The organism is Mesorhizobium sp. B2-1-3A (assembly GCF_006442655.1).
Lineage (GTDB): Bacteria > Pseudomonadota > Alphaproteobacteria > Rhizobiales > Rhizobiaceae > Mesorhizobium.
In genome coordinates, this window is sequence record NZ_VFWK01000005.1 from 276,281 (window position 1) to 333,951 (window position 57,671).

Annotated in this window: 52 protein-coding genes (2 of these 52 running past the window's edge); 29 read left to right on the top strand and 23 right to left on the bottom strand. The window is 64.7% G+C overall.

The window, feature by feature from the left end; genetic code table 11:
- The 3 genes in view from FJ977_RS21615 to FJ977_RS21625 are tightly spaced (at most 2 nt apart) and all read right to left on the bottom strand, a layout consistent with a single transcriptional unit that may run on beyond the window.
- On the bottom strand, positions 1-2,188 hold the 5' portion of the coding sequence (locus FJ977_RS21615; RefSeq protein WP_140774224.1) for a xanthine dehydrogenase family protein molybdopterin-binding subunit. It extends 74 nt beyond the left edge of the window; only the first 2,188 of its 2,262 coding nucleotides appear in the window; its start codon is at positions 2,186-2,188; the stop codon falls past the left edge of the window.
- A 2-nt stretch (positions 2,189-2,190) separates the two neighbouring features.
- On the bottom strand, positions 2,191-2,667 hold the full coding sequence (locus FJ977_RS21620) for a (2Fe-2S)-binding protein (protein WP_140774225.1): 477 nt from the start codon (positions 2,665-2,667) through the stop codon (positions 2,191-2,193).
- Complete coding sequence (locus tag FJ977_RS21625; RefSeq protein ID WP_140774226.1) at positions 2,667-3,527, bottom strand: xanthine dehydrogenase family protein subunit M; 861 nt, start codon at positions 3,525-3,527, stop codon at positions 2,667-2,669. The genes FJ977_RS21620 and FJ977_RS21625 overlap by 1 nt, the downstream gene beginning before the upstream one ends.
- Positions 3,528-3,778: 251 nt before the next feature.
- Between FJ977_RS21625 and FJ977_RS21630 the strand changes: the two genes are divergently transcribed.
- From FJ977_RS21630 to FJ977_RS21640, 3 genes are all read left to right on the top strand, one after another.
- Positions 3,779-4,222, top strand: coding sequence for an SRPBCC family protein (locus tag FJ977_RS21630; RefSeq protein WP_140774227.1), 444 nt, complete (start codon positions 3,779-3,781; stop codon positions 4,220-4,222).
- 120 nt (positions 4,223-4,342) lie between these two features.
- Entirely contained in the window at positions 4,343-4,798 is a 456-nt protein-coding gene (locus FJ977_RS21635; RefSeq protein ID WP_140774228.1) for a hypothetical protein, read from the top strand.
- 48 nt (positions 4,799-4,846) lie between these two features.
- Entirely contained in the window at positions 4,847-5,995 is a 1,149-nt protein-coding gene (locus tag FJ977_RS21640) for an amidohydrolase (RefSeq protein ID WP_140774229.1), read from the top strand.
- Positions 5,996-6,052: 57 nt separating this feature from the next.
- Here FJ977_RS21640 and FJ977_RS21645 read toward each other — a convergent pair whose 3' ends face one another.
- Positions 6,053-8,029 carry an EAL domain-containing protein gene (locus tag FJ977_RS21645; protein WP_181180049.1) on the bottom strand — a complete coding sequence of 659 codons (1,977 nt, stop codon included), beginning with the start codon at positions 8,027-8,029 and terminating at the stop codon, positions 6,053-6,055.
- A gap of 306 nt (positions 8,030-8,335) precedes the next feature.
- Between FJ977_RS21645 and FJ977_RS21650 the strand changes: the two genes are divergently transcribed.
- Positions 8,336-9,370 (top strand): class I SAM-dependent methyltransferase, encoded by a 1,035-nt coding sequence (locus tag FJ977_RS21650; protein ID WP_140774231.1) that lies wholly within the window; start codon positions 8,336-8,338, stop codon positions 9,368-9,370.
- Positions 9,371-9,471: 101 nt separating this feature from the next.
- On the opposite strand, the gene FJ977_RS21655 is transcribed toward FJ977_RS21650, so the two are convergent.
- A complete protein-coding gene (locus FJ977_RS21655) occupies positions 9,472-10,407 on the bottom strand; it encodes a sigma-70 family RNA polymerase sigma factor (RefSeq protein WP_140774232.1) in 936 nt (311 codons plus the stop codon).
- Positions 10,404-11,162 (bottom strand): SDR family oxidoreductase, encoded by a 759-nt coding sequence (locus tag FJ977_RS21660; RefSeq protein ID WP_140774233.1) that lies wholly within the window; start codon positions 11,160-11,162, stop codon positions 10,404-10,406. Before FJ977_RS21660 ends, FJ977_RS21655 begins: the two co-directional genes overlap by 4 nt.
- Positions 11,163-11,598: 436 nt before the next feature.
- Here FJ977_RS21660 and FJ977_RS21665 point away from each other — a divergent pair, with 436 nt between their 5' ends.
- On the top strand, positions 11,599-12,819 hold the full coding sequence (locus FJ977_RS21665) for an alpha-D-ribose 1-methylphosphonate 5-triphosphate diphosphatase (protein WP_140774234.1): 1,221 nt from the start codon (positions 11,599-11,601) through the stop codon (positions 12,817-12,819).
- A gap of 36 nt (positions 12,820-12,855) precedes the next feature.
- On the opposite strand, the gene FJ977_RS21670 is transcribed toward FJ977_RS21665, so the two are convergent.
- Positions 12,856-13,056, bottom strand: a complete 201-nt coding sequence (locus tag FJ977_RS21670; protein ID WP_140774235.1) for a hypothetical protein — start codon at positions 13,054-13,056, stop codon at positions 12,856-12,858.
- Positions 13,057-13,134: 78 nt separating this feature from the next.
- Entirely contained in the window at positions 13,135-13,389 is a 255-nt protein-coding gene (locus FJ977_RS21675; protein ID WP_140774236.1) for a hypothetical protein, read from the bottom strand.
- 258 nt (positions 13,390-13,647) lie between these two features.
- On the opposite strand from FJ977_RS21675, the gene FJ977_RS21680 reads away from it, so the two are divergent.
- Positions 13,648-15,666, top strand: a complete 2,019-nt coding sequence (locus FJ977_RS21680) for an amidase (protein ID WP_140774237.1) — start codon at positions 13,648-13,650, stop codon at positions 15,664-15,666.
- Between the two features lie 218 nt (positions 15,667-15,884).
- Here the strand turns inward: FJ977_RS21680 and FJ977_RS21690 are convergent, their stop codons facing one another.
- The gene (locus FJ977_RS21690; RefSeq protein ID WP_140774239.1) at positions 15,885-16,532 is read right to left on the bottom strand and encodes a ThuA domain-containing protein; all 648 of its coding nucleotides are present in this window, start codon (positions 16,530-16,532) and stop codon (positions 15,885-15,887) included.
- A gap of 58 nt (positions 16,533-16,590) precedes the next feature.
- A complete protein-coding gene (locus FJ977_RS21695) occupies positions 16,591-17,613 on the bottom strand; it encodes an LLM class flavin-dependent oxidoreductase (protein ID WP_140774240.1) in 1,023 nt (340 codons plus the stop codon).
- Positions 17,614-17,819: 206 nt separating this feature from the next.
- Between FJ977_RS21695 and FJ977_RS21700 the strand changes: the two genes are divergently transcribed.
- Positions 17,820-18,320 carry a peptide deformylase gene (locus FJ977_RS21700; protein WP_140774241.1) on the top strand — a complete coding sequence of 167 codons (501 nt, stop codon included), beginning with the start codon at positions 17,820-17,822 and terminating at the stop codon, positions 18,318-18,320.
- 130 nt (positions 18,321-18,450) lie between these two features.
- Here the strand turns inward: FJ977_RS21700 and FJ977_RS21705 are convergent, their stop codons facing one another.
- On the bottom strand, positions 18,451-18,759 hold the full coding sequence (locus FJ977_RS21705; protein WP_140774242.1) for a hypothetical protein: 309 nt from the start codon (positions 18,757-18,759) through the stop codon (positions 18,451-18,453).
- A gap of 263 nt (positions 18,760-19,022) precedes the next feature.
- Here FJ977_RS21705 and FJ977_RS21710 point away from each other — a divergent pair, with 263 nt between their 5' ends.
- From FJ977_RS21710 to FJ977_RS21740, 7 genes are all read left to right on the top strand, one after another.
- Positions 19,023-20,027 carry an ABC transporter permease gene (locus FJ977_RS21710; protein ID WP_181180002.1) on the top strand — a complete coding sequence of 335 codons (1,005 nt, stop codon included), beginning with the start codon at positions 19,023-19,025 and terminating at the stop codon, positions 20,025-20,027.
- 37 nt (positions 20,028-20,064) lie between these two features.
- On the top strand, positions 20,065-21,081 hold the full coding sequence (locus tag FJ977_RS21715) for a sugar ABC transporter substrate-binding protein (RefSeq protein WP_056570822.1): 1,017 nt from the start codon (positions 20,065-20,067) through the stop codon (positions 21,079-21,081).
- Positions 21,082-21,093: 12 nt separating this feature from the next.
- The gene (locus FJ977_RS21720; RefSeq protein ID WP_140774243.1) at positions 21,094-23,211 is read left to right on the top strand and encodes an SMP-30/gluconolactonase/LRE family protein; all 2,118 of its coding nucleotides are present in this window, start codon (positions 21,094-21,096) and stop codon (positions 23,209-23,211) included.
- Positions 23,208-24,302, top strand: coding sequence for a strictosidine synthase (locus FJ977_RS21725; protein ID WP_140774244.1), 1,095 nt, complete (start codon positions 23,208-23,210; stop codon positions 24,300-24,302). The genes FJ977_RS21720 and FJ977_RS21725 overlap by 4 nt, the downstream gene beginning before the upstream one ends.
- A gap of 3 nt (positions 24,303-24,305) precedes the next feature.
- The gene (locus FJ977_RS21730; protein WP_140774245.1) at positions 24,306-25,802 is read left to right on the top strand and encodes a sugar ABC transporter ATP-binding protein; all 1,497 of its coding nucleotides are present in this window, start codon (positions 24,306-24,308) and stop codon (positions 25,800-25,802) included.
- Positions 25,803-25,926: 124 nt separating this feature from the next.
- A complete protein-coding gene (locus tag FJ977_RS21735) occupies positions 25,927-26,823 on the top strand; it encodes a LysR family transcriptional regulator (protein WP_140774246.1) in 897 nt (298 codons plus the stop codon).
- A gap of 172 nt (positions 26,824-26,995) precedes the next feature.
- Complete coding sequence (locus FJ977_RS21740; protein ID WP_140774247.1) at positions 26,996-27,283, top strand: GIY-YIG nuclease family protein; 288 nt, start codon at positions 26,996-26,998, stop codon at positions 27,281-27,283.
- A 152-nt stretch (positions 27,284-27,435) separates the two neighbouring features.
- On the opposite strand, the gene FJ977_RS21745 is transcribed toward FJ977_RS21740, so the two are convergent.
- Complete coding sequence (locus FJ977_RS21745; protein ID WP_140774248.1) at positions 27,436-28,932, bottom strand: aldehyde dehydrogenase family protein; 1,497 nt, start codon at positions 28,930-28,932, stop codon at positions 27,436-27,438.
- Between the two features lie 142 nt (positions 28,933-29,074).
- Here FJ977_RS21745 and FJ977_RS21750 point away from each other — a divergent pair, with 142 nt between their 5' ends.
- From FJ977_RS21750 to FJ977_RS21800, 11 genes are all read left to right on the top strand, one after another.
- Complete coding sequence (locus FJ977_RS21750; RefSeq protein ID WP_140774249.1) at positions 29,075-29,818, top strand: glucose 1-dehydrogenase; 744 nt, start codon at positions 29,075-29,077, stop codon at positions 29,816-29,818.
- 27 nt (positions 29,819-29,845) lie between these two features.
- Positions 29,846-30,943, top strand: coding sequence for an isocitrate/isopropylmalate dehydrogenase family protein (locus FJ977_RS21755; protein ID WP_140774250.1), 1,098 nt, complete (start codon positions 29,846-29,848; stop codon positions 30,941-30,943).
- 93 nt (positions 30,944-31,036) lie between these two features.
- Complete coding sequence (locus FJ977_RS21760; RefSeq protein ID WP_181180003.1) at positions 31,037-31,882, top strand: Rossmann-like and DUF2520 domain-containing protein; 846 nt, start codon at positions 31,037-31,039, stop codon at positions 31,880-31,882.
- Between the two features lies 1 nt (position 31,883).
- Positions 31,884-33,023, top strand: coding sequence for an alpha-hydroxy acid oxidase (locus tag FJ977_RS21765; RefSeq protein WP_140774252.1), 1,140 nt, complete (start codon positions 31,884-31,886; stop codon positions 33,021-33,023).
- Between the two features lie 180 nt (positions 33,024-33,203).
- Positions 33,204-34,715: a sugar ABC transporter ATP-binding protein gene (locus FJ977_RS21770; RefSeq protein ID WP_210243847.1), complete on the top strand. Its 1,512-nt coding sequence runs from the start codon at positions 33,204-33,206 to the stop codon at positions 34,713-34,715.
- A 35-nt stretch (positions 34,716-34,750) separates the two neighbouring features.
- Positions 34,751-35,716 carry an ABC transporter permease gene (locus FJ977_RS21775; protein WP_244735432.1) on the top strand — a complete coding sequence of 322 codons (966 nt, stop codon included), beginning with the start codon at positions 34,751-34,753 and terminating at the stop codon, positions 35,714-35,716.
- Between the two features lie 29 nt (positions 35,717-35,745).
- The gene (locus tag FJ977_RS21780) at positions 35,746-36,702 is read left to right on the top strand and encodes an ABC transporter permease (protein ID WP_140774254.1); all 957 of its coding nucleotides are present in this window, start codon (positions 35,746-35,748) and stop codon (positions 36,700-36,702) included.
- A 203-nt stretch (positions 36,703-36,905) separates the two neighbouring features.
- Positions 36,906-37,883, top strand: a complete 978-nt coding sequence (locus tag FJ977_RS21785; protein ID WP_246683245.1) for a sugar ABC transporter substrate-binding protein — start codon at positions 36,906-36,908, stop codon at positions 37,881-37,883.
- A 67-nt stretch (positions 37,884-37,950) separates the two neighbouring features.
- Positions 37,951-38,748 carry an SDR family oxidoreductase gene (locus FJ977_RS21790; RefSeq protein WP_056570808.1) on the top strand — a complete coding sequence of 266 codons (798 nt, stop codon included), beginning with the start codon at positions 37,951-37,953 and terminating at the stop codon, positions 38,746-38,748.
- An 11-nt stretch (positions 38,749-38,759) separates the two neighbouring features.
- The gene (locus tag FJ977_RS21795) at positions 38,760-39,617 is read left to right on the top strand and encodes a sugar phosphate isomerase/epimerase family protein (protein WP_140774255.1); all 858 of its coding nucleotides are present in this window, start codon (positions 38,760-38,762) and stop codon (positions 39,615-39,617) included.
- Positions 39,618-39,628: 11 nt separating this feature from the next.
- Positions 39,629-40,435 carry an SDR family oxidoreductase gene (locus FJ977_RS21800; protein ID WP_140774256.1) on the top strand — a complete coding sequence of 269 codons (807 nt, stop codon included), beginning with the start codon at positions 39,629-39,631 and terminating at the stop codon, positions 40,433-40,435.
- A gap of 4 nt (positions 40,436-40,439) precedes the next feature.
- On the opposite strand, the gene FJ977_RS21805 is transcribed toward FJ977_RS21800, so the two are convergent.
- From FJ977_RS21805 to FJ977_RS21820, 4 genes are all read right to left on the bottom strand, one after another.
- Positions 40,440-42,137, bottom strand: a complete 1,698-nt coding sequence (locus tag FJ977_RS21805) for an extracellular solute-binding protein (RefSeq protein ID WP_181180004.1) — start codon at positions 42,135-42,137, stop codon at positions 40,440-40,442.
- 91 nt (positions 42,138-42,228) lie between these two features.
- A complete protein-coding gene (locus FJ977_RS21810) occupies positions 42,229-43,146 on the bottom strand; it encodes an intradiol ring-cleavage dioxygenase (RefSeq protein WP_246683247.1) in 918 nt (305 codons plus the stop codon).
- 30 nt (positions 43,147-43,176) lie between these two features.
- Complete coding sequence (locus FJ977_RS21815; RefSeq protein WP_140774258.1) at positions 43,177-44,238, bottom strand: maleylacetate reductase; 1,062 nt, start codon at positions 44,236-44,238, stop codon at positions 43,177-43,179.
- Positions 44,239-44,253: 15 nt separating this feature from the next.
- A complete protein-coding gene (locus tag FJ977_RS21820) occupies positions 44,254-44,544 on the bottom strand; it encodes a YciI family protein (RefSeq protein WP_210243849.1) in 291 nt (96 codons plus the stop codon).
- A gap of 329 nt (positions 44,545-44,873) precedes the next feature.
- Here FJ977_RS21820 and FJ977_RS21825 point away from each other — a divergent pair, with 329 nt between their 5' ends.
- On the top strand, positions 44,874-46,976 hold the full coding sequence (locus FJ977_RS21825; RefSeq protein ID WP_140774259.1) for an FAD-dependent oxidoreductase: 2,103 nt from the start codon (positions 44,874-44,876) through the stop codon (positions 46,974-46,976).
- A gap of 72 nt (positions 46,977-47,048) precedes the next feature.
- Complete coding sequence (locus FJ977_RS21830; protein ID WP_140774260.1) at positions 47,049-48,587, top strand: trimethylamine methyltransferase family protein; 1,539 nt, start codon at positions 47,049-47,051, stop codon at positions 48,585-48,587.
- On the opposite strand, the gene FJ977_RS21835 is transcribed toward FJ977_RS21830, so the two are convergent.
- From FJ977_RS21835 to FJ977_RS21865, 7 genes are read right to left on the bottom strand one after another with little or no spacing between them, the layout of a single operon-like run.
- Positions 48,584-49,264, bottom strand: a complete 681-nt coding sequence (locus FJ977_RS21835; RefSeq protein ID WP_140774261.1) for a TetR family transcriptional regulator C-terminal domain-containing protein — start codon at positions 49,262-49,264, stop codon at positions 48,584-48,586. The genes FJ977_RS21830 and FJ977_RS21835 overlap by 4 nt on opposite strands.
- Before the next feature lie 46 nt (positions 49,265-49,310).
- Complete coding sequence (locus FJ977_RS21840; RefSeq protein WP_246683249.1) at positions 49,311-50,858, bottom strand: ABC transporter substrate-binding protein; 1,548 nt, start codon at positions 50,856-50,858, stop codon at positions 49,311-49,313.
- Positions 50,859-50,874: 16 nt separating this feature from the next.
- Positions 50,875-51,903, bottom strand: a complete 1,029-nt coding sequence (locus FJ977_RS21845) for an ABC transporter ATP-binding protein (protein ID WP_140774263.1) — start codon at positions 51,901-51,903, stop codon at positions 50,875-50,877.
- On the bottom strand, positions 51,900-52,865 hold the full coding sequence (locus tag FJ977_RS21850; protein ID WP_140774264.1) for an ABC transporter ATP-binding protein: 966 nt from the start codon (positions 52,863-52,865) through the stop codon (positions 51,900-51,902). Before FJ977_RS21850 ends, FJ977_RS21845 begins: the two co-directional genes overlap by 4 nt.
- Complete coding sequence (locus tag FJ977_RS21855; RefSeq protein WP_140774265.1) at positions 52,862-53,749, bottom strand: ABC transporter permease; 888 nt, start codon at positions 53,747-53,749, stop codon at positions 52,862-52,864. The genes FJ977_RS21850 and FJ977_RS21855 overlap by 4 nt, the downstream gene beginning before the upstream one ends.
- Positions 53,733-54,683, bottom strand: coding sequence for an ABC transporter permease (locus tag FJ977_RS21860; protein ID WP_140774266.1), 951 nt, complete (start codon positions 54,681-54,683; stop codon positions 53,733-53,735). Before FJ977_RS21860 ends, FJ977_RS21855 begins: the two co-directional genes overlap by 17 nt.
- Positions 54,684-54,701: 18 nt before the next feature.
- Positions 54,702-56,711: a CocE/NonD family hydrolase gene (locus FJ977_RS21865; RefSeq protein ID WP_140774267.1), complete on the bottom strand. Its 2,010-nt coding sequence runs from the start codon at positions 56,709-56,711 to the stop codon at positions 54,702-54,704.
- 15 nt (positions 56,712-56,726) lie between these two features.
- On the opposite strand from FJ977_RS21865, the gene FJ977_RS21870 reads away from it, so the two are divergent.
- Both FJ977_RS21870 and FJ977_RS21875 read left to right on the top strand, forming a co-directional pair.
- Positions 56,727-56,978 (top strand): hypothetical protein, encoded by a 252-nt coding sequence (locus tag FJ977_RS21870; RefSeq protein WP_140774268.1) that lies wholly within the window; start codon positions 56,727-56,729, stop codon positions 56,976-56,978.
- Positions 56,979-57,031: 53 nt separating this feature from the next.
- Positions 57,032-57,671, top strand: partial view of a pyridoxal phosphate-dependent aminotransferase gene (locus FJ977_RS21875; RefSeq protein ID WP_140774269.1) — the 5' portion only. 575 nt of this gene lie beyond the right edge of the window; only the first 640 of its 1,215 coding nucleotides appear in the window; the start codon lies at positions 57,032-57,034; its stop codon lies beyond the right edge, outside the window.

The following is a 57,671-nucleotide window of genomic DNA, read 5'->3' on the forward strand; positions in this document are numbered from 1 at the left end:
CCGCGTTCGACACCGCGTTGGCGATCGCCGCCAGCGGCGGCACGATCGAGGTTTCGCCGACGCCGCGCACGCCATAGGGGTGGTTGGGGTTGGGAATTTCCAGGATCTGCGTGTCGATCATCGGCAGGTCGGAGCAGACCGGGATGCGGTAGTCGAGGAAGCCGGCGTTCTGCAGCCTTCCGTCCTTGCCGTAAATATACTCCTCGTTGAGCGCCCAGCCGATGCCTTGCGCCGCACCGCCCTGGTACTGGCCCTCGACATAGGTCGGGTGCACCGCCTTGCCGGCATCCTGCACCACCGTGTAGCGGATCACCCTGGTCGAGCCCGTCTCCGGGTCGACCTCGATGTCGCATATATGGGTGGCGAAGGAGACGCCGGCGCCGTCGGCGACGAGCTCGCTGTGGCCGGCGATCGGCCCGCCGGTCTTGCCGGATTGCGCCGCGATCTCCTTCAGCGAGAGCGCCGCGAGGTTGCCGTACTTCTCGCCCTTGGCGATGGCATGGCCCTTTTCCCAGATCACGTCGTCGACCGGGATGTCCCACATCTGTGCCGCGCGCTCGCGCAGGATCAGAATAGCGTTGCGGGCGGCCGAGATCGTCGCCATCGAGGACGAGAACGTGCCGCGGCTGCCGTCGGTCATGTCGTTGTAGCCGAGGCTCGACGTGTCGGCGACGATCGCCTTGAGCTGGGTGTAGTCGATGCCGAGCTCTTCCGCCGCCACCAGCGACAGCGAGGCGCGGGAGCCGCCCACGTCCACCGTGCCGACGGCCAGCGACACCGAGCCGTCCATGCCGATGTTGAGGTCCACGCAGGTCTGTCCGCCGAAATTGAACCAGAAGCCGCAGGCCATGCCCCTGCCCTGGTTTTTCTTCAGCGGCGCCTTCATGTGCGGATGGTTCTTCACCGCTTCCAGCGTCGGGCCGATGCCGATCGGTCCGTAGATCGGGCCGTAGGACGAGCGCGTGCCTTCCTGCGCGGCGTTCTTGATGCGGAAGTCGACCGGGTCCATGCCGAGCTCCTTGGCGAGCTCGTCGACCGCGCTTTCCACGGCGAAGGCCGCCATCGGCGCCGACGGCGCGCGATAGGCCGCGGTCTTCGGCCGGTTGACCAGCACTTCGTAGCCGACGGTCTTGACGTTATCGAGCTTGTAGCAGGCAAACGCCGTCATGGCGCCGATCTCGGCCCAGGCGCCGGCATAGGGGCCGCAGGAATAGCGCAGCGTCGCTTCCGCCGCGGTGATGGTGCCGTCCTTGCGGGCGCCGATCTTGACGTCGATCGAGGTGGCGCTGGTCGGGCCCGAAGCGCGGAACACCTCGTCGCGGGTCATCACCAGCTTCACCGGCCGTCCGGCTTTGCGTGACAAGGCAAGCGCCACCGGCTCGGCCCAGACATGGGTCTTGCCGCCGAAGCCGCCGCCGATCTCGGAGGAGGTGACGCGCAGCTTCGAGGCTTCCATGCCGAGTAGCTGGGCGCAATGCTGGCGATAGACGAAATGGCCCTGCGTGCAGACCCAGAGGTCGGCGGTGCCGTCGGACGAGACGCTCGCCACGCAGGCATGCGGCTCGATATAGCCCTGGTGCGTCTGCTCGGTCTTGAAGGAACGCTCGACGATGAAGTCGGCGTGGCCAAAGCCCTGGTGGACGTCGCCATGGCCGAACTGGCTGCGCTTGGTGACGTTGGAGGGCTTTACCGGCTTTTCCTCCAGCCCCTCGGTGAAGATCGTGTCGTTGATCAGCGGGGCGTGATGCTGCATCGCCTCGTCGACATCGGTGACATGCGGCAGGATCTCGTAGTCGACCTCGATCAGCTTCAGCGCCTGCCGCGCCGTGCGGGCGTCGACAGCGGCGACCGCGGCCACCGCATGGCCGTCATAGAGCGCCTTGGTGCGCGCCATGCAATTGTCGAGGATGTCGTACATGGCGGCATCGCCATCGGTCAGGTCCGGCAGGTCTTTCGCCGTGATCACCGCCTTCACGCCGTTCAGCTTTTCCGCCTTCGACGTGTCGATCTTCCTGATGACCGCATGCGCGTGCGGGCTGCGCAGCACGCGGCCGACCAGCTGGCCGGCCATGTTGAAGTCGGCGCCGTAGCGGGCGCGGCCCGTCACCTTGTCGACGCCGTCGGGACGGATGGGGCGTGTGCCGACGGATGTGAATTTACGCCCGGAAAAACGCGGATCGAAATTCATCTTCAGGCTCCCTTCATCACATGTGCCGCGTCCTGGACGGCGCGCACGATCTTGTCATAGCCGGTGCAGCGGCAGAGGTTGCCGGCGAGACCGAAGCGGATCTCCTCCTCGCTCGGGTCGGGGTTTTTCGCCAAAAGGTCCTTGGCCGCGATCAGGAAACCCGGCGTGCAGATGCCGCATTGCAGCGCGGCATGCTCGAGGAATTTCTGCTGCAGCGTGTGCAGCTGGTCGCCATGCGCCATGCCTTCGACGGTCTCGATGCGCCGCCCTTCCGCCTCGGCGCCCAGCACCAAGCAGGAGCAGACCAGCCGGTCGTCGAGGATGATCGAGCAGGCGCCGCAGTCGCCGGTGCCGCAGCCTTCCTTGGCGCCGGTCAGGCCGAGCCTGTCGCGCAGCACGTCGAGCAACGGCTCGTCAGGCTGGCAGAGATATTCGATATTGTCGCCGTTGATTGTCGTCGAGACTGCTATGCCAGCCATCATTTGCCTCCTGCACGTGCGTAGGCTGATGTGGCGGCACGTCTGGCCAGCACACCCGCAACCTTCCGTCTGAATTCGATGGTACCGCGCTTGTCGTCGATGGGGCGGCAGGCGCCGGCGCAGACTTTTGCCAGCCGCTCAAGCGCCGCCTCGTCCAGCTTCCTGCCGATAAGCGCCTCGGCGGCCTCCTCGACCAGCAGCACGGTCGGCGCCGCGGCGCCCAGCGCCACGCGGGCGGCTGTGATGACGCCGTGTTCGTCGATCGTCAGGTTCACCCCGGCGCTGACCACGGCGATGTCCATCTCGGTGCGCGGAATGAAGCGCAGATAGGCATCGCCCGAACGCGGCGCTTGGCTGTCGAGCAGGATCGCCTCGATGATCTCGCCCTTGGCGAGCGAGGTCTTGCCCGGCCCGGTCGGCACGGCCTCAACGGGGATGGTGCGCTTGCCCGAAGGCCCGGCAACCACGGCCCTTGCACCCGCCGCCACCAGCGCCGGCACGCTGTCCGCCGCCGGCGAGGCGTTGCAGAGATTGCCCGTGATTGTGCAGCGTCCCTGCACCTGCTTCGAGCCGATCAGCTTGGCCGCCTCGACCACGCCTGGCCATGCCTTCTTCAGGGCGGCGTTCTCGCCCAGCACGGCGCAGGGAACGGCCGCCCCGATGCTGAAGCCGTCGGCCGTTTCGCGGATTTCGCTCAAGGACGCGATCGACTTGATGTCGACGATCAGGTCGGGCTCGACAAAGCCCCCCTTCATCCTCACCAGAAGGTCGCTGCCTCCGGCCAGGATGGCGGCCGTGCCAGCCGCTCCGGCCAGTTGGCCGACGGCATCTTCGATTGAAAGCGGACGTATGTAGCGCATCGTCTCCCCTTGGATATCGCGATTTCAGCGACCGTTATAAACACTCTCCTCATAATGGCTATCCGGTTCGTCATTTGCGACGATTGGTCCAGCCGCCGCAAAATCGAGTCCCAAATCAACCGGAATTGCCGTACGCCAACCCTGCACGGCCGCATTGACGCCGGTTCTCAAAAAATCTGAGAGCCTGTGTCGGATCGGTCAAGCCCCGTTCGTCCTTGGGACATCGAACACGCATCATGAAAGGACACGATATGCCCGGAACCGTACGTCTGCACCGCGTTCTCACCACCAGCCCGGAGAAGGTCTATCGCGCCTTCGTCGAAGCCGACGCGCTGGCCAAGTGGCTGCCGCCGAACGGCTTCACCTGCACGGTCGATCATCTCGAGGCAAAGGTCGGCGGCACGTTCAAGATGTCCTTCCGCAACTTCACGACAGGCGGCAGCCATGCCTTCGGCGGCGAGTATCTCGAACTCGTTCCCGGCGAGCGCCTGCGCTACACCGACCAGTTCGACGACCCCAATTTGCCCGGCGAGATCCAGGTGACCATCACCTTGAAAAAAGTGTCGGTCGGCACCGAAATCGACATCATCCAGGCCGGCATTCCCGACGTCATCCCGGTCGAGGCCTGCTATCTCGGCTGGCAGGAATCGCTGCGAAACCTGGCCAAGCTCGTCGAGCCCGAGATCAATCAATAAGGCCATTCCGTAAAGTGCCCGCCGCCGCCGATGACATGCCCGTCGGCGGCGGTTGTGCATTGGGCCTTGACCGCGCGATCGCGGGCGTGAATCCTTTCCCGGTCAAAGGGAGGAGTTTCCATGCGACATCTGTTGGTTGTGTTGCCCGCCTTGATCCTGGCGAATGCGGCGCAAGCGAGCACGATCTACTACGGCAACAAGGTGGGAATGGAACTGACCATCGTCAAAAAGTCAGGCATCGGCTCCACGCATGCCAGCATCCTGGCCAAGCACGACAGGCGCAAAGCGGGCGTCTACTGCCGCGAATACGGCCACGATTTCTCCAAGGAGTGCATTGACGCGGAAATGAAGTCGCCCCTGCACTTCGAGATCACCGCCAACTGCAGGACCGGCAAATTCACCACCTTCTACGGCGCCAACATGCTGTTCCAGGGCCGCAACAAGGGCACGGACGTGGCCACCGACTACCTGATCACATCGATCGATGACAATGTGGTGCTCGATGGCTCCGGCGCCTCGTCATACGATGTCACGCTGGACCAGTTCAAAGCGCTCTGCCCCAATCGCGTACGCTAGCGGCGTTTGCGACACTGCGCCGATCGCAACAAGCGGCGGAGGAAACGCGTGACCCTCACCAACCGGGATATCGTCGAGATCACCGAGTGGCGGCGCAAGCTGCACCGGCAGCCGGAAATCTCCAATGAAGAGGAGAAGACGGCGCAAGAGGTCGTCTCCTTCCTCGCCGATACCGGCCCGGACAAGGTGCTGACCGGATTGGGCGGACACGGCGTGGCGGCGGTCTATGACAGCGGCAAGGCCGGTCCCACCGTGCTGTTCCGCTCCGAACTCGACGCGCTGCCGATCGAGGAGCTGTCGGGCGTGCCGCATGCCTCGCAAGTGCCGGGCAAGTCGCATATGTGCGGCCATGACGGGCACACCGCGATCCTGGCCGCCCTTGGCCGTCAGTTCGGCCGCGAACGCCCGGCCAGCGGCCGCGTCGTGCTGATGTTCCAGCCGGCGGAGGAGACCGGCAATGGCGCGGCCGGCGTCGTCGCCGACCCCCGCTACGGCGAGATCGCGCCGGATTTCGCCTTCTCGCTGCACAATCTGCCCGGCGTGCCGTTCGGCGAGGTGCGGCTGAAGCCCGGCGTGGTCAATTGCGCCTCGCGCGGCATGCGCATCGTGCTGGAAGGCAAGACCGCGCATTCCTCCATGCCGGAGACCGGTATTTCGCCCATGCCGGCGATCTCGGAGTTGATGCCGGCACTGCCCGCGCTCGGCCGCGCCACCTTCGCCGACGACGATTTCTCCATGGTCACCGTCACCCATGCCGAAATGGGCGAAGCCGTGTTCGGCATCGCGCCCGCGCATGCGCAGGTCTGGGCAACGCTGCGCACCCGCCGCGACGAACGCATGGCGGACCTCTGCGCCGCCGCCGAGGCGCTGGTCAGGGAGATCGCGGGCAGGCACCGTCTTTCCGCGCGCTGGGATTACCACGAGATCTTCGTCGCCAGCGTCAACGCGCCGGATGCGGTGGAACACCTGCAACGCGCGCTTCAGGAAGAAGGCGTCGTGCATGGTGAAGAAGCCCTGCCGATGCGCGCCTCGGAGGATTTCGGTCTGTTCGGCCACAGCGCCAAATCGGCGATGTTCTTCCTGGGCGCCGGCGAGCGCCACCCGGCGCTCCACAATCCGGACTACGACTTCCCCGACGACCTGATCCCGATCGGCTCGAGGATCTTCATGCGCACGGCGCGCAATCTGCTGGGGTGAGTTGGCGCGCCGCCGCAAGCCGGTCGCGGCCTCGCAAACCGCGTTCGCCCGCGCCTGTCAGGCGGACCTGAGGAACGGGCGTTTGTGGATGGCCCTCTTGGCCTGGAAATTCGCGGCGGGGACGGGTCGGCCGACGCGAAAGCCCTGGATCTTGTCGATGCCGAACTCGCGCATGAGGGCGATCTGCTCGTCGGTTTCCACCCCTTCGACCAGGATCTGGTGGCCGCGATTGCGGACCAGGGCAATGATGTCCTGGAGCATGGCCATGCCCTTCGGGGTGCCGCAATCGTGAAGAAACGAGCGGTCGATCTTCACCGTATCGAAATCGATCAGACGCAGCCATGAAAGGCCGGCGAATCCGGTCCCGAAATCATCGAGCCAGATCTTGATGCCCAGCAGCTTCAGGTCGCTGATGCAGCGCAGGATGTCCGAGTGCATCTCCATCTCGAGCCCTTCGGTGATTTCGAAGGCCAGCCTGTTGCCGGTCACGCCGGTCTCGCCCAGAATGGTCGCGACGGACGCCGCGAAGCCGGGCGTCTTGAGCTGGATCGGAGAGACGTTGACGCTGACGAGACGGATGTGATCGTCCGCCAGGAGTTCGGAGCAGACCGTCCTTATCGCCCAGCGCCCCAGTTCCAGGATCGCGCCGGTTCGCTCCGCCACCGGAATGAACAGGCTCGGCGGAACCAGTGTGCCGTCGAGCATCTTGAGACGCATCAGCGCCTCCACGGCTTCGACCCGGCCCGACACGACATCCTGGATAGGTTGATAGACGAGCGAAACGAGGCTCTGGCCGATCGCGATCTTCAGCAAGGCCGCGAGGTTTTCGCTCTCGTCGCTGCTTTGCGGATCGGTCGGGTCGAACAGCCGGGCACAATTGCGGCCGCTGGCCTTTGCCAGATAGAGCGCGCGATCGGCCTCGTGGATGATCTTCTCCAGCTTGGCGCCGGCCTGCGTCCTGGTGAAGGCGGCACCCACGCTCGCCGTGACGATCGAGATCCCGTCCCGCCTGAGCTCGTGGGTAAGCGCCAGGTTCTCCACTGTGCGGCAGATGGCTTCCGCCAGCTCCGCGACCTGGCTCTTCTTGTCCATGCGGGCGAGCACAATGAATTCCTCGCCGCCGTAGCGCCCGATCGAGCCATTGTAGTTCTTGATCAGATCGCTCAGCGCATTGGCGACATGGATCAGGCAGCGGTCGCCTTCCTGGTGGCCGTAGCAGTCGTTGAATTTCTTGAAGAAGTCGACGTCGATGAGGATGGCCGCGAACTTGCTGCCGAGCTTTTGCCAGTCGCTCCAGTAGTCGCGCAGCTTCTCGTCGATGGCGCGCCGGTTCTCCAGGCCTGTCAGCGGATCCGTCCGCGACAGCCTCAGCAGGGCCTTGCCGCGTTCGGTGGCCTCCTTGTGCTGGATCTTGGCCTCGAGAGCGTTCAGGAAGACGTTGTAGCGCTCCTCGTTCAGCTTCCAGTTCACATAGGAGGTGAACGTGAAGCACGAAACGTAAAAAGTACCGAATACCATCTTGTACGTCAGCGACGCCGGAACAAAGTAATTTACCACATACAAGATGCACAATATGATTGTCGACGTTATGATCGACACCTTGAACCTGAATGTAAAAAATAGATTGGCACTCATCATGAAAATGGTGCCGAATACCATGTAATAGGCGACACTTTCCTTGTTTGCGCCCATGGATGCCGGTAACAGCCACCCGATATAGCCAAAGATGATGGCCGCGGCGCAAGTCACGTCAAGCCATTCCGTCGCGGCGCCCCGGCGAAGCTGTGCTTCCAGGACCAGCAGTGCGGTCAGGCCAACCGCGAAGCGCGCGGTGATCGTGTAGGCCGCCACGTCAGGTATCAGCAGCAGATCCGATACCGAAAACAACACATAGATGACGACGGCGATCCACAGGCCCGGCCTGGCCTCTGCCCTTCGCTTCGCCTGGGCTTCCCTGCGGTAAAGGATGCGGAGTTCGTCGGCCCCCAGTTCGTGGCGCGGATCATACGGCTCCACATCCACCGTATCGGCCAATCTGGATGACGCGCGCTCGTTCACAAACCCCTCTCGAAGGGGGCTTTGCGATCCGAACTCTTTTCCAGCTTCTGCCCCCACGCAGGACGACTCCTTGGGACGCGACACGATTGCCACGCGGTAAAATGCAGTGGCGCCAGACAAGTTTGCGTTAACTCGAACCCGGATTCTTATCTGCAAGATCGCTAATAAATTGAGATGGTTAGCGGGAAATTAATCATAACAATAAAATGCTCCGAACCCTCCGTTGGCAAATGGAGCATTCTAAGTAATAAGTTAACTGACTGTTAACCAAGGAGTCCTGGTGTGCAAACCGTGTTCGATGGGCAAAGCCTGATTACCGCAGAGATCATCGCCGGCAGTCTGCGTAAAGGCACGCTTGAACATCATGGCGAAGCGTTCGAAACCGCCCGCGCCGAACTGGCGCTCATCCTCCACGCGACACAGCAACAGGTCGAGCAGCAGAAATTTCCGGCCGAGATCGTGCGCCGCCTGCTGTCGCTGCTCAATGCGCTGCGTGCCAAGGTTCATCCCGACGTCTGGCAAGCCCTGATACCGGTGGCGCAGAACCACCCGATCCTGAACTACTTCCTCCAGGATCCGCTGACGCACTGGTCCTTCACCAAGCCCAGGGGGTATTCCGGCGACGCGGAACTGCTCGACTACATCTATTGCGACCCGCACGTGGCCGAGAGCGTGGCCAACGCCTCGGAGGTCGGCAAGGCGCTTTACAGCCATACCCAGAACGTTCCGTCATGCGTCGCGGCGCGGGAACGGCGCGATCTCCTGACCCGCTATGTCGACGAGGCCGCGGCCAGGAACGGACCCGAAACCGAGGTGCTGGCGATCGCCGCCGGCCATTTGCGCGAAGCCAATCGTTCCGTCGCGCTCGCCGAGGGCCGGCTCAAGCGTTGGGTCGCGCTCGACCAGGATCCGCAGAGCGTCGGGCTGATAGCGCGCGACTTCCATGGCACCGCGGTCGAGGCCATCGACGGCTCGGTGCGGACGGTGCTGACCAGGGGCCACAAGCTCGGCAAGTTCGATCTCATCTACGCCTCCGGCCTCTACGACTACCTCCAGCACAACGTCGCCGTGAAGCTGACCAAGACCTGCCTGCAGATGCTGAAGCCGAACGGCAAGTTCCTGTTCGCCAACTACGCCGAGGGCACCCCCGACGCCGGCTACCGGGAAACGTTCATGGATTGGGTGCTGCTGCTGCGCTCGGAAGTCGACATGTGGAACATCGTCAATGCCAGCGTCGACCGCAACACCGTCGAGGCGCAGGTATACTTCGGCGAGAACCGCAACGTGCTGTACGCCGTGATTGAAAAGCGCGGGTAACAACCTCCGCTGAACCTCGCCATCAGCCCGGCGGTGATGCTCGCGCATCGCTGCCGGTAGCCAAACGTCGCCAAGCGAGATCGGCGCCAGGTCGCCGCTCATCAGTATCCGGTGCCGCGGCCGAAGGATCCGGCGTCGCCTGGCAGCACCAGTTCGGCATCGTCGGTGACATAGCCGACATAGCGATAGTCGCGGATGAAGCTGATCCGCCCTTCCCGCCATTCCAGCCACATGAAGTGGATTGGCTTCGGGGCGGTCCGGTGCTCGAACACGGCGATCACCTCACGGCCCTCGACCCATGCCGGCTTGAGCCACAGGCCATCGCTCTTCGCATAGATGGTGAAGAACATCCCGACATCGGCGGCACCCGAGCGTGGCGGGTGCATGGACTGCTGAAGCCTCACATCGTCGGCAAGCAGCGCGCGCAAGCCATCCCAGTCGCGCTGGTTGAACAGCGTCACATAGCGCACCACGGCGGCCGACGCGATGCGCGCGTCGGGAAGCGGCTCGGCCTGGGCATTGATCTGCCGAAGCCGGGCGCGGCCGCGCGCCAGATGCGCCTTTACCGCATCGACCGAAATGCCGAGCAAGGCGGCAATTTCGGCCAGCGGCTCGTCGAGCACATCCTTGAGGATAACGACGCTGCGCTGAAGCAGCGGAAGCTCCGCGAAGCGCGACACGGCGGTCTCTATCGCCTCCCTGCGCATCAGCATCTCCACCGGATCGACCTTGCTGTCATCGGCAATTTCAAGCGCTGCCTCGATGGGCTCCGAGGCGCGGATCGCGCGACTGCGCAGCAGGTCCAACGCGCGGTTGTGGGCGATCCGGAACAGCCAGGGCCTGAGCTGCGGCACGTCGCACAGTTCGTCCAGGGCGACGAAGGCTCGCGCGAACGTGTCCTGCACCACGTCCTCGCCGTCGATGACCGACCCCATCAGGCGCGCGCAATAGCGGTGCAGTTCCGGCCGCAGAACGGTCGCAAGGGCAAGCAGCCCTTCCTGTCGGTCGCGATCCACGGCAGGCTCCCGCTCGCTCAAGCCGCTGTGCCCTCCATGACCATTACGCCCGCGTCGCCGTTGAGGCCGAAGACGACGCCCTCGGCATATTGCGGGTCTTCCAGCACGGAAACCACCCTGTCGCCGAACGCGCGGGGCGGCATCGGCGCGCCGAAACGGGTGACGAATTGTTCTGGCGTGATGCCCATGGAGCCGGCATAGGCGCCGGCTGCCGCATCCCCGATTCCCGTGCCGAGGATCATCTGCCGCGGCACGATCGCCTGGAAGCGGATGCCGAGCTTCTTCTCCTGCGCCACGCCATTGGCATATTTGGCCATGAACCACAGCATGCGCTTGGAGCCGCCATAGCCGCCCGACATCTGCGATCCGGTAACGGCGGCACCACTCGATCCCACCAGCACCCGGCTGCCCGGCTTGAGCGGCAGGTTCAGCGCCGCCTGCAGCCAGTAGAGGCCGGCCCTGACGTCGGTTTCCCAGGCGACGGAGAAATCCTCCCACTTCAGCTGATCCAGCCGGCCCATCCGGGGGGCGGCACCAGCGTTCAGCACCACTATGTCGGGGCGAACCTCGCCGAGGATGCGATAGGCGGCGTCCTCGTCCGTAACGTCGGCGCGGATCGTTGCAACGCCAAGCCGCGCACCGACCGCCTCCAGCGCCTCGGCGCCGCGCGCGACGACGGTCACCTCTGCGCCCCGCTCGACCAGCGCTTCGACCAGCCCGAGGCCAAGTCCCCGGCTACCACCGGTGACCACGATTTTCTTGTCCTTGAGGCTCATTTGACCCTGCTCCATTGCTTCACTGTAGCTAAGACGTTCGAGCTTTCGGAAAAGAGTCAGCACTGCCGGAAGAGACGTGGCGGCGACGAGCGATTTGGCGGCAAGGGCCGCAGCGTGCGCGCCGCGGCACATGCCGCTCGTTTCACACGATCCCGGTGTCACAAGGACGATAGCGGACAGCCTTATGGTCACGCGCGACGGGCTGATTCGTGCAACATAAGGTACCGACCAGTCCACCCGGGTCAGCGCGCCCCGCAACCCGTTCACGCCAAGCTACAGGCCCTGCCATGACCATACAATTTTCGCCTGATTGATCGTCCCTCGTGCTATCGATCCGGGCTCGGCAAGGTCCTCGAGACGCATCACCCCGATGATGTCGCCGGCCTTGCCGACCGCGAAACCCACCTTGAAACAGCTTCCTTATAAGAGACATCAGATGTGGCTGAGTGAATTCGAGATCGTCCTGCGCGACCGTGTCGTCCCGAACGGCGCCGTCAGGATCGAAGACGGCCGGATTGCCGAGATCCGCGACGCGCCAGTCGAGCATGCCGACATTGAGGGCGGCGGGCGCCTGCTGCTGCCGGGCTTCATCGACATGCATGGCGACATGGTGGAGAAAGAGGTCGAGCCGCGCACCGGCGTCCACGTGCCGATGCGGATCGGCATCGCCGAGCTCGACAAGAAGCTTGCCTCATGTGGCGTCACCACGGCCTATGCCGCGCTCTCCTTCATCGGCGCCAGTGTCACCAGCGGCGTGCTGCGCTCGGAAGATCATACGTCGGCGATTATCGAGACCATCGCCGAACTGAAGGACGACCTGCTGGTCGACCACCGCATTCATGCCCGCTTCGAGGTGACCTTCACCCCCGCGATCGCCATGCTGCAGAAGCTGATGGATGCGGGCCGGCTGCACCTGATCTCGCTGATGGACCACACACCCGGACAAGGGCAATACCGCGACGTCGAACTCTACATCGCCCGCGTCGCCAACGAGCGCGGCATGTCCGTTGCCGCGGCCTCCGAGGTCGTCGGCAAGCGCATGGCCGGCCGCAAGGGCCAGGGCGATGTGCTGAACGCGCTACAGGACCTGTCGGCCCGCGCGCGGGCCCATGGCGTCGTGCTGGCCTCGCATGACGACGACACGTTGGAGAAGGTGGAGCTCGTCCATGGCCTGGGCGCCGCGCTCAGCGAATTCCCGGTGACACTCGAAGCAGCGCGCGAAGCCCGCAGGCTTGGCATGTACACCGCCATGGGCGCGCCCAACGCGTTGCGCGGGGAATCCTATTCCGGCAATCTTTCCGCGCGGCAGGCCTACGAGGCCGGGCTGCTCGACATGCTGGCCAGCGACTACCATCCGGCCTCGATCCTGCCGGCCGTGCTTGGCCTGGCGGAGTTGCGTGGCGAAGGGCTCGTGACGGCGGCGGCGCTGACAAGCGCCAATCCTGCCGGGGCCCTGGGGCTCACCGATCGCGGCGCCATCGAGCCCGGCCTCCTGGCCGATCTCGTGGTGGCCGACCGCCATCCGGTGCCACGCGTCCGTGCTACCTTCCGCGCCGGCCGCATGATCTACGGCGACGGCACGCTGGCACCGGCGCGGCAAGCGGAACACCTTGGTCACGCGGCTCAACGGGTACCGGCTGGGTTCGAATTGCGCTGAGGCTGCTCCAGGAAAAACGTGAAACGGTGGCTTGCCCTAGACGTCGAGCATGACAGTCATGCCACGCACCTCGGCCATTTCCAGCAGCAGGTCCTGCAGGGTTTCGACGGTCTGCACCGCGCCGGTCATGGCCAGCAGCTCGGTGACACTCTCTTTCATGGAAATGACCGCGGCTCCGGTTTTCTCCGAAAGCAGCCGTCCAATGGCCGCGCGGATAAGGGCATTCTGGTCAGACATGATTCCCCTCTCATGCTGGGATAGCGGCGGTGTTTTCTTCAATCATATGCTCTTGGCGCAACTTCTGCGAGATTCAACTTACGCTTGCAAGCCGTCCGATTGATGATCTTTCAAGTCATTTTGTTGACGCCAGCCGCCCAGCACCGCGAGTGACGGTAGCAGTGACCCGGCTCCAGGCCTGAAAGCCTCCATGACGGCGAGCAGGGCCAGCGGCACTTCGTGCCGGTAGAGCCCGATGAATGTCTTGCCTCCCGCCGTCGCCGGCAACTCCGTGAATCTGTCGAAAATCGAATACGTGCCTGTCGGCTCGTTCAGGATCTCAAAACGGTCCAATGCAAACCTCGTGTCCCCGGGAGCCGTTAACGCAACCGCTCGCCTGAAGTTGCAACAGGTGATGCTTTTTTTATCACAATGGAACGTATATGCCAGCGGCATCGCTGACATAGGGCCATGTCATGCGGAGGGACGCGCAAAAATCGCTTGGCTGGCGACCGCGGGAACAACACGTTCCGACAAAGACTGCGTGTTGGCCCTTGCCGAAGCCGGCGGCCTCGCTCATCCATGGCCTGGAAACGAGCCGGGGACCAGAAGATGACCGATGCCAGCCTGCACATCGTCGAAGCCACCATCGAACAATTGCGCCGGGCGCTCGACGAGGGCCTCGTCACCAGCGTCGAACTGGTCGGGGTGTATCTCAGGCGCATCGCGCATTTCGACCGTCACGGCATCAGCCTCAACGCCGTTCCGGTGCTCAATCCTGATATGTTCGAGGAGGCCGCCGCTTCCGACCGGCGGCGGCGCGACGGCGCCTTGCTCGGGCCGCTCGACGGCATCCCTTACACCGCCAAGGACAGCTACAAGGTCAAAGGCCTGACGGTCGCCGCCGGCTCGCCTGCCTTCGAGCATCTCGTCGCCAATGAGGACGCCTTCACCATCGCCCGGCTGCGCGCCGGCGGCGCGGTGCTGGTCGGTCTCACCAACATGCCGCCAATGGCCAATGGCGGCATGCAGCGCGGCGTCTATGGCCGCGCCGAAAGCCCCTACAATGCCGATTACCTGACCGCCGCCTTCGCCTCGGGCTCGTCCAATGGCTCCGGCACGGCGACATCGGCCAGTTTCTGCGCCTTCGGGCTCGGCGAGGAAACCTGGTCGTCCGGGCGTGCGCCGGCCACCAACAACGCGCTGGTCGCCTACACGCCCTCGCGCGGCGTGATTTCCGTGCGCGGCAACTGGCCATTGGTGCCGACCATGGACGTGGTCGTGCCTCACACGCGCAGCGTGCCCGACATGCTCGAACTGCTCGACGTGATCGTCGCCGACGATCCTGCGACGCGAGGCGACTTCTGGCGCGCGCAGCCCTGGGTCGCGCTGCCCAGGAGCTCCGAGGCGCGGCCGCCACGCTACACCGAATTGACGCTCGCGGGTTCACTGAAGGGCAAACGGCTCGGCGTGCCCCGCATGTATATCGGCCGCGACAGCGGAGCCGACCGGCCGATCGAAACCCGCGCCTCGGTGCTTGCGCTATGGGAACGGGCAGCGTCCGACCTTAGAGGGCTGGGCGCCGAGGTGGTGGAGGTCGATTTTCCCGTCGTCTCCAATTACGAACGCGACCGCCCCGGCGCGCGCACCATGGCAGAGCGCGGGCTGGTGCCGCCGGATTTCGCCGAACGCGAAATCTGGGACCTCTGCATCTGGGGTTGGGACGATTTCCTGCGCGCCAATGCCGACCCGGCGCTGCCCGATCTCGCCTCGGTCGACGGCCCCAGGATCTTTCCGCAGCCGCCCGGCACGCTGCCCGACCGCTACGAAGGCGGCTTCGATGTTGCTGAATATGTCGAGCGCGCGAAATCCGGCGTCACGCCCTTCGAGGACATCCCGACGATTGCAGATGGGCTGAAGGGGCTGGAAACAACAAGGCGCGTCGATTTCGAGGACTGGCTGGACGCACACGGCATCGACGCCGTCGTGCTGCCGGCCGCCGCCGATGTCGGACCGGCCGACGCCGACATCAACGAGGCGTCGGCCGACCTTGCCTGGCGCAACGGCACCTGGGTCGCCAACGGCAATCTGGTCTGGCGCCATTTCGGCATCCCGACCGTCACCGTGCCGATGGGCACAATGGCCGATATCGGCATGCCCGTCGGCCTCACCTTCGCCGGCAAGGCCTATGACGACGAAAGGCTGCTGCGCATGGCCGGCGATTTCGAACAATCGACCCAGCGCCGGACGAGCCCGCCACGCACGCCTGAGCTGGCCGATGATGTGTTTTCGGGCCGATCCACTCAAGCCGGCAGCGGCAAGGCGCCACCGCTCGCAATCGCACTTGCCGCCGAGACGCGCACCTTGGACGATCAGGACGAAATCGTCATCACGCTCGATCTGCCCGTCGAGGCGAAGAACGCCGGCATCAAGGTGCACGTCAACGGAGAGCCCGTCGCCATGCAGCGGAGCGGCACGCGCTTCAACGGGAGCGCCTTCGTTCTCGCCGCCGAGCATCAGAGGTCCCACAGCGTCTGGCGCGCTTCGTATGGCTCGATCGTGACGGCGGTGGTGCGGCTGGAGGATGGGCGTAGTGCTGGCGCCTATGTGGTTACGGGCGGGATTGGGTGAGCAGCGGTAAAGCCAACACCCACCGTCGAGTTCCGTCACGCCCCCTCTGTCCTGCCGGACATCTCCCCCACGAGGGGGGAGATTAGCAGCTTTGACGCCTCGCTCTTTCCTGCAACTTTGAAAATTCGCGAAGGCCGCGGTGACGGCCGATCTCCCCCCTCGTGGGGGAGATGTCCGGCAGGACAGAGGGGGGCGCCGTAGAGCGCCAACGGCTACTGTTACCCCCGCGCCGCCCAGAGCAAACCGCGTTCCACTATCAGCGCCATCTCCGGCACCGCGAACTCATCCGCCGTGTGCCCAAGCGAACTGTAGAAGACCTTCCCCGCGCCATACCTGCGCTTCCACACCACCGGCATGGCAACCCCGCCAATGCCCGGGAAATGCGCATCGCTGAAAATCGTCGTCGCGAGCACCTCATTGCTCGGGTCGACATGCATGTAATACTGCTCCGACCGGTAGGCGAAATTGCCGATCCCCCTGGTAATCGGATCGTCCGGCCGGGTGATGACCACCTGATAGTCGATGATGTTGCCGGGATGCGCGACCCACTGGCCGCCGGTCATGAACTGGTAGTCGGGCTCGTTGCGAAAACTGTCGCCCATCGTGCCGTGGAAGCCGCCGAGCCCGCTTCCCCCGCGAACGGCCTGCGTCAGGTTCTGGAGCTCGGCCTTCTCGATCGTCGACATGGTGATGACGGGCACGATCAGATCGAAGGAAGGCAATTCCGGATCGGCGAACATCGCCGTGCCCTCGCCCAGCGTGACATCAAATCCGTTGCGCTCAAGCAGTTTGCGCACAACCTCGGCGCTGCGCTCGGGCGTATGGCCTTCCCAGCCGCCCCAGGCAATCAGGGCCTTCTTCGCCATGCCGTGAACCTCCCGAACCGCGCGCCGCGCCTCGGGAGATGGTTACACGGCGTGGCCGTCAGCGCCAGCCCAGTGCCGGCGCGACATGGGTCAGGATCGCCTCGATGACGTGGGCGTTGTAGTCGACGCCGAGTTGGTTAGGCACGGTGAGCAGCAGCGTGTCGGCCTCGGCGATCGCCTCGTCCTGCGCCAATTCCTTGATCAGCACGTCAGGCTCGGCGGCGTAGCTGCGGCCGAAGATCGCCCTGGTGTTTTCCTCGATGAAGCCGATCTGGTCGCGGCTCTCATTGCCACGCCCGAAATAGGCGCGGTCGCGGTCGTCGACCAGCGCGAAGATGCTGCGGCTGACCGAGACGCGCGGCTCGTGGCTGTGGCCGGCCGCCTTCCAGGCCTCGCGATAGACGCGGATCTGCTCGGCCTGCTGGATGTGGAACGGCTTGCCGGTCTCGTCGAATTTGAGCGTCGAGCTCTGCAGGTTCATGCCGAGCTTCGCCGCCCATTCCGAGGTGGCGTTGGTGGCCGCACCCCACCAGATGCGCTCGCGCAGGCCCTGCGAATGCGGCTCGAGCCTGAGCAGGCCAGGCGGGTTGGGGAACATCGGTCGCGGATTGGGCTGTGCGAAGCCTTCGCCACGCAGCGTGTCGAGGAAAACCTCGGCGTGATGCCGCGCCATGTCGGCGTCGCTTTTGCCTTCCTGCGGCTGGTAGCCGAAATAGCGCCAGCCATCGATCACCTGCTCGGGCGAACCACGGCTGATGCCGAGCTGCAGGCGGCCGCCGGCGATGATATCGGCGGCACCCGCATCCTCGGCCATGTAGAGCGGGTTCTCGTAACGCATGTCGATGACGGCGGTGCCGATCTCGATGCGGCTGGTCTTTGCGCCGACAGCCGCCAGCAGCGGGAACGGCGAGGCGAGCTGGCGGGCAAAATGATGCACGCGGAAATAGGCGCCGTCCGCGCCGAGCTGCTCGGCGGCGACGGCGAGATCGATGGACTGCAGCAGCGCGTCGGAAGCTGAGCGCACCTGCGATTGCGACGAGGGCGTCCAATGCCCGAATGACAGGAAACCGATTTTTTTCATGGCCCTGAAGTATATGCGAGCGGCGCGTGCTTCAATGACAAAACAGCGGGGTTACACACCGTCGCCTTGAGCAATACCAAAGGGCGCCATACACAGGGGGTGACCGGCCGCGTCCTGTCTCATGCCCCCGCGTCCTGTCTCATGGGGCCGTCGATCGCCTGCGGTCCCGCTGAAAGGCAATGATTGGCGATTTGAGAAAGTGGTCCATGGCGGTTCGGCCGATCATAAGGTTCCCCAATCCCCTCCTCCGCGCCGTGGCGGAACCTGTACAGCTGTTCGACGGCGACCTGCACGGATTGGCCCGCGACCTTGTTGACACCATGCACGCGGCGCCGGGGATCGGCATCACCGGCCCGCATATCGGCATTCTGAGGCGCCTGGTCGTGATCCAGCTTCCCTCCGCCGCAAAGCCGGGGATCTACGTAAATCCATCGATCATCCAGGCCTCGACCGAAATGATCCGTCATGCGGAAGGCAGTGTCTCGATGCCCGGTGTCACGGAGGATATCGAGCGCCACGCCCGCATCCGGGTCCGCTATCAGGATCTGGATGGCAACGAGCGGTTCGAGGACGCCGATGGCCTGCTGGCGGTTTGCCACCAGCATGAGATCGATCAACTGGACGGGGTCTTCTGGACGCAAAGGCTGACGCGCCTGAAGCGCGACCGGCTGATCAAGCGTTACGGCAAACTGATGCGAGCCTCGTAGGCGCCACGACAAACCGCAGGGAACCGGCACTGGCCGGCAACATCGTTCCGCGCTGATTGCAATCCAGGCCAGGAATGGCTGCGCCCCGATCGCTTTGCGGGATGGGAAGCAGCCTGAATCTCTCCGGCCTTCATTTCCCGCAGTGATGATCGTTGATCTTGTTCGTCGCGTTCGCGTCCGGGCTCACCCTGTCGTAGGAGCAGGCGCCGGCGGCGGTCGTGAACAGCTGCTGGTCGTAATAGCGCGGGCCACCGAACAGGAAGCCGATGAGATCGTCATCGGCGGGAACGTAGCGTTCGGACCCGGCCTGGCCGTAGTATTGGCTCTGAGTGTGGTGATGCCGGTGGTGGTGGTGCTTGGCTCCGGCAAGTGCCGGCGCGGACACGCCACAGGCCATCGCCAGGGCAAGAGCGCAGATCGCAAAGCGTTTCGTCGTCATCGGCAACACCCTTCTGGCCATTCGCATTCCTATATAGGCAAAATCACCAGCCGAACAAAGGTTCCCGGGCAGCGGTTTACCTGTCCCGCGATTTGCCGTCCGCCGGGGCGAACTGCACAGCGTATCAGAAAATCGAAATTGCCCCTTCCGCCCCGAGCCGCAATGGTCTTCAGGGAGGCAGCCGGCTCAGGGCTGTGGAGGAAACGCCGGAGCGGCAATGCCGCTCGGGCAAGCTGCCGCTTGACGCTGGCAGCGAGGGAGGAATGAAATTGGCTGGTTCGGGCAAATCCGACGGCGCGCGCATGGGCATCAAGATGTCCCAGGAGCTCGTCGTCGTCGCGATCTCGGTCATCCTCTTCCTCGCCTTCTCCGCGACGCTCAACAATTTCCTGACCCAGGGCAACATCATTGCCATCCTCAAGAACGTCTCGATCCTCGGCACGCTGGCGGTCGGCATGGGCTTCATCGTCGTCGGCCGCGGCATTGACCTCACCATGGTGGCGGTGATGGTGGTCGGCGTCGCCTTCTCGATCTGGATTTCCACCTGGGGCGTGGACTTCACGCTGGCCGTGGTCTGCGGCGCCCTTCTTGCAGCGGCCATCGGCCTGTTCACCGGCATCATGGTGGCGATTGCCGAAATCCCGCCGATCTTCGCCACGCTTGCCATCGCCTCCTCGGTCTACGGTTCGGGCCGCATCGTCTTTGCCTCCGACGTGCTCTATGCGCCATCAAACATCGCCTGGCTGAAATTCATCGGCAGCGGCACCATCCTCGGCATCCCGATGGTCGTGATCATCTTCGCGGCGGTGGCGGCGCTGATGGGCTTCTTCCTGCGCAAGACCCGCTTCGGACGGCTGGTCTATGCCACCGGCGACAATCCGAACGCGGCCCGCACTACCGGCTTGCCGACGCGCCCGATCATCGTGACGCAATATGTGCTGAGCGCGCTGATCGCCTTTACCGCCGGCATCATCATGCTGGGCCTGGTCACCGGCATCGACACGCGCCTCTACAATTCCAGCCTGATCTACGACGTGCTTTTGGTCGTGGTGCTGGGCGGCATCGGCCTCTCCGGCGGCCAGGGCGGCGTGCGCAACGTCATCGTCGGCACCATCCTGGTCGGCATCCTGACCAACGGCATGACGATCCTCAACTTCAGCTACACCAGCCAGAACCTGATCAAGAGCGTGATCCTGCTGGGTGCGCTGGCGATCGACGCCATCATCAATCCGCGCGACGAGCAGACCTCGCAGAGCGGCGATATCTGAAAAACATCAAGCCGAAACATCAATCAGGGAGGAAACCATGAAGTTGTTCAAGAACTGCCTTTTCGCGGGCCTGACGGCGCTCACGCTGCTCAGCGCCGCGAACGTCACCACCGCGCAGGAAACCGACCAGGTCGGGCGTGCGCCCTATCTGGAATCGCTCAAGGGCAAGAAGGTGATCTTCGTGCCGATCTCGCAAGGCATGGACCTCAACCAGTCCTGGGTGGTGGTATGGCAGCGCCATGCCGCCCGCTACGGTTTCAGCATCGAAGTGCGCGACCCCAATGGCGACACCAATGCCGGCATCCGCGCCATGCAGGGCGCCATCGCGGAGAAGCCGGACCTGATCATCGTGCAGAACCCCGACGTGCAGACCTATGCCCGCCTGCTGAAGCAGGCGCAGGCCGCCGGCATCAAGGTGCTGCAGGTCAACATGCAGTCGGCGACCCAGACCGACTCCTATGTCGGCAATGACTGGATCGAGATGGGCCGTCTCGAAATGGGCGAACTGGCCAAGCACTGCACCGGGCCGAATGCCGTATCGCACAAGGTGGTCTGGCTTGCCGGCGTCCAGACGGGTGCGGCCAACATCTACATGCGCACCGGCATCGATGAGGTGCTGAAGGCCAATCCCGAACTGCAGCTCGTCTCCGACCAGCCGGCCGACTACATGAGCGAAAAGGCCCGCCAGATCACCGAGACGGTCCTCCAGCAGCATCCGGACCTGTGCGGCATCATGGGCATCTGGGACAACGCCGAAGTCGGCGCCGGTGCCGCCGTCGCGGCCGCCGGCAAGCAGGACCAGGTGACCATCGTCACCAATGGCGCCGGCAGCGCCACTGGCTGCGAGAGCATCAAGAACGGCCTGCTCGATGTGATCTTCAACTTCAACTCGCCCATCCAGGCGGAGATCGCGGCGCAGCAGATTTCGGAACTGCTGCAGCATCCCGAGCGGCAGGCGGGCAGCGAGAAGACCATCTTCTTCGGCCCGATCACCCGCGTCGACAAGACCAACGCCACCGGCAGGAACTGCTGGAAGCTGGACGAGCTCAAGTAACGGACTGTTCTGATGAGCATGGCCGAAAGCTTTGTGCGCTGGCGCTACCGCCTGCTCCCCGACCACGTGGTCGGGGAGATCCTGACCAAGAAGTGGATCGACAGCGTCATCCCCTTCACGGCGCTGATCATTCTGTGCGCGATCTTCGGCTCGATCGTGCCGGGCTTCTGGAGCGTCGCGACGCTGACCAATCTCAGCGGCCAGACCGCTGAGCTCGGCCTGGTCGTGCTCGGCATGACCATCGTCATGGTCTCGGGCGGCATCGACCTGTCGGTCGGTTCGACCTTCGCCCTGGCCGTCCTGGTGACGCTCTACGGCATGAATGTCGGGCAATGGAGTTTCGGCACCGGCCTGCTGGCCTGCCTCGGGCTTGGCATCGTCTGCGGCGCCATCAACGGCTTCCTGGTCGGCTTCCTGCGCATGCGGGCCTTCCTGACCACGCTGGTGACGCTCATCATCTACCGCTCGACCTTCGACGTCATCTTCCCGCAGGTCTCGACGCCGATCGTCACCAGCGGGCCGGATTCCCCGATCTATGATTTTCTCGGCTTCGGCACGATCTGGGGCGTACCGACCTCCTTCGTCGTCTTCGTGGTCATCGCGCTGGTGATCCATCTGGTGCTTTCGCGCGCCCGCTATGGCTGGCGGCTGTTCGCGGTCGGCGGCGCGCGCCGTTCCGCCTACAATGCCGGCATCAATGTGCGCTTCACCCTGTTCAGCGCCTACGTGCTGTGCTCGGTGCTGGTCGCGCTCTCCGGCTTCTTCTTCTCGGCCCGCATCGGCAGTGCCGCTTCCGATATCGGCACCGGGCTCGAACTGCAGGTGCTGACCGCGACGGTGCTCGGCGGCATCTCGCTTGGCGGCGGGCGCGGCTCGGTGGCCAAGGCGCTGATGGGAACGATCTTCGTGCTCGTCCTGTCGAACAGCCTGCTCGCTCTGGCCGTTTCCGGCCCGGTCAACTACCTGATCCTCGGTCTCGTGCTGCTTTTCTCGGTCCTGCTCGACGTGCGCTGGGTGAAGAACCGCCACAAGATCCTGCGCAGCGTCTACATCTCGCCGACCTTCGCCAAGATGCGCGAGCCGATCTCGACCGCGCCGGGCACGCCGATAGCGGTGAACGACCGGCTGAAGGATGTCGGCGTCATCGGCCTTGGCGTCCTCGACGGCGCGGAGGATGTCATCTTCGACCGCCAGGACCGGCTCTACACCGGCACTCGCCAGGGCGACATACTGCGCTTCAAGCCGCCGCATTACACCGAGAGTGAAGTGTTCGCCCATATTGGCGGCTCGCCGCTCGGCATGGCCTTCGACCGCGACGACAATCTCGTCATCTGCGTCGCCGGCATGGGCCTCTACCGGGTCGCTCCGAATGGCGATGTGAAGCTGCTGACGGCCGAGACCAACCGTTCGCTGACATCAGTCGTCGACGATTCGACCATGAAGCTCGCCGACGATTGCGACATCCTTCCCGATGGCCGCATCGTCTTCTCCGAAGCCACCGTGCGCTTCGAGATGCACGACTGGTACGCCGATGCGCTGGAAAGCCGCGGCAATGGGCGCATCATCGTCCACGATCCGAAATCCGGCTCGACCCGCACGCTGCTGTCGAACCTGGTCTTCCCGAACGGCATCTGCACGGCCTTCGACGGCCAGTCCGTGCTGTTCGCCGAAAGCTGGGCCTGCCGCATCAGCCGCTACTATTTCGACGGCCCGAAGAAGGGCAAGGTCGAGCGCGTCATCGAGGGCCTGCCCGGCTATCCCGACAACATCAACCGCGCCTCGGACGGCACCTACTGGCTGGCCTTGATGGGCATGCGCACGCCGGCGCTCGACCTGTCGCTGGAAATGCCGGGCTTTCGTCGCCGCATGGCGCGGCGCGTTTCGGAAGATGCCTGGCTTATGCCCAACCTCAACACCGGTTGCGTGCTGCGCTTCGACGAAAAGGGCCAGATCCTCGAAAGCCTCTGGGACCGCGCCGGCGAGAAGCATCCGATGATCACCTCGATGCGCGAACACAAGGGCGTGCTTTATCTCTGCGGCATCTTCAACAACCGCATGGGCACGCTGCCGCTCAAGGGCGTCGATCCCAACTGGTTCAGCTCGGATTCCTACTGGGGCAAAAAGGCATGAGCGCCGTGAGCCAGCTTTTCGACCGTTTTCTCGGCCGTGGCGACTGGGCGGTGACGGTGCCGACGCTTGACGGCCCCTTGCTGCCCAACCAGGGCCTCGAGGAAGCCGAGACCTTCGCCAGCCTCGCCGAGGCCGACAATCTCGTGCGCACCGACAAGGGCGTGCTGGCGAGCAGCGCCGCCTCGCTGGTGCGTTTTGGCACCGACGGCCATGCGGAGGTGTTGCAGGAATTCCCCGGTGAGATCACGGCACTTGCCCATGCGCGCGGCATGACCGCGCTGGCGATCGACGGCAAGGGTGTCGTCATTCGAGGCGGCCTGCATGACGGGCGCGAAGCAACAGGCGACGAAGCGCGGCGGCTCTCCTGCATCACCGCCCTCACCTTCCTCGACAGCAACAGCCTGCTGATCGCCAATGGCTCGGCATCGGTACCCGCGACCGGCTGGCGCCGCGACCTGATGCAGAAGAACGCTTCCGGTTCGCTCTGGCGTCTCGATCTCAAGAGCGGCCGGCTGGAATTGATCCGTGACGGCCTCGCCTGGCCGGCCGGCATCGCCACCACCGGCTCGAACCGCATCTACGTCACCGAAGCCTGGCGTCATCGCGTGCTGGCCATCGACCTCGCCACCAGGGCGACAATGCCGGTTCTGGAACACCTCCCGGCCTATCCCGCGCGCATCGCCCCCGCCTTCAATGCCGGCTACTGGCTGACCTTCTATTCCGTTCGCAACCAGCTGGTGGAGTTCATCCTGCGCGAGGAGGCCTACCGCAAGCGAATGCTGGCCGAGGTCCCCGAAGCCTATTGGATGGCGCCGTCGCTGAGTTCATGGCGCGACTACCGCGAACCGATGCAGGGCAGCCAGCTCAAGCAGATGAATGTGCTGAAGCCCTACGCCGTCACCCGATCCTACGGGCTGGTGGTGCACTGCGACCAGAACATGAAGCCGCTGTCGAGTTTCCATTCGCGCGCCGACGGCACGGTGCACGGCACCGTGAGCGCCTGCGAGGCGGGTGATGACCTGCTGGTCGCCTCGCGCGGCGGCTCGAGGGTGGTGCGCGTGGCCGGCGCCGCCGGTGGCAAGCGGGGTTAAGCGATGTCGGATAACATCATCGAACTCAGGGACGCCACCAAGGCCTTCTCGCGCATTCCTGCCTTCAAGAATGTCAATTTCGACCTGCGCAAGGGCGAGATCCACGCACTGCTCGGCGAAAACGGCGCCGGCAAGTCGACGCTGACCAAGGTGATGGCGGGCGTGTTCAAGCTGACCGAGGGCAAGATGACCTTCGACGGCAAGGACGTGTCCTTCGCCACGCCCGCAGAAGCGCTGCGCGCCGGCATTGCCATGGTGTTCCAGGAGACCAATCTGGTGCCGGCCATGACCGTGGCGCAGAACCTCTATCTCGGCGAAGAGAAGATGTTCAACCGGCTGCGCGGCCTCTACATCCAGGCGCGCCAGTTCCTCGCCGGCATGGGCTTCCAGGTCGACCCGACCGCGCAGGTCAGCACGCTTGGCGCGGCGCACAAGCAGATGGTGGAGATCGCGCGCGCCGTCCACCACAAGGCCCGCGTCATCATCTTCGACGAACCGACCGCGACGCTGACGCCCGAGGAAAAGAGCCACTTCTTCAACCTGCTGCAGCGCCTGGTCAAGGAAGGCATCGCCCTCATCTTCATCAGCCACGCGCTGGAAGAGGCGCTTGATGTCGCCGACCGCATCACCGTCATGCGCGATGGCGAGATCGTCGCTTCCGGAGACGCCAAGGGCTTCACCCGCGCCACCATCGTGCAGGCGATGGTCGGCCGCACCCTGACTGAAACGCTGCATGGCGAGGTCAAGCGCGCGGCGCGGCCCTATGGCGACAAGGTGCTTTCGGTCGAGAACCTGTCCTGTGCCGGCCTGGTGCGCAACTCGTCCTTCTCGGTCTTTTCGGGCCAGGTCACCGGCATGTTCGGTCTCGTCGGCGCCGGCCGCACGGAGATGGCCAAGGTCGTTGCCGGCCTGTTGAAGCGCAACATCTTCCATGGCGGCGAAATCCGCCTGCTCGGCAAGTCGGTGCGCTACCGCGTGCCAAGGCCGGCGGTGCGCGACGGCATCGTCTATGTCACCGAGGACCGCAAGCTCGACGGCTTCTTCGAGACCATGACGGCCGGCGAGAACCTTCAGGTGGGCGAACTCACCGAGGGCGCCAACCCGGTCTCGATGGTCTCGCTGGCGCGTGCCAGGCAGCTTGCCCGCGAATGGGGCGAGCGCCTCAGCCTGCGGCAGACCAGCGACCGCGCCCGGATGATCGAACTCTCCGGCGGCAATCAGCAAAAGGTCGTGATCGCCAAGTCGCTGATCCAGAAGCCGAAACTGGTGATCTTCGACGAGCCGACGCGCGGCGTCGACGTCGGCGCCATCGTCGAGATCCACCAGCTCATCAGCGATCTCGCCGACCAGGGCATGGCCGTCGTCGTCATCTCTTCCTATCTGCCTGAAATCCTTGCCGTTTCCGACCGTATCCTGGTCGTCAAGCGCGGCCGCGTGGTCGAGGAGATGATGCTGTCGGAAGCGACCGAGGAACGCGTCATGTTCGCCGCCGTCCACTGAGCCCCGGTTGCAGGGGAATATCTTTGCTGGCTAAGCCAGGACCAATGCCTGGCCAGGCCTATTGCCTTGCAATCGGTTCCGCGTCTGAATAGGTCAGGAGGTCAGATCACCTGCCCGAGCGGACATGTCCAGCATCAACCTCAAACTTCTGCAGACGTTCCTGCTTGCCGCCGAAAACGGCAGCTTCCGTCGTGCCGCCGAAGAGAGCAACCGCTCGCCATCGGCGGTGTCCATGCAGATCCGCGACCTCGAGGAGCAGATCGGCATCTCGCTCTTCATCCGCACCGCGCAGCGCGCCAGCTTGACGCCGGAAGGCCAGGTCCTGTTCGAGGAGATCGCCAATGCGATGTCGCAGGTGCAGACCAGCCTCGACCGGCTGACCGAGATCGCCGCGCGGCGCAAGGGCAAGGTGCAGATCGCCTGTGCCCCGACGCTTGCCGCGAGCCGGCTGGGCGACATATTGGCCACCTTCAAGCTGCGCTATCCCCGCTCGGTCGTCGAGGTCATCGAGACCCCGCCGCAGGCGGCCCTTGCCCTGTTGCAGCAGCAGGAGGTCGAGTTCTATATCGGCCCCGAACTGCCCAACCTGACCGACTTCCAGTTCGAATCCATCCTCGACGATCCGCTGATGGCCTGCATTCCCACCGAAATATACGGCGGCGAAAAGAAGCTGCTGCTCTCCGACCTGCTGCGCTATCCGCTGATCCTGCTCAACCGCAAGACGGCGGTGCGCGGTCTCGTCGACCGGCTGACGGCGGCCGAAGGCATCGAACTCAAGCCGCAATACGAGGTCGAGAGCGCGCAGACCGCCGTGGCGCTCGCCTCCTCCGGACTGGGCGTGTGCGTTGTGCCCGGCATCGCCATCTCGCGCAATGACGAGCGCATGCGCGTCGTGCCGATCGACCACCGCGACGCCCACCGCTCCGTCGGCATCATCACCGCGCGCGGCTACGTGCACCATAGCTTCTCGGAGCAGCTGATGAACCTCATCCGCACCAATCTGCGCGAACTGGCGCATTGATTGTTCGCGGTGCTTCGCAGATTGGCGTAACCGGCCCTATCCTTCGTCATCCTAGGGCGAAGCAAGGAGCGAAGCGACGCGGCGCAGACCCTAGGATCCATTCCGTGAGGTCGATCGGAAAATGCAGCGTTTCAGGATAGAAGGCGCTCGTTTTGACAGCTAACGTCAATCCATGACCGGTTATGTCTATATGACCTCCAGCAAGAAGCGCGGCACGATCTATATCGGCGTCACCAATGATCTTGGCCGCCGCATGCCCGAACATAAGTCCGGTCAAGGCTCAGGCTTTACCAGTCGTTACGGCGTTCAGCGGCTGGTCTGGTATGAGGAATATTTCGATATCACCGATGCTATTCAGCGAGAAAAATCGCTGAAGCGCTGGTCAAGACAGTGGAAGATTGAGCTCATCGAGAAAGCGAATCCGGATTGGTTTGAGCTTTTCCGCGGAACCGGCTGGTGAGCGTTCTGCACCGTTGCAACGCTTTGACGTCACGGAATGGATCCTAGGGTCTGCGCGCGTCGCTTCGCTCCTTGCTTCGCCCTAGGATGACGAAGTGTTGGGGGGCGCACCCACCGTTCGCAGGCCGCCCTCACCTGAATATCGGCATACCCTCAGTCGGTCTGGATCCAGACGGCCTTGGTCTCCAGATACTCATGCAGGTGCTCGATGCCGCCCTCGCGGCCGTAGCCGGACATCTTCATGCCGCCGAACGGCACGGCGGGGTCGATGGCGTGGTACATGTTGACCCAGACCGAGCCGGCCTTGACGCGGCGAGCCAGCTTGTGCGCGGTGCCGAGATGGGTGGTGAAGATGCCGGCGGCCAGCCCATAAGGCGTCGCATTGGCGCGCGTGACCGCTTCGTCGAGCGTGTCGAAAGGCATCGCGGAGATGACCGGCCCGAAAATCTCCTCGCGCGCGATGGTCATCTTGTCCGAGACCGCACCGAAGACCGTCGGTGCGATGAAATTGCCGCCGTCGTAGAGCTCGCCCGTCAGCCGCGATCCGCCGGCGACCAGTTCTGCGCCCTCGTCGCTGCCGGCCTTGATGTAGCCCTCCACCTTGCCGGCCTGCCTGGCATTGATCAGCGGGCCGATTTCGGTCTCCGCCTCGATGCCGTGGCCTATGCGCAATTTGCTGGCGAACTCGGCCACCCGGCGCACGAATTCGTCGTGGATCTCGCGCGCCACGAACAGCCGCGAGCCGGCAATACAGATCTGGCCCGAATGCACGAACACCGCCATCGCGGCGACCGGGACGGCCTTGTCGATGTCGGCGTCGCGGCAGACGATGATCGGCGACTTGCCGCCGAGCTCAAGCGAAACGCGCTTGAGATTGGTGACCCCTGCCCGCGCGATCGCTTGTCCGGTCAGCGTCGAGCCGGTGAAGACGATCTTGTTGACGTCTGGATGTTCGGCCAGCCGCGCGCCGGCCTCGGCCCCGGTGCCGGTGACGATGTTGACGACGCCATCGGGCACGCCGGCTTCCTGCATAAGCCTGGCGATCAGCAACGGCGTCAGCGATGCGTCCTCGGAGGGCTTCAGCACGATGGTGCAGCCGGTGGCGAGCGCCGGCGCGATCTTCCAGATCGAGGCGGCGGTCGGCGCGTTCCAGGGAATGATTGCTCCGACGACGCCGACCGGCTCGCGCCTTGTGAAGGAGACGATCTCACCGGGAATGGAATTGTCGATGGATTCACCATGCAGCGCCGTCGCCATGCCGGCATAGAAGCGCAGCATGCCGATGACGCGGCGCCGGTTGGCCAGCGTGCGCGTGATCGGCAGGCCCATGTCGAGCGTGTCGGAAACGCTGAGCTCTTCCCAATGCGTCTCGAACAGATCGGCGATGCGCAACAGCACGCACTGCCGCTCGTAGGGCGAGAATTTTGACCAAGGTCCTTCGAAGGCAGCGCGTGCCGCCTTGACCGCGGCATCTATGTCGGCCGCGCCGCCGCGCGGCACCGTCGCCAGCACCTCGCCCGTTGCCGGGTTGAGCGCCTGCATTTCCTGGCCGGACTGTGCCGCGACCCACTTGCCGCCGATGAACATCGGCCGGAATTCGCCATGGTAGAGCGTCGTGGCCTTCGCCCTCGGGTCGAAATTCAGCGTCATCGCGTCCTCCTCACGAATTCCGTGGCGACTATTACTCCCGCTGCCGGCGACCTCAAACAAGGAAAGCTAAAAGGGCGTTCAGATAATCGGACTGTGCAATCACAGCGACTTCCCCGATGGTGCCGGCAACGGAGGAACAGATATGAGACTTGCTGGCAAGGTCGCCATCGTCACCGGTGGCGGTTCGGGATTTGGCGAAGGCATCGTCAGGAAATTCGTCGCCGAGGGCGCGCTGGTCGTGCTGATGGACCGTGACGAGGCGGCAGCGGCCAGGGTCGCGGGCGAGATCGGCGAAAAGGTGCGGCCGATCACCGGTGACGTCTCGACACTGCAAAGCTTCGAGGCGGCCGCCGACCTCGCCCGGTCGGCCTTTGGCGGCCTCGACATACTGGTCAACAATGCCGGCGTCGCCCAGCCGCCTCTGCCGCTGGAGACGATGGACGAAAACCTGTTCGACAGGATCGCCAACGTCAACATGCGCTCGATCTACAACGGCGCCCGCGCCGTGGTTCCGCATTTCAAATCCATGAAGTCGGGCGCGATCCTCAACGTCGCCTCCACCGGCGGCGTCTCGCCGCGCCCGAACCTCACCTGGTACAACGCCTCCAAGGGCTGGGCGATCGCCGCAACGCGGGCCATGGCGGTGGAACTCGCCCCCTTCGGCATCCGCGTCAACGCCATCAACCCGGTCGCCGGCGACACGCCGCTTCTGTCGACCTTCATCGGCTCCGGCGAGGAGAACCGCGCCCGCGTCGTCGCCACCATCCCGATCGGCCGTCTGTCGACGCCTCAGGACATGGGCAATGCCGCCGCCTTCCTGTGCTCGGACGAGGCCAGCATGATCACCGGCGTCGACCTCAACGTCGATGGCGGCAAGTGCATCTGAAAAACTGTTGCCCGTGAGGTTTTGGCGATGAAGGATATCTACGAAATCGCCGTGGTGCATGGCGACGGCATCGGTCCGGAAGTCTGCGCCGCCACGATCGAGGTGGTGAAGGCCGCACTCGGGCGCGACAGCCCGCTGCGCTTCAGCGAATATCCGGCCGGCGCCGAGCACTTCCTGAAGACCGGCCAGAGCTTTCCCGAACCGACCTTCCAGGCCTGCCGGGCGGCGGATGCCATCCTGCATGGCGCCGGCGGCCTGCCCGGCGTCGTCCATCCCGACGGCACCGAAGCGGGGCTGGATTTCACGCTCAAGCTGCGCTTCGAGCTCGACCTCTACGCCAACATCCGCCCCATCAGGCTCTTCGAGGGCGTGGAGAGCCCCTTGCGCGGCGTGAAGGCCGGCGACATCGACTACATCATCCTGCGCGAGAACAGCGAAGGGCTCTACGCCGCGCGTGGCTCGGGCGCGCTGCTGCGCGGCGAGGTCGCGGTCGATACGCTGGTGCAGACCCGTACCGGCATCGAACGTATCGTCCGCAAGGCCTTCGAACTGGCGCGCCAGTCGGGCGGCGCACCGCGCGACGGTGTGCGCCGGGTGACTTGCTGCGACAAGGCCAACGTGCTGCGCAGCTATGCCTTCTTCCGCTCCGTCTTCGACGAGGTGGCGAAGGACTATCCCGACATCGCGACCGAATATGCGCTGGTCGACGCCATGGCCATGCACCTCGTGCTGAAGCCAGGCCACTTCAATGTCATCGTCAGCGAGAACATGTTCGGCGACATCCTGTCCGACCTTGCCGCCGCCACCGTCGGCGGCATGGGCATGGCGCCCTCGGCCGAGATCGGCGACGCCAACGGCTTCTTCCAGGCAGCACACGGCTCGGCGCCCGACATTGCCGGCAAGGGCATCGCCAATCCCTATGGCACCATCCTGTCGGCCGCCTCCATGCTCGACTGGCTCGGCCACAAGCATGGCGACGCGAAGCTCAACCACGCAGCCGAGCGCATCCGAAGCGTGACGGAAGCCTGCCTTGCCGGCGGCCTGCTCAGCGCCGACCTGAAAGGCAGCGCGTCCACCCGCCAGATAACCCATTCCGTCTGCGACCGGCTCGCGGCCGCGGCGTGAGGTATCACGCCAAAGCCGCTGGCCGGGGCAAGTTTCCGCCTGTTTTGCCAAAGCCGATCATATAGCCTTCGGCCAATGTCGAATGAGGCTGAGATGACGAAGCTGAAGATCAATCTGATTGGGCCCGGCAAGGTCGGCCAGACCCTCATGCGCCGGATCGTCCTGGCCGGCGGGCACGAGGTTCAGGACATTGCCGGCCGCGGCGCGGAAACTGCCTCCCGGGCGGTTGAATTCATCGGCGCGGGAACCGCGGTTTCCGGGCTTGCCGACATGCGACCGGCCGACCTCTGGTTCCTCACCGTGTCGGACACGCGGATCGCGGACGTGGCGGCCCGTCTTGCGGAACTGGCCCCGGCCAGTCCCTCCATCGCCGTGCATTGCAGCGGCTTCCTGCCGGCGGCCGAGATGCAGCCCTTGCGTGCCCTTGGCTGGCATCTGGCAAGCGTCCATCCCGTGCTGACATTCGCCGATCCGGCAAGGGCTGTCGGACAGTTCGAAGGGACACTTTGCGGCGTCGAAGGCGATGCCGAGGCTGTCAGGGCTGTCGATGCACTGATACGCGGCATTGGCGGCCAGCCGTTTCCGCTCAGCTCGCAATACAAGGCGATCTACCACGCGGCTGCCGTGTTCTCGAACAACTTCACCGTGGTGCTGCAGGCGGTGGCGCGGGAAGCCTGGGCGCGCGCCGGCGTTCCACAGGAAATCGCCGGGCAACTGAATGCGCGCCTGCTTGCCGCCACGGCCGAGAATGTCGGAAGGCTGGGGCCGGCCGCGGCGCTGACCGGACCGGCGGCGCGCGGCGATCTCGCGATCGTCGCGCAACAGGAGGCGGCGGTGCGCTCATGGCATCCGGACGCCGGCAAGGCCTATGCCGAGCTCAGCCTCCTTGCCGGCCGCCTCAAGCGGACCGGCACGACGCTCGAAACAAGCGGAGTTTGAGATGGGCGCTCTCGCGCGCAAGGTTTCAGTCGACGATTTCCGCACCCTTGCCCGCCGCCGCCTGCCGAAGTCGATCTTCGAATTCGTCGATGGCGGGGCAGGACAGGAATTGACGCTCCGCGCCAACCGCGCCGATTTCGAGCGTATCCGGCTGCTGCCACGCGTGCTGACCGACGTATCGCGGCCGGACCTGACCACATCGCTGTGGTCGCAAACCTTCGCCACACCACTGGTGATCAGCCCGATGGGTTCATGCGCGCTGGTATGGCCGCAAGCCGACATCGCCATCGCCAGGGCAGCGACCGCGCGCGGCATTCCCTACACGCTGTCCACCATGTCGACGACCAGCATCGAGCGCATGGCCAGGGCCGTGCAGGGACCGCTCTGGTTCCAGCTCTATGTGCTCAGGGAATTCGACTTCAACCGCGAGCTTGTGCGGCGGGCGGAAGAATTCGGCTATTCGACGCTGGTGGTGACCGTCGACCTGCAGGCCGGGGGAAAACGCGAAAAGGATCTCAGGAACGGCATATCGATCCCGCTGCGCCCCTCGCCTCGCCATCTCTGGGAAGGCATGCTTCATCCCGGCTGGTCGCTGCGCCTGCTGCGCGGCGGGCTGCCTCAGTTCGAGAACGTTCGCGGTTATCTTGGCGACACCAGCGCCGGGTTGACCATCGCCGCGCGTGTCGGCCGCAATCTCCACGCCGGTTTCGACTGGGACGATTTCCGCCGGATCCGCGACTGGTGGAAGGGCCGGCTGCTGGTAAAGGGCGTCCTGCACCCCGCCGATGCCGCTGGCTTGGTGGCGGCCGGCGCCGACGGCATCTGGGTCTCCAACCATGGCGGCCGCCAGCTCGACAGCGCCATATCAAGCATCGATGCGCTGCCCGCCATCCGCCAGGCGGTGGCGGCCGAGGTTCCGATCCTGATCGATTCCGGCATCCGAACCGGAATGGACGTCATCAAGGCCAGGGCGCGCGGCGCTGCCGCCTCAGCGATCGGCCGAGCCGCCCTGTTCGGAGCGGCGGCCGGCGAAGCCGGCGTGGCCAGGGTGCTCGACATCCTGCTGGACGACATCGCCAACGGCCTGAAGCTCGCGGGCACGCCGGCGTTCAGCCAGATCGGTCCCGACCTTATCGCGTGAGACGGCCGCGCATCGGCAGGCAGGACCGGTGGGCGCGATCGCTGCCGCCTTGGACCAAGCCCAGCCCATTGCTGACGCTGCAAATCCGTTAGTCCAATCTGGACCAAATTGCCGTCATCGCACCCATCATCATTCTGTAGCGTAGCCGTCATGCCGTTCAAACGGTTGTGGGAGGAAATCATGGAGACGCCAGCCGTTCTGACGGTCAGAGGCCTGCGGAAATCTTTTGGAGGTGTCCAGGCTCTGAAAGGCGTCGACTTCGATCTCGAAGCCGGTGAGATCCATGCGCTGTGTGGCGAGAACGGTGCCGGCAAGAGCACGCTGGTGCGGATGATCGCCGGGCTGATGAGCCCGGACGAAGGAGAAATCCGCGTCGATGGCAATCTGCTCAAGCCGGGGCAACTGACCAGCGTCAGGCAGGTCTCGGTCGTCTACCAGGAACTGTCGATCATTCCGCATCTGTCCGTTCTGGACAACGTTCTTCTCGGCGATCCCGATGTCGGTCAGCTCTATATCCGCAAGCGCTATGCCGCCCGCGCGCGCCAGACCCTCGACCAGCTCGGCCTGGCCGAAGTGCCGCTCGATATCGAGGCCGGCCGCCTGGCAATCGCCGAGCAGCAGCTGCTCGAAATCTGCCGTGCCGTCATGCGGGGCGCCCGCATCCTGATCCTGGACGAGCCGACCGCGAGCCTTTCCGACGCAGAGATCCAGCGCGTCTTCAAGACGGTCCGCTGCCTGCGCGAAAACGGCACCGCCGTCATCTATATCAGCCATCGTCTGCCCGAGATCTTCGCGCTCACCGACCGCGTCACCGTGTTCCGCAATGGCCAGCGGGTTCTGACCAAACCCACGGCGCAGTGGACCAACGAGGAATTGGTCGCCGAGATGATCGGCCGGGAGATAAAATCCGCCCATTCGGTGCGTGACCGGGCCGATCTCCAGCAGGCCGCCAAGGTTCTTGAACTCAAGACGCTCGCGGTGGCCGGAAAATACCGGCCGGTGACGCTGGATTTCCGCGCTGGCGAAGTCGTCGGCGTCATCGGTCAGCTTGGATCGGGCGCCAATGCACTGATCGAGACGCTGGCAGGGTTGGAAAGCCGCCACGAAGGCACCGTGTTCCTGAATGGCGCCGCCATCGACGTCACCTCGCTGTCGTCGGCGATGGCCTGCCGCATTGCCTATGTCCCGGAAGATCGCGGCGGCAAGAGCCTGTTCCTCGGCGCGCCGATCGAGGTCAACCTCACATCGGCCATACTCGACCGCCTGAACCGCGCCGGCGTGCTTTCCCTGGGCGAGGCCCGCAAGCGGGCATTGGATCTCGCGCGCCGTTTCCAGATCGACGGCCGGCGGCTGCCGGCGGCGGCGTCGACGCTTTCGGGCGGCAACCAGCAGAAGGTCGCCATTGCCAAGTCCGTCGCGCTGGAGCCGAAAGTGCTTGTCCTCAACGAGCCGACGCGCGGCGTCGATGTTGGGGCGCGCACCGAAATCTACCGCGAGCTCCAGGCGCTTGCGCGCCAGGGGCTCGTCGTCCTGTTCTTCTCGACCGACCTCGAGGAAATCCGCGAACTGTCGCAGCGTGTGATCACCGTTTTCCGCGGCGAGATCGTCAACGATCTGCCGGTCGAGGAGACCGCCATGGACTCGATCCTGGGTGACGTCCTGCGCGGACCAGGCATGGCGAGGGCGGCATGAGCGTGGAAACGAGGACAGGAAGCGGAGGTTCCGGCTTGGCCGCTCTCGAGATGAAGTCGTTGGGCGCGGCATTGCTGAGCCCCGAGCGTGTGCAATCGACGGCCGTCTGGATCGGCACCATCCTTCTGGCCATCTGGGCCAGTGCCGCGGTGCCCGGCTTTGCGTCGAGCGCCAACATTTCGGCGATCATGTATTCGACATCGGCGGTCGGCATCGCCGCCGTCGGCATGGCGTTCATCACCCTCTCGGGCAACCTCTTCATGCTTTCGATGGGCGCCACGGCGGCTGTTTCGACGATCGTGTTTGCCTCCTTTCTTCATCTTGGTCTCCTCCCGAGCATCGTCGTGGTGGTGTTGGTCGGTGCCTTGTTCGGACTTGCCCAGGGCATTGCCGTGGGCGTCTTCAAGACAAACCCGATCATCACCACCATTGCGATGGCTTCAATCATCACCGGCGCCGGCTCGTTCTATTCGGGCGGCCTGACCATTGTCGGGCAAGGCGATGCGAGCTGGCTCGGCATCGGCCGCATGGCCGGCATCCCCAACCAGATCGTGCTGTTCCTGCTTGCGGCGCTCGTCTTCAGCTTCATCGTCGAGCGGACCCGTTTCGGCCGCGAATTGCGCCTGATCGGGCTCAATCCGAAGGCCGCGCATTTCACCGGCCTGCGCGTCGGACGAACCCTGGTGATCGCCTATGTGCTGGCGGCGGCGGCCGCCGCCTTTGCCGGTGCGCTCTACGGTTCGCAGGCCGCGCAGGGCAACCTCAAGCTCGGTGCCGGCCTGGATTTCGACGCCATCGCCGCCGTGCTCGTCGGCGGGGTGGCGATCAAGGGCGGCCAGGGCCGCATCCTCGACGCGGCCATCGGCGCGGTTTTCCTGGCCATCATCACCAACATCCTGCTGCTCAAGGGCCTGTCGCTGGAAATCCAGCTGATCGTGAAGGGCCTGGTCGTGATCGCCTCGGTCATCCTCGGCGCGCTGGCGCTCGGCGGGAGGAGATGACCATGGCCTCCCCAAGGAAGTCACAGCCCATGTCCACGGCCACCTTGCTGCGCATCGCGCTCCTGATCGCCCTGGTCGTCGCCTTCGCGCTGTGGAACCCGGCCTTTATCAGCGGGCGCAACATCTATGCGCTGACGCAGTCATTCGCGCTGCTCGGCCTGGTGGCGCTTGGCCTGTCGCTCACCATGATCGCCGGTGAATTCGACCTCAGCGTCGGCTCCATGGTCGCGGTCGGCGGCCTGCTGACGCTGGTCGCGGGCGGGAGCAATCTCGTCCATGGCATGGGTGTCGCCTTGGCCTTCGCGGTGGTGATCGGCGCGGCCAACGCCTTCGTCGTCAACCGCTTCAACGTATCCTCGCTGGTGGTCACCGTCGGGTCGATGATGGCGCTTTCGGGGTTTGCCTTCTGGCTTGCCGGCGGCAAGGTGATCAGCACCGACAATTTCGACCTGGGCTTTGCCCTCGACAATCCGATCCTGACGGTCCTCTCCTGGCGCAGCGTGATCACGCTGGCTGCCTTCCTCCTGGCCGGGCTGTTCATGCGCCACACGCTGATGGGCCGCGACATCCGCGTCATCGGCAGCAAGCGGCTGGTGGCGGCGGCGAGCGGGGCGAAGGTCGGGCTTTCGCTTTATATCGTCTTCATCGTCTCGGCCCTTTGCGCGGCCCTCGCAGGCAGCCTTCTGTCGATGAGCCTGGCCAGTGCTGCGGCGACCACCGGGAACAATCTCATGCTGCAGGCCGTGTCGGCTGCCATCGTCGGCGGCGTGGCCCTGTCGGGCGGAGCCGGCTCGCCGCTGCATGTGCTGATCGGCTCGCTGATCCTGACGGTGATGAACAACGGACTGAGTTTGATGGGCATGGGCGCGACGGGAATCCTGTTCGCGAACGGGCTCGTGCTGATGGGAATCGTGCTGCTCGACGGACAGTTGGGGGCATGGATGAGTGAACGGTTCGCGGCATCGCGGGCCAGGCATTCCGCTTAGAGTCGGATGATTTCAGATCAATCGATCTGAAATCTGAATCCGCCTCTAAATCAAAGAGATAGAGCATGATGTCGTCCGAAAACCGCTTCACACTTTTCGGCATCATGCTCTAGCGGAAGTAACCGACGAAACCCAGTTCTGCCTGCGCCGTGTTGGGCGGCGGGGATGGGTGAAGTGCAACCTGAAACGGGAGGAACGACGACATGAATACTGCGAAATTGACCAAACTCGCGCTGATGGCCAGCGTGTTCACGGGACTGGCCATGCCCGGCATGGCATTCGCCGGTGCCAAGGGATCGAAAGTGATCCTGCTGACGGTGAGCGAGGAATGCGAATACTGCGCCCTCCACCAGCGCGCCTTCAAGGAAGTCGCCAGCGCCGCCGGCATCGATCTAGAGGTGAAGATCACCAACTTCGATGCCGCCGAGCAGGCATCGCAGGTCGACCAGGCGCTTGCCCAGAACCCAGCCGCGATCGTGCTGTGGCCGGCGGACGCAAGCGCCATCGTGCCCTCGCTGCGCAAGATCAACCAGGCCGGCATTCCGCTGGTCATCACCAACTCGAAGCCCGACGACAAATACGCGGACTATTGGAACGTCTTCACCGGCCCTTCCGATATCGGCAACGGCCAGTCCGCCGGCGAAGCCATGATCAAGGGTTTCGCCGAGAAGAAGTTCGGCACGGAAGGCAAGATCTTCATCGTCGAGGGCGTGCCGGGAACACCGCCGCAGATCGCGCGTTCCAAGGGCCTCGAGGAGGTGCTGGCCGAGAAGGCCAAGGGCATCGTCGTCGCCGGCAAGCAGAACGGCAATTGGGACCAGACGAAGGCCACCGACGCCGCCGCCGCGCTCTTCACCCAGGTCGGTCCCGACGTGAAGGGCGTCTACGCCCAGGCCGACAACATGATGTCGGGCGTGATCGTGGCCGCCAAGCGCGCCGGCATCGATCCGGCCAGCCTCGTGCTCGTTGGGTCCAACTGCTCGATCGAAGGCGTCAACCAGATCAAGGACGGCACGCAATACGCGACCGTGCTGCAGTCGCCGATCGATGACGGCAAATACGCGGCCAAGGCGGTGATCGATCTCCTCGACGGCAAGAAGGTCGAGAAGGAGATCTTCCTGCCGCACGAGATCGTCACCAAGGCCAATATTTCCGACTGCGACGGCGCCATCGGGCGCTGATCCCATCCGGGCGCGGCGGGCCTCCCGCCGCGCCTTCCAATCTGATTTAGGAACCGAGGAGTACCCCATGGCCGAGGAGCCACTGTTTACCAATGTTCTGCCTGAACTCGTCGTGGTTTCAGGCACGGCTTCCGGTCTGGGCACCAAGATCGCCCATCTTCTGGTCGCGAGCGGCGTGCGCACCATTGGCGTCGATCTCGCGCCGGCGCCCTCCGAGCTCTCCAGCGAGCTCTACACCCATGTCCGGGGCGATGTGTCGCTCGAGGAGACCTGGAGCGATATCGCCCGCTCCGTGACCGCCATCGATCCGGGAACGCTCGGACTGGTCACCTCGGCCGCCATGCTGAACGTCGGCACCGTGCTGGAGTTCGACAAGGCGGCGATGGAAAAGACCATGTCCGTCAACTTCATCGGCACGGCGCTCGCCTTCCGCGCGCTGCTGCCGCTGATGATCGCGCGCGGCGGCGGCCCGATCGTCGCAGTTGCCAGCATCGACGCGACCTTCGCCGAGCAGCAGCTCGCGATCTACGCCGCCTCCAAGGGGGCCGTGCGCCAGCTGACGCGGACCGTGGCCATGGACCACGCCCGCCAGGGCATCCGAGCCAATGTGCTGAGCCCCGGCCCCATGCTGGCCGGCCTGTTCGAACGGCATATGAAGTCGGCCAGCGACCCGGACCGCTTCCTTGCCACGCGCGCCAATCGCCAGCCTTCGGGCCGGATCCTCGATCCGGGCGAAGTCGCCCGCGCGGCGCTTTTCCTGCTCTGTGACGCCTCGACCGCGCTCAACGGCGCCGAAATCGTCGCCGATGGCGGCCTGACGACCAGCTTCGACTTCCGGACCGGGTCCGAAGGCGCATCGGTCTGAGGGGGCGAGCCATGACCAAGAGCACGGAACTCGTTGCCGCCTACTGGACGATCGCGGGCGATGTCTATCCCTTCGCGCCCAACGAGATCAGCCCCTTCCCTTTCGCCCAACGCGTCGAGGCGGCGGCCAAGGCCGGCTACAAGGGCGTCGGTCTCATTCACGCCGACCTCCAGGCCACGCGCGAGCAGATCGGCCTCGAGGAAATGCGCCGCATTCTCGATGCCAACGGCATGCCGCATGTGGAGCTGGAATTCATCACCCACTGGTTCTCCGGCGGCGAGCTGAAGCTTGCCTCCGACAAGGTGCGCAAGGAGCTGTTCGAGGCGGCCGAGGCGCTTGGCGCGCGCGACGTCAAGATCGCACCGGAATTCGACGCCAAGACCATCGACCTGGCGCATGTGACCGACAGCTTCGCCGAGATCTGCCAGGATGCGGCACGCTACGGAACCAGCATCGCCCTGGAGGTGATGCCCTTCTCCAATGTCGGCACGCTGGAAACCGCATGTGCCATTGTCGAGGGCGCGGCACAGCGCAATGGCGGCCTGCTGCTGGACATCTGGCATATCGGCCGCGGCGGCATCCCCTATGAGGCGGTGGCCAAGGTTCCCCGGCAGTATGTCGTCTCCGTCGAACTCGACGACGCCGATGCGGATGTCGTCGGCACGCTCTGGGAAGACACGATCTATCAGCGGCGGCTTTGCGGCGAAGGCGTGCTCGATCCGCCGGCCTTCATCGACGCGATCCAGCGTACCGGCTTCGACGGTTTCTACTCGGTCGAAGTGATCTCCAGGAAACACCGCGTCCTGCCGCTCGAGGAAGCGGCACGGCGTTCTTTCGAAACCACCATGGCGCAGTTCGCCGGGACATAAGGGAGGATAGGATGGATACCAATCTCAAGGGCAAGACGGTGCTGATCACCGGCGCCGCCAAGGGCATCGGCCGGGAAACCGCGATCGCCTTCGGGCGCGAGGGGAGCCACCTGGCGCTGCTCGACATCGATGCCGCTGGCCTCGGCGAAACGGTGGAGGCCGTGACGGCGGCCGGCGGACAGGCGACGGCCTTCAAGGCCGACCTTTCCTCCGCCGGCGATATCGAGGACAAGGTCGGCGCGGCGATCGCCCATCTGGGTGGCGGGCTCGACGTCCTGGTCAACAATGTCGGTTCGGGCGCGGTCCGCACCTTCGACCAGCTGACCGATGCCGAATGGGACAAGACCTTCTCGCTCAATTTCATGAGCTATGTGCGCACCACGCGCATCGTGCTGCCGGTGATGCGCAAGCAGGGCAAGGGTTCGATCGTCAACAACGCTTCCGATCTTGCCCGGCAGCCGGAAGGCGTGCCGATCGACTATTCAGCCTCGAAGGCGGCGGTGCTCGCGCTGACCAAGGGGCTGGCCCGCAGCGAAGGGGCAAACAACATCCGCATCAACGCCGTTGCCCCGGGGCCGGTCTGGACGCCTTTCTGGACGCAGCCGGGCGGGTTTGCCGAGACCATGGGCAAGTTCCACAACATGGAACCGCAGAAGGCTGTCGAGCACGAAATGTCGTTGCGCCAGCTTCCGCTCGGCCGGCTCGGCAAGCCCGAGGAAGTCGCCAATGTGATCGTCTTCCTCGCCTCCGATCTTGCGTCCTTCGTCACGTCCTCGGTCTGGGGCGTGGATGGCGGCTCGGTCCGCGCCATAGCTTGACGGGTCAGACGCCGATCGTGCTGTCGATGATCCGGTCGAGGCGGTTCTGCGCGTCCTTCAGAGCCGCCCGGTCGGATTTTCCGCCCGACAATGCGTGATGGATTTCCTCGCCGATGATGCGCTCCATGTCGGTGTAGAAGGGAACCGGCGGCCGCTGCCAGTTCCTGAGCAGGTTGCGGTTGCCTAGGTTGCCGACGAAGCGCACCAGTTGCGAGCGGCCGGTGGCTTCGGGATCGGCGCTCACCGAAAAGCGAGGCGCGACCGGAAAGCCGTTCTTCACATGCTCCTTCATCGCTTCGCGTGAGGCCATCCAGGCAAGCGCCTCCGTTGCCAGCGGCAGTCTCTTCGGATCGATGTTGGACGGGATGCAGAGCAGGAAGCCGCCGATCGGCGACGTGTTGGTGCCGCCCGGCCCGCTGGGCTGCGGCACATAGGAGACCCGGCGCTTCACGGCCGAGCGCACCTCCGCCTCGAACTGCGCCGCGCGCATGGTCCAGACATAGCCCATGGCGCTCTGGCCCTTCAGGAACACCGCGCAGGAATCGTCCCAATGCGCATCGAGCGCGCCCGGCTGGGCGATCTCGAGTAGCCGGTGCATGTAGTCAAGCACGGTGAGTGCGGCCTCGCTGTCGATCTGCGGCCGCATGTGCTGACGGTCGAGATTTTCCGTCGAGTAGCCGGTCGGCGTGCGCCGGATCGACAGCACCGTCTGGCCGCAGCAGCCGAGGAAGAACATGAAGCTTGACGCGAGCGGCATGCGCGCCGCGTTCCAGGCAATGCCGTAGCGCTCCGCGGACGGATTGTGGAAGACCCGGCCGGCCGAGATCACCTCCTCGAAGGTCCTGGGCAGCGCGAGCCCGGCACCGTCGAAAAGGTCGCTGCGGCAGGCGAGCACCTCGATGGTGCAATAGATCGGCACCCCGTACTCCACCCTCTGCCAGGTCGTCGTCGACCAGATCGACGGGTGGAAATCCATTGGGTTGATGCCGGATTCGCGGATCATGTCGCCGATCGGCATGATCAGGCCCCTGCCCGCGAACTCGCCCAGCCAGGGCATGTCGATGGCGATGATGTCATAGGCCGACACCGCGCGCTGGCCGTTGGCCAGGCCTTCGCGGTAGAGGTCGTTCTGGTGGACGAGCTTGAAGCTCCTGGCACTGGCGAGGTTGTTGCGGAAATCCGACCACATGTTGCGCATCGCCGCGAAATAATTGTCGTCGTTGAGCAGGAACTGCAGCTCGACGCCCTCGGTGACCCGGCTCTTCAGCAGGTTGATCGGCGGAATGACCGGGTTGCCGCGCCGCGGCGCGCCGAAATAGTAGTTGGTTTCGTGTTCCTCCGTGCCGCGCCCGCCCAGGATCTCCGCGATCAGAGCCTTGGTTTCCGCCGCATAGTTGACCGCGAGCGTCGTCAGCTCCTCCGTGGGATGCAGCGTGAAGCTCCTCGGCTTGTCCGGCGACGGCCGGCGCTCGACAAGCCCCTTGCCGATCATGTCCTGGATGCGTCGGATCGCCGTCCCATGGCTGAGGCCGGAGACGAGCGCGAGCTTGCTCATCGTCACCGGATAGCCTTCGAGCTCCGATCGCATGATGTAATGGACCATGCGCCACGACGCCTCGTCCTCGACATCGGCGACACCGAGGAACGGCGTCCTCAGCCGGTCGACGAAATCGTAGACGCGCAGGAATTCGTGGTCGTTCATGAGACCTCCTCTGGGTCGCGCCAAACAGGGCGGCGCCATGATTTAGTCCAAAATGGACAAAACTATAGCGGTGTCGGAGGATTGTCGGGTCTCAGGCCGTGCCCGCCGATTTGCGCGCCAGCACGAAATCCCAGTTCACCGCCCAATAGGGCGACGTGAATCCAAGCTCCGCCGCGCTTGTCGGATCGGTGATCGCCTTGAAATCCGCGATCAGCGAATCCTTCACGCCGAAGACCGCGTCCTCGGCGAGATACTGGCAATCGGGCGTGAAGATATGGGTGATGACCGGGTCATAGCCCGGCGCGCTGATGATGAAATGGATATGGGCGGCCCGATTGGGATGGCGTCCCAGCGCGGCAAGCATCTTGCCCACGGGTCCGTCGTCCGGGATCGGATAGTAGCGCGGCTTGACGGCCCGGTACCAATAGTCGCCGTTTTCGCCGCTGGTGAACACGCCGCGCAGGTTCCAGTCCGGCTGCAACCCCTTCTGCTGGACGTCGTAGAAGCCATCGTCATTTGTCTGCCAGACGTCGATCAGCGCGCCGGCGACCGGTTTGCCTTCGGTATCCACCACGCGCCCGCGCACCACCAGCGGCTCGCCCTTGCCGTCCAGGCAGATGTTGGCGCCATGCTTGTAGCGCGGCGCCTCCGGCACGTAGAACGGTCCGAGAATCGTGTTCTCGGTGGCGCCATTCGGGCGCCGGTGATTGATGGCGTCGACCAGCATCGAGACGCCGAGCGTGTCGGAAAGCAGGATGAATTCCTGCCGCCACTCTGAACACATCTGGCCGACTTCGGTCAGGAAGGTGATGCCCTTGAGCCATTCCTCATGGGTCGGCTCGATCTCCTTGACGGCGGCGTGCAGGTGCTTGACCAGCACGCTCATCACCTCGCGCAGGCGCGGATCGACGTCCGGCCCCATGCGCGCGTTGACGACATCGACCGAGGTCTCCTCCTCGAAATACGGATATTTCGGCGGCCGCGCATGGCTGGCCTCTGCTTTGCCCAAGGTCGGTCCTCCTCCAGATTTCGCCGCGCGTCAGGAGCGCGGCCGTTCGCCTGCGTAAGCCCGGGCGATCAGCCCCTTCAGCGCCTCGCGCTCAAGGGGGCGCGGGTTCCAGTAGGGGTTGGACAGCGCCCTGTCCGTCGCAAGCTCGATACCACTTTCAGGCATGCCGATATCCGCGAGCGCACGCCGTGCGCCGACCTTGCCGACAAGGTCGTAGAGCGCCATGGCCGGGTCGTCCGTGCCGAGCACGTCGCGCAGCCGCTGCATCACGTCCGGCACCGCCGGAGCGTTGTAGGCAAGCGCGTGCGGAAGCACGATCGCATGCGTTTCGGCATGCGGCAGGTCGAAGCTGCCGCCGAGCGTATGGCAAAGCTTGTGGTGCAGCGCCATGCCCACCGAGCCCAGGCAGATGCCGCAAAGCCAGGCGCCATAAAGCGCCTTTGTGCGCGCTTCCCGGTTGCCGGGCTCGAGGGCGATTGTCGGCAAGGCGACGGCAAGCGCGCCGATCGCTTCCGTCGCCATCAGGCTGATGACCGGATTGCGCTCGCGTGCATAAAGCGCTTCGACCGCATGCGCGATCGCATTGAGCCCGCTGGTGCCGGACATGGCCGCGGGCAGCGACAGAGTGAGGTCGATGTCGTAGATCACGATTTCGGGCAGCACCTTGGGGCTCGACTGGGTGACCTTCACTCCGTCCCTGGTCTCACCGAGGATCGGCGTCATTTCCGAACCGGCATAGGTGGTCGGCACCACGATCTGCGGCAGGTCGGTGCGCAGCGCGATGGCCTTGGCAAGGCCCGTGGTCGAGCCGCCGCCCACGGCAACGAGCCCGTCGGCCTTGAGGTCCAGAATGACACGCAGCGCATCCTCGGTGACCTCCACCGGCGTATGCATCGTCGCCCGCGCGTAGACGCCGGCGGCGCGGCCGCCGAGCTGTTCGACGAGCCGTCGCGCTTCCGGCTCTTGCGGCGGCGTTGCCAGCACGGCGACCCGCTTCAAGCCCAGCCGGTCCAGTTCCGCCGGCAGCTGCTGGATGGTGCCGGATCCGAAAATGACGCGGGCCGGCTGGCCGTTATAGACGAAGGGTTCCATGAATTCGCCTCGGACCTAGCTCCGGTTGTCGACGCGCATCAGGAACGGGTTGATGCTGACCGACTGCCAGACATTGGCCGCGCTGAAGGGATCCGCGGCATTGAATGCCCTGACATCCTCGATCTTTTCGGCGGAAAACACAAAGAGCGAGCCGATCATCGTCTCCCCGTCCTCTGCCACCAGCGGACCCGAGATGAGGGTCTTCACACGCCCCTGCGCGAGGTGCGCCTTGTGCGCGTCATAATTGGCCAGGCGCCTCGGCAAGGCATCGGCATGGTCCAGACAGTGGACGGCAAACAGTGTCACGACATTCCTCCCAAAAGGCCCGGCAGGCCGTTGCCAGCGATCGGAACGAAACGACCCTCAAAACGGGTCGAGTGACCTTCGAGGGCTGGCGACGAAAGACGGGCTAGAAGAGGTTAGCCCGAAATAGGGCTGACCGGTTTCAAGATCTGTCCAATTTGGACAAATGCGATCGTGTTGTGAACCCGTGCGATCGGTCCATCCCAACACCGTCGCATTGACCCTGCTTTCGAACCGATCCCCAGCGCCGTTGCTTTGGGCCATTGCGTTCTGCAATGCCGGCGAATATGCTTGTTGTACGATCGTTCAACAAGCATATTCGCCGAGCCCCGATGACCTGCAATCCTCGCTACGAGATCCTGTTCGAGCCGATGCGGATCGGGCCGGTCACCGCGCCGAACCGCTTCTACCAGGTGCCGCATGCCAGCGGCATGACCAACGCCCTTCCAAGGGTGCGTGCGGCCTTCCGCGAAGCCAAGGCCGAGGGCGGATGGGGCGTGATCTGCACCGGCGCCTGTTCGATCGATCCGAGTTCGGACGACGCCCCGCTGCCTTTCGCCACCTTGTGGGACGACAATGATATCCGTGCCCATGCGCTGATGACGGAGGCCGTGCACCGCCATGGCTCGCTTGCCGGCGTCGAGCTCTGGCATGGCGGCGCGTCCGTCATGAACAGGACAAGCCGCCTGCCGCCGCTGTCGCCATCGGGAATTCCATGGATGGCCACGCATGTCGGCTTCATGGGCAATCTGCGGCCGAAGACCATGGACAAGGCCGACATGAAGGAGGTGCTGCGATGCCAGGCCGAGGCGGCGCGCAAGGCGCGCACGGCCGGCTTCGACGTGGTCTACGTCTATGCCGGCATGGGCTATCTCGGCTACGAGTTCCTGCTGCCGGAGTACAACCATCGCACCGACGAATACGGCGGACCGATCGGGAACCGCGTGCGCTTCGTGCGCGAGATGATCGAGGTCACCAAGGATGCTGTCGGCAAGGATTGCGGCATCGCGCTGCGCGTCAGCCTCGAGGAACTGCGCGGCCGGCCCGGCCGCAACCAGCCTTCCGAGGCGCATGAGCTGATCGAACTTTTGGCCGACCTGCCCGACCTGTTCGACGTCAAGATGGATTCCAGCCCGACCGACTGTTCGGCGTCGCGCTTCACCGGCGAAGGCAGCCATGAGCCGGTGATCGATTTCGTCAAATCGATGACGAAAAAGCCGGTGGTCGGCGTCGGCCGCTTCACCTCGCCCGACACCATGGTCTCGCAGATCAGGCGCGGCGTGCTCGACTTCATCGGCGGCGCGCGGCCCTCGATCGCCGACCCCTTCCTGCCGGCCAAGATCCGTGAGGGCCGCGAGGCCGAAATCCGCGAATGCATCGGCTGCAACATCTGCATTTCGAGCTGGCATGACGGCGTGCCGGTACGTTGCACGCAGAACCCGACCGCCGGCGAGGAATGGCGGCGCGGCTGGCACCCCGAGCGTGTTGAACGCGCCGACAGAGCGGAGCGCATCCTGATTGTCGGCGGCGGACCGGCCGGGCTCGAATGCGCTCTGACGCTTGGCCGTCGCGGCCATGAGGTGATGCTCGCCGACAGCAGCCGCGGCTTCGGCGGCCGGCTGACCTTCGAGAAGACCCTGCCCGGCCTTTCCGCCTGGAACCGTGTCGTAGACTACCGGCTCGGACGGCTCGGCGAGATGAGCAATGTCTCGCTCTATCCCGAGAGTGTTCTGGGCACAGACGAAATCATCGACCTCGCGCCGGAGCGCGTGGTGCTGGCGACCGGCGCGCGCTGGACCAACATGCTCTATTCCTCGATGGAGATTCCGGTCGGCACGCTCGAGCACCCGGATGTGTTCACACCCGACGACATCGCCGCCGGCCGCCTTCCGCAAGGACCAACCTTGGTCTTCGATTTCGACAATTATTACATGGGCGGCGTGCTGACCGAGCATCTGGCCGCACAAGGCATCCCGGTCAGCTACGTCACCCCGGCCGGCCAGGCGTCCGCATGGACGATCATGACCAACGAGCTGCCGCTGGTGCATCGTGCGCTGGCGCGCCGCAACGTGCCGGTGACGACGTTGCATCTGTTGAAATCCTTCGACGGCGAGACGGCGACGCTGGCGCATCTGTTCACCGGCGAGGAGAGCCGCATTGCCTGCCGCTCGGTGCTGATCGTCGGGCTGCGCTTGCCGCGCAACGAGCTGTTCGAGACGCTGACGCAACGGGCGGACGCGCTTGCGGCCGTCGGCATCGGCAGCGTCGATCGGATCGGCGACACGCTCGCGCCGGGCGCCATCGCCCATGCCGTTCACAGCGGTCACAAGCTCGCCCGTGAGATCGGCGCGAAGGTCCGCTGGCAGCCCTATCGCCGCGACACGCCTATCGTCGACGCGGTAGCGGATTTCGATATGCGCACGGCAGCCGAATAGGAGCAATTCCGGGAAAAGTGTGAAGCGGTTTTCCCATAGGAATTGCGTCAAAACAGGGAGGTCTGGAAGGCCATGGAACGCACCGCCGCACGTCGCAGACCCGGCCGCCCGCAGCGCGAGATCGGCGGCATCGAGCAGCGTCCGTGGAAGCAGCTGACGCGGCCCTATGCGCCGATCGAGATACTGTCGGCAGACCAGGTCCAGACGATCCACGAAATGGGCCTCACCATTCTCGAAGAGATCGGGATGCGCGTGCTGCAGCCGCGGGCACGGCAGTTCTATCGCGCCGCCGGCTGCGATGTCGACGAAGGCGCGATGCGGGTACGCTTCGACCGCGCCATGGTGATGGAGCGCGTCGCCATGGCGCCATCATCCTTCGAGCTGCGCGCCCGCAATCCCGCCAAGAACGTCAAGGTCGGCGGCCGGCACTGCATCCTGTCGTCGGTCGGCGGCCCGGCCTATGTCATGGACAATGATCGCGGCCGCCGCCCCGGCACCTATGCCGAGATGTGCGACTATCTGAAACTCATCCAGTCGTTCAATGTCCTGCACCAGGAAGGCGGCGGTCCGTTCGAGCCGCTCGACCTGCACCAGAACACGCGCCATCTCGATCTCTACTATGCCGAGATCACCTTGCTCGACAAGAACTGGCAGCCGCAAACCCTTGGTCAGGGCCGCGCCATCGACGCGCTTGAAATGGTGGCGATTTCGCTCGGCACGACACGCGAGAACCTTGCCCGGGAGATGCCGGTCTTCACCGGCATCATCAACACCAACTCGCCGCTCCAGCTTGACGAGCCGATGGCCGAAGGGCTGATCGCATTGGCCGAGCATGGCCAGGTCAATGTCATCACGCCGTTCACGCTGGCCGGCGCGATGAGCCCGGTGACACTGGCCGGCGCGCTGTCGCAGCAGCATGCCGAGGCGCTGGCCGGCATCGTGCTGACCCAGATCGTGCGCCCGGGCGTGCCGGTTATGTATGGCGGCTTCACCTCCAATGTCGACATGAAGACCGGCGCGCCGGCCTTCGGCACGCCCGAATACACACAGGCCGCGCAGATCACCGGGCAGCTCTGCCGGCTGATCGGCGTGCCGTTCCGCTCCAGCAATGTCACCGCCGCCAATTCGGTCGACGCGCAGGCCGCCTATGAGAGCGCCATGTCGCTGTGGGGCTGCCTGATGGGCGGCGCCAACCTGGTGCTGCATGCCGCCGGCTGGCTCGGCGGCGGGCTGACGGCGTCGTTCGAGAAACTGGTCATCGATGCCGAGATGCTGCAGATGATGTCGGCCTATTTCGATCCGCCCGTGGTCGATATCGACACGCTGGCGCTGGAGGCGGTGCGCGAGGTCGGCCCGGCCGGGCATTTCTTCGGCGCCGCCCACACCATGCAACGCTACGAGCGCGCCTTCTATTCGCCGCTGGTGTCCAACTGGGATAATTACGACACCTGGGTCGAGCGCGGCCAGGTCACGGCACGCGAACGCGCCAATGTGGTGTGGAAGCGCATGGTCGCCGAATACGAACAGCCGCCGATCGATCCCGGCATCGACGAAGCGCTGCGCGACTATATGGAGCGCCGCAAGCGCGAGGGTGGTTCGCCGCTGAACTAGGCGTCCCGCAAAGGCCCCACCTGCGCCTCCAGCATCTCGAACCCCGCAGCCTCCGCCGCCTGTGGTGTCACCACGCTTTCGTCAAGACACCATTCGAGCCACAACCCGTCGACAAGCGCGATGAAATTGCGCGCCAGCGACGGCGCGTCGACTTGCCTGCCGCGCGGTATGGCGACCGCCGCGATATCTTCGGCGAGTTCCGCCCGGTAGGCATCGTAGAGTTCGCGATGCGCCGCCTTGAGGCGCGGGTTGACAGCGATCTCGCCCCACAGCGACAGCCAGATCAGCAGGTTCTCGCGGCTGAAATATTCGGGCGAGAAATTGGAGTGCACCAGGGCGGCAAGTGCGGCCTGCGGCGACCAATCGGAAGTCTCCGCACGGCGGCGCTTGGCTTCGGCGATCTGGTTGTTGACGCTGGCGTAGAGCGAGGATTTGTAGACCTCGACCAGCAGCCCGTCGAGACTTTCGAAATGATGGTTGATGAGGCCGCGCGAGACGCCGGCCTGCCTGCAGATCCGATCGATGGTGAAGGCGCCGATGCCGCCGATCGACAGGCAGCGCGTCGCGGCTTCGATCAGCATGGAGCGGCGCACGTCAGCCTGTTCGCGGCTGAAGCGCGGCGGAGCCTTCTTCGCGCCGCGCTTCTTTTTTGCATCTTCTGGTTGGGCTTCCGTCATGGACTCCAGCTAATCGATAATGCCCTTTCTGTCCATGAAAGCGCGCTCACGCCTTCTTCTTGAACAGCACCGGATTGGGGTGACCATCGGGATAGATGACCGGGTCGAAAGCGGTCTTGTGGATGGCGACCAGCGGCTGGTGACAGATGAAGACGAAACCGCCGGACTGCTCCATCAGATCCTCCATGCGGTTCGACAGTGCGATGCGCTTGGCCTCGTCGCTTTCGGCCACCAATTGCTGGTAGCTGGTCTCGAATTCCGGACTGTCGAAGCCCGACCAGTTGTAGGCGCCGATCTGGTCGGGGCGGAACCAGACCAGGTTTTCCGACGGATCGATGCCGCCGGCGAAATCCATCAGCGCCAGGTCGATATTCTTGTAGCCGTCGCCTTGCGTCTTGTCGCCGACGCCCCAGAAGGCGGCTTCGTCATAGGGCTGGATCTCGACCTTGATGCCGGCCTGTTCGAGGCTGGCCTGGATGATCTGCGCGGTCGCGGTGCGGATGGAATCGTTCATCACCGTCAGGGTCAGCGACAGGTCACCGACGCCAGCCTCCTTGAGGAGTGCGGCCGACTTCTCATAATCCGGCGCCGCGATCAGATTCGACGCCCGCGCGAACTTGGTACCGGGCTGGACGACACCGGTGGAGCGCTTGGTGAGATCGTCATACACGCCGGTGAGGATCTGCCCGACATCGACGCCATACTGCACCGCCTGGCGGACCTTCAGATCCTTCAGTCGCGGGCTGAGCATATTGATGGTCAGCCAGACATAACGGGTCGACTGCGCCTCGATCAGGTTTGTGTCCGCCGGCGGCTTCTCCTTGACCGCCTTGGTCGCCGAAATGGCGATCTTGGTGTAGTCGAAGGCATCGGCTTCATAGGCAAGCTGAGCCGCCTGATCGTCCGACACGACATAGATTTCGACCTTTGAGAAATCCGGCTTCGGGCCCGGCCAGTCCGGGTTGGCCGTCAGCGTCACCTTCTGCTTCTGCTGCCAGTCCGAGAAGAGATAGGGCCCGCATGTCGCCGGCGGCTGCGTGGTGAACTTGCCGCCGGCCTTCTCGGTGCCGGCGCGGCTGATGATGTGGCCGCCATAGTAAGGCAGGCTGGTGACGAAGATCGGCTGGTAGGGCTCCTTCAGATGGATGATGCCGGACCTGCCATCGACGACCTCGACACGGTCGAGTTTCTCGAACTGATAGGCCCAGGGCGATGCCAGCGCCTTGTCCGCGATGCGCTCGAACGAGAATTTCACGTCGTCGGCTGTCACCGCGCCGAAACCACCAGACCATTTCAACCCGTCAATCAGGGTGAAGGCGATGGTCTTGGGGTCTTTCTGCTCGAGCTTTTCCGCGCCCCACAGCGACCAGGGCGAACCTTTCCGAATGTCGCCGAAATGGTTGAGCGAGACATAGATGCCGCGCATCATGACATCCTCGATGCCGCCATTCATAAAGGCGGGATCAAGGCACTGAAGATCGCCTTCCATGCGGATGCGCAACGTGTCGCCGGACGCCGACCAGGCAAAGCCCGGCTTCATCGCCAGGCCGGCGCCCAACACGCCGGCCGCCTTCAGGAATGTACGTCTGTCCATGGTCCATTCTGACATCTCAGTTTCCCCTTTGGTTGATGGAAGCGCGTGAGAAGGCTTCCCGTTCTTGCCCGCCTGTCTGCAGCGGGAAATGGCAGCGCACCATGCGATCGGCGCCCATCGGCCGGTAGACCGGCGCATCAGTCCTGCAGCGTTCGCGTGCGATCGGGCAACGCGTGTGGAACTCGCAGCCCGAAGGCCGCCGGAACACGCTCGGGATCTCGCCGGTGACGGCAGGGTTGTGGCTGCGCCGGCGCGGATCGGGTATCGGCTCTGACTGGATCAGCGTCGCGGTGTAGGGATGCAGTGGTGCCGAAAACACATCTTGCGTCGGCCCCGTCTCGACCAGCCGGCCGAGATACATGATGGCCAGCCGGTCGCTGACATGGCGGATCATGGCCAGGTTGTGGGTGACGATCATGGCGGCGAAACCGAGCTCGCGCTTGAGTTCGCCGATCAGGTTCAGCACGTCGCCTTGCACCGAGACATCGAGGCCGGCTGTCGGCTCGTCGGCGAGCAGCAGATGCGGCTTCATCGCCAGGGCGCGCGCAACACCGACGCGGCGCGCCTGCCCGCCCGACAGCTCATGCGGAAAGCGGTCGACAAAGGAGGCCGGCAAACCGACAAGCGCCAGCAGCGCCTTGGCAGCGGCGCGGCGGTCCGGCATCGGCAAACCCTGGATGATCTGCGGTTCGGTGAGCAGCGTGCCGATGCGCAGGCGCGGGCTGAGCGAGGCGACAGGGTCCTGGAACATCATCGCCGAGCGCCGGCGCATGGCGCGGAAATCAGTTGGCGTCCGCACCTCCCTGCCCTCGAAGACGATGCGGCCGGCGGCTGCCCGGATGAGCCCGAGAATGGTGCGGGCCAGTGTCGTCTTGCCGGAACCGGATTCGCCAACCAGCCCGAGCGTCTCGCCCGGCATCAGCGACAGCGTCACCCCGTCGATGACGTTGAAGCCCGGCAGCGGGAACGGATTGATCAGCCGGTTGAGCAAGCCGCCGCGCACGAAGCTGACGGAGAGATCCTCGACGGCAAGCAGCGGGCTCATGGTGTCACCGCATGGCAGCGCGCGACATGAGAAGCGGCGAGTTTCACCAGCGGCGGCGCGACGGTCGTGCACGGCGCGAAGGCACGGTCGCAGCGCGGTGCGTAGACGCATCCGGACGGTGGCTGGGTGAGGTTGGGCAGCGAGCCCGGAATGGTCGGCAGCCTGTCCAGCCGCTCATGGAAGCGAGCGGGGTCGCAGGCGAGCAGCGCTTGCGTATAGGGATGGCGCGCGTCGTGGAAGATCGCGTCGACCTCGCCACCCTCGACCACCTCGCCGGCATACATGACATAGACCCGGTCGCAGAGTTCGGCGATGACGCCGAGATGGTGCGAGACGACGATGATGATGCCATTATAGTCGCGCCTGAGCTCCCGAAGCAGATGGATGATCTGCGCCTCCATGGTGACGTCGAGCGCCGTCGTCGGCTCGTCGGCTATGAGCAGGCCGGGATCGGTCAGCAGCGCGGCGGCGATGGCGACACGCTGGCGCATGCCGCCGGACAGTTCATGCGGGAAGCTGCGCATGCGCCGCTCGGCGTCGGCGATGCCGACGCGGCCAAGCATGGCGGCAATGCGCGCCCGCTTCTGCGCCCGGCCAAGGTCCTTGCGGTGGTGCTGGAAGTCGACGAGCTGATCGCCGATGGTCAGCACCGGATTGAACGCCGTCATCGGATCCTGGCTGACCAGCGCGATCTCGTCGCCGCGCAGCAGGCGCTGGTGGTACGCGTCGAGCTTCGCCAGATCGACGCCATTGTAGGAGATCGAGCCGTCGATGCGGGCATTGGCCGGCAGGAGATTGGCCAGGGCAGTGACCAGCGTGGACTTACCGCAGCCGCTCTCGCCGACAATGCCGATCACTTCCCCCGGATGCGCCTCGATGTCGACATGGCGCAACGCGTGCACCGCACCATGCGGCGTCTCGTAGCGGACGCTGAGATCGCTGGCGGCGAGCGAGCCGGTCATGCCGGCCTCCGCAACTGCAGGCGCGGATCGAGATAGTCGCGCAGGCCTTCGCCGAGGAAGGTGAAGCCAAGTGTGGCCAGCACCAGCGGCAGGCCGCCGAAGATGACCATGAAGGGCGCCGAGCGAATGCTGGTGTAGCCATCGTAGAGGATCGAGCCCCAGGATGGTGTCGGCGGACGCACACCGAGGCCGAGGAAACTCAAGCCGGCCTCGACCATGATGACGACCGGAATATCCATCGACAGAAGGATGATCAGCGGTCCGACGACATTGGGCAGCAGATGGACGAAGATGATGCGTGCGGCACTGGCATCGATCAGGCGCTCGGCAAGGATGTAGTCGCTGTTCTTCAGCGCCAGCGTCTGCGCCCGGATCAGCCGGGCATAGCTCGGGAATGAGGTCGCGGCGATGACGATGATCAGCGTGCCGGTGCCGGCACCAAGCACGGTGATGATGGCGAGCGCGAACATGATCATCGGCAGCGAGTTCAGGCTGTCGAAGCTCAGCACCAGTATGGCGTCGAGCCAGCGCGGCCCGTAGCCGGCGATCAGGCCGAGCAGAAGGCCGATGGCGCCGGCGATGGCCACCGACACCATGGCGATGGTAAGTGCGGTACGCGCGCCGTAGATGACGCGCGACAGGAGATCGCGGCCGAGATGATCGGTCCCGAACCAGTGCTCCGCCGATGGCGGCTGCAGCTTGTGCAGCACGTCGATCTTGACCGGCGAATAGGGCGCCAGAAACGGCGCGAAGAGCGCGGTGACGAGGAAGCCTGTCACCAGGATCAGCGCCACGCAGGTGAACGGGTCGGCAAGCAATGCGCGCAGCAGGACGAACCGTTGTCGGTCCGGTACGGACAACGAGGCATCAGCCACGGAAGACATCGCGCACCCTCGGATCGAGCCGCGCGATCAACAGATCGGCGGCTATGGTGATGGAGACATAGATGGCGGTCATGATCAGCACCGTGCCCATGACGACCGGGTAGTTGCGGGTGTTGACGGCATCGGTGATCAGTTTGCCGATGCCGGGCCGGGCGAACACCGCCTCGACGAAGACGGCGCTGGACAGGATGCTGCCGAGGCCGACCGCGACCAGCGAGATGGTCGGGATGATGGCGATGCGCAGTGCGTATTTGGAGACGATCTTCCACTCGGGCAAACCAAACGAACGCGCGGTGCGGATATGGGGCTCGCCCATCACCTCCATCATCGAGGCGCGCACCATGCGGGCGATGTAGCCGATCCAGCCGAGCGCGATGGCGGCGGCCGGCATGACCAGTGCCTTGGCCTGGCTGATGAAGTCGCCGGCGTCGCCGGCGCCGATGGCCGGCAGCCAGCGCAGCGTGACGGCAAAGACCAGCAGCGAATAGATGGCGACGACGAAGGACGGCACCGCGATGACGCCGACCGAGAGCACGCCGATGACGGCATCGGCCGCCGTGCCGCGCCGCATCACCGACAGGCAGCCGAGTGGAACGCCGATCAGGAGCGCGACGGCCAGCGCCGTCAGGCCGAGGATCAGCGTGTTCGGCAACGCTTCCAGCACCAGGGTGGAAACGGGCCGGTTCGACCAGACGTCGTAGCCGAGATTGCCGGTCAGCGCGTTGCGGAAGAATTCGATGATCTGCCACCAGACCGGCTGGTCGAGCCCCATGCGCTCGATCAGCAGCCGCTTCAGTTCCGGCGTGGCGCGCGGACCAAGAGCCACGGTTGCCGGATCGCCGGGAACGAGGAAGACGGCCGCGTACATCGCGATCATGACAAGAACGAGGATCAGGAGGCCGAGACCGATGCGCTTCACTGCATATGCGAGCATGGCCTCTCTCCCTTCTACTCAGGCGAAATCGCGCCTGATGCGCCGCGTTTGCGAGGCGCTGTGGACGAGCGTGCCCCGTTCTCGCGCCTCGAGCCGCCAACTCAGGTTGAAATGGGTTTCGTCCGCTGTCAGTTCGGTCACTGCGATCGCCTCGGTGTCGGCATCGCCGCTGGCAATCGCCCAGCGATATTCGGTGACGAGTTTCGCCGACAGCGGATCGTCACTGCGGATGCTCATCGTGTCGCTGTTGGCAGAGGAGACGGTGATGGCGCGATCGTCATAGCGCCGGCGCCCGTGATCGGAGGTCAGCGCAATGGTCTGCATGCCCGAACCGACATCGTCGGTGACGATGCGGCGGTCGAAGCCCTCGTCCAGCGTCGTGGTGGGGACCGGTGGCGCGGTTTCGGCAGGCTCGAAACGGACGTCGCGATCGCGCGGCGACGACGGCCGCACCGGAAGCATCACGGTGCTGTCGCCGCTTGATACCGACAGCGTCGACAGTCTCGGCTGCGGCCACAGGATCGGCCAGTGCTGGTTGGCCAGCGCCAGCCGGATGCGGTGGCCCTTGGGCACGGTGCGGGCGAAATCGTTGAGCTTCAGCCGCACGCGAAACGGTGTTCCGACGGGACAGGGTGTCGGATGCCCGTGGCTGTCGCGGTGGCTGAGATTGAGCACGCCATAGGTCATCAGCGCCGAGGTGCCGTCGGGATAGACATCGCACAGCCGCGCGGCGAGATTGACATGCGGCTGGTCGACGCTGACGAGCAAGTCCAGTTCCGGCGCGCCAAGCAATGTCAGATCATCATCCAGCGGCCGCGTGTCGAAGCACAGCGCCATCCCGTCTTCGCGGCGCTGGTCGATGGGCATGTCCGGGCAGGCGCCCCCATAGCCGCCCCAGCGGCCGCAGTCGCGTCCGGCGGTGGCGGGCGACCGGACGGAGAAAGTCGCGCCCGGTGCCGGTTCGCTGCCCAGCCCGGCGGCGTTCAGGCGCAGCGTGCGCCGCTCAATGCGCGGCGACGGCCACTGATCCTCGGCGGCCCAGCCGCCGGCGTGATCGGGAAGATAGAATGGCCGCGGCCGCTCCTCGCCGGTGATCCAGACGCGGTAGAGCGGCTCATCCATGATGCCAGTGTCTTCGCCGGCGAGCCAATGGCGCCACCAGCGCAGCGCCTCCTGCAGATAGCCGATCAGCGGCCCCGGCGCGCCGCGGCAGGGATAGGCATGCGACCACGGCCCGACAATACCGAGCTTAGGCCCCGGCAGATGTTCGAGCAGGCGCGGCACGAAGTTCGAATAGCTGTCTTCCCAGCCGCAGACGGCCATGACGGCGCATTCGATCGCGGAATGATCCTCGCAGACAGAACCTTGCCGCCAATAGTCGTCGCGGCGCTGATGCGCGAGCCACACTTCCGAGAGCGAGCTTGTCGCAACGAGCCGGCTTTCCCACATGGCGCGCCAGGCATCGCCGACGATCTGCGGGTCGGGCGCCATCGCCTTCTTCACCAGCATGAAGTTCGACCACATCTCCTGCTCGGTCAGCAGCGCGCCGCCCATATAGTGGATGTCGTCGGCATAGCGGTCGTCGGTGGCGCAGTTGGTGATGATCGCCTTCAGGGCCGGCGGCCGGCGCGCCGCGACCTGCAGCGCGTTGAAGCCACCCCAGGAAATGCCGGTCATGCCAACATTGCCGTTGCACCAAGGCTGGCCGGCGAAATGGGCGATGATTTCGCAGGCGTCTTCCTGTTCGCGCGGCAGATATTCGTCGGCGAGATCGCCGTCGGAATCGCCCGAGCCCCTGATATCGATGCGGGCGCAGGCGATGCCGTGGCCGGCTAGCCAGGGATGGATATCGACATCACGCGCCACGGTGCCGTCGCGGCGGCGGTAAGGCACCATCTCGACAACGACCGGCACCTTGCCCTCGGTGCGCGGACGCCACAGCGTGGCGGCAATGCGGGTGCCGTCGGCCAGCGTGATCCACAGCGGATCGACGGTTTCGACGGCAAAGGGAAACTCGGTTCGTACCACGGCAGGTACCCGCAAATGCTCTTGTTGAACGTTCGTATAACAAGCGCATTTGCGGCGCAATCCCGCTTCGCTTTTTTTGATGCCGAATGCGAACCGTTCTTCGGTAGCCGTGAGGCGCCGTGGGGCTTCCTGATCGGGTGGCGGCCGGTGTCCGTCATCGCGATGTTGAAGCACAGCCGATATGCCTGCGCGGTCGAACCGCATCCGCGAGGGTCGGAAAGCTCTCCGGAAATCGGCGGGTTCCATCTTCCAAATTTCGTTGCTTGATATGTGCTGCTATGGCATCGCGGCAGCGGCAGTGCTTTCAGTCAGGAGTTCCGATGACGATCCAGAGCAAATTCAGCGGCCTCGGCACCGACGCGGCGCCCGGACAGGAGAGCCGCCAGTTGTCCGGCGGGATCGACGCCGTGTTGCTCGGCGACGCGATCACCGGCCGGCCGGTCGACTTTTCGCATGGCGACGTGGACGCGTTCACCCCGACACCCGGCTCGTTCGAGGTCTTCTCGGCCGGCGTCGAAGCCGGCGGCAGGCAGGCCTACACGGAATATCGCGGCGATCTCGGCATCCGCGAAGAACTGGCCACGCGGCTGGCAGGCTTCACCGGAGCCCCTGTCGATGCGCGCGACGGCCTGATCATCACCCCCGGCACCCAGGGCGCATTGTTCCTGGCCGTCGCCTCCACCGTGTCGCGGGGCGACAAGGTGGCAATCGTCCAGCCCGACTATTTCGCCAACCGCAAACTGGTGGAATTCTGCGAGGGCGAAATGATGCCCGTCCGGATGGACTACGCAACGACCGAAGGCCGTTCGGGCCTCGATCTCAGCCAATTGGAAGACGCATTCAGGTCGGGCGCAAAAGTCTTCCTGTTCTCGAACCCGAACAATCCGGCGGGCGTGGTCTACTCCCGAGCGGAGATCGAAGCGATTGCCGCGCTGGCGAGCCAATACGGCGCGACCGTCA

Bases quoted from the DNA above. Each gene is read 5' to 3' on its own strand.
- FJ977_RS21620 (WP_140774225.1), bottom strand. From the start codon at position 2,667: ATGGCTGGCATAGCAGTCTCGACGACAATCAACGGCGACAATATCGAA.
- FJ977_RS21625 (WP_140774226.1), bottom strand. From the start codon at position 3,527: ATGCGCTACATACGTCCGCTTTCAATCGAAGATGCCGTCGGCCAACTG.
- FJ977_RS21630 (WP_140774227.1), top strand. From the start codon at position 3,779: ATGCCCGGAACCGTACGTCTGCACCGCGTTCTCACCACCAGCCCGGAG.
- FJ977_RS21635 (WP_140774228.1), top strand. From the start codon at position 4,343: ATGCGACATCTGTTGGTTGTGTTGCCCGCCTTGATCCTGGCGAATGCG.
- FJ977_RS21660 (WP_140774233.1), bottom strand. From the start codon at position 11,162: ATGAGCCTCAAGGACAAGAAAATCGTGGTCACCGGTGGTAGCCGGGGA.
- FJ977_RS21665 (WP_140774234.1), top strand. From the start codon at position 11,599: ATGTGGCTGAGTGAATTCGAGATCGTCCTGCGCGACCGTGTCGTCCCG.
- FJ977_RS21670 (WP_140774235.1), bottom strand. From the start codon at position 13,056: ATGTCTGACCAGAATGCCCTTATCCGCGCGGCCATTGGACGGCTGCTT.
- FJ977_RS21680 (WP_140774237.1), top strand. From the start codon at position 13,648: ATGACCGATGCCAGCCTGCACATCGTCGAAGCCACCATCGAACAATTG.
- FJ977_RS21690 (WP_140774239.1), bottom strand. From the start codon at position 16,532: ATGGCGAAGAAGGCCCTGATTGCCTGGGGCGGCTGGGAAGGCCATACG.
- FJ977_RS21695 (WP_140774240.1), bottom strand. From the start codon at position 17,613: ATGAAAAAAATCGGTTTCCTGTCATTCGGGCATTGGACGCCCTCGTCG.
- FJ977_RS21700 (WP_140774241.1), top strand. From the start codon at position 17,820: ATGGCGGTTCGGCCGATCATAAGGTTCCCCAATCCCCTCCTCCGCGCC.
- FJ977_RS21705 (WP_140774242.1), bottom strand. From the start codon at position 18,759: ATGACGACGAAACGCTTTGCGATCTGCGCTCTTGCCCTGGCGATGGCC.
- FJ977_RS21710 (WP_181180002.1), top strand. From the start codon at position 19,023: ATGAAATTGGCTGGTTCGGGCAAATCCGACGGCGCGCGCATGGGCATC.
- FJ977_RS21715 (WP_056570822.1), top strand. From the start codon at position 20,065: ATGAAGTTGTTCAAGAACTGCCTTTTCGCGGGCCTGACGGCGCTCACG.
- FJ977_RS21720 (WP_140774243.1), top strand. From the start codon at position 21,094: ATGAGCATGGCCGAAAGCTTTGTGCGCTGGCGCTACCGCCTGCTCCCC.
- FJ977_RS21725 (WP_140774244.1), top strand. From the start codon at position 23,208: ATGAGCGCCGTGAGCCAGCTTTTCGACCGTTTTCTCGGCCGTGGCGAC.
- FJ977_RS21730 (WP_140774245.1), top strand. From the start codon at position 24,306: ATGTCGGATAACATCATCGAACTCAGGGACGCCACCAAGGCCTTCTCG.
- FJ977_RS21735 (WP_140774246.1), top strand. From the start codon at position 25,927: ATGTCCAGCATCAACCTCAAACTTCTGCAGACGTTCCTGCTTGCCGCC.
- FJ977_RS21740 (WP_140774247.1), top strand. From the start codon at position 26,996: ATGACCGGTTATGTCTATATGACCTCCAGCAAGAAGCGCGGCACGATC.
- FJ977_RS21745 (WP_140774248.1), bottom strand. From the start codon at position 28,932: ATGACGCTGAATTTCGACCCGAGGGCGAAGGCCACGACGCTCTACCAT.
- FJ977_RS21750 (WP_140774249.1), top strand. From the start codon at position 29,075: ATGAGACTTGCTGGCAAGGTCGCCATCGTCACCGGTGGCGGTTCGGGA.
- FJ977_RS21755 (WP_140774250.1), top strand. From the start codon at position 29,846: ATGAAGGATATCTACGAAATCGCCGTGGTGCATGGCGACGGCATCGGT.
- FJ977_RS21760 (WP_181180003.1), top strand. From the start codon at position 31,037: ATGACGAAGCTGAAGATCAATCTGATTGGGCCCGGCAAGGTCGGCCAG.
- FJ977_RS21765 (WP_140774252.1), top strand. From the start codon at position 31,884: ATGGGCGCTCTCGCGCGCAAGGTTTCAGTCGACGATTTCCGCACCCTT.
- FJ977_RS21770 (WP_210243847.1), top strand. From the start codon at position 33,204: ATGGAGACGCCAGCCGTTCTGACGGTCAGAGGCCTGCGGAAATCTTTT.
- FJ977_RS21780 (WP_140774254.1), top strand. From the start codon at position 35,746: ATGTCCACGGCCACCTTGCTGCGCATCGCGCTCCTGATCGCCCTGGTC.
- FJ977_RS21785 (WP_246683245.1), top strand. From the start codon at position 36,906: ATGAATACTGCGAAATTGACCAAACTCGCGCTGATGGCCAGCGTGTTC.
- FJ977_RS21790 (WP_056570808.1), top strand. From the start codon at position 37,951: ATGGCCGAGGAGCCACTGTTTACCAATGTTCTGCCTGAACTCGTCGTG.
- FJ977_RS21795 (WP_140774255.1), top strand. From the start codon at position 38,760: ATGACCAAGAGCACGGAACTCGTTGCCGCCTACTGGACGATCGCGGGC.
- FJ977_RS21800 (WP_140774256.1), top strand. From the start codon at position 39,629: ATGGATACCAATCTCAAGGGCAAGACGGTGCTGATCACCGGCGCCGCC.
- FJ977_RS21805 (WP_181180004.1), bottom strand. From the start codon at position 42,137: ATGAACGACCACGAATTCCTGCGCGTCTACGATTTCGTCGACCGGCTG.
- FJ977_RS21815 (WP_140774258.1), bottom strand. From the start codon at position 44,238: ATGGAACCCTTCGTCTATAACGGCCAGCCGGCCCGCGTCATTTTCGGA.
- FJ977_RS21825 (WP_140774259.1), top strand. From the start codon at position 44,874: ATGACCTGCAATCCTCGCTACGAGATCCTGTTCGAGCCGATGCGGATC.
- FJ977_RS21830 (WP_140774260.1), top strand. From the start codon at position 47,049: ATGGAACGCACCGCCGCACGTCGCAGACCCGGCCGCCCGCAGCGCGAG.
- FJ977_RS21835 (WP_140774261.1), bottom strand. From the start codon at position 49,264: ATGACGGAAGCCCAACCAGAAGATGCAAAAAAGAAGCGCGGCGCGAAG.
- FJ977_RS21840 (WP_246683249.1), bottom strand. From the start codon at position 50,858: ATGGACAGACGTACATTCCTGAAGGCGGCCGGCGTGTTGGGCGCCGGC.
- FJ977_RS21845 (WP_140774263.1), bottom strand. From the start codon at position 51,903: ATGAGCCCGCTGCTTGCCGTCGAGGATCTCTCCGTCAGCTTCGTGCGC.
- FJ977_RS21850 (WP_140774264.1), bottom strand. From the start codon at position 52,865: ATGACCGGCTCGCTCGCCGCCAGCGATCTCAGCGTCCGCTACGAGACG.
- FJ977_RS21855 (WP_140774265.1), bottom strand. From the start codon at position 53,749: ATGTCTTCCGTGGCTGATGCCTCGTTGTCCGTACCGGACCGACAACGG.
- FJ977_RS21860 (WP_140774266.1), bottom strand. From the start codon at position 54,683: ATGCTCGCATATGCAGTGAAGCGCATCGGTCTCGGCCTCCTGATCCTC.
- FJ977_RS21870 (WP_140774268.1), top strand. From the start codon at position 56,727: ATGCTCTTGTTGAACGTTCGTATAACAAGCGCATTTGCGGCGCAATCC.